The 57,671-nt window shown below is 67.3% G+C and carries 40 protein-coding genes and 2 pseudogenes (2 of these 42 cut by a window edge); 19 read left to right on the top strand and 23 right to left on the bottom strand.

Annotated elements, in window-relative coordinates:
• On the top strand, nucleotides 1–47 hold the 3' portion of the coding sequence (pgeF, locus tag KHF85_RS14625) for a peptidoglycan editing factor PgeF (protein ID WP_284567221.1). 727 nt of this gene lie to the left of the window's left edge; the window shows 47 of its 774 coding nt (coding positions 728–774); its start codon lies beyond the left edge, outside the window; it ends in the stop codon at nucleotides 45–47.
• A 214-nt stretch (nucleotides 48–261) separates the two neighbouring features.
• Here the strand turns inward: pgeF and KHF85_RS14620 are convergent, their stop codons facing one another.
• Complete coding sequence (locus KHF85_RS14620) at nucleotides 262–2,118, bottom strand: methyl-accepting chemotaxis protein (protein ID WP_284567220.1); 1,857 nt, start codon at nucleotides 2,116–2,118, stop codon at nucleotides 262–264.
• Nucleotides 2,119–2,447: 329 nt separating this feature from the next.
• On the bottom strand, nucleotides 2,448–4,877 hold the full coding sequence (locus tag KHF85_RS14615; RefSeq protein ID WP_284569564.1) for a membrane-bound PQQ-dependent dehydrogenase, glucose/quinate/shikimate family: 2,430 nt from the start codon (nucleotides 4,875–4,877) through the stop codon (nucleotides 2,448–2,450).
• 89 nt (nucleotides 4,878–4,966) lie between these two features.
• Here KHF85_RS14615 and KHF85_RS14610 point away from each other — a divergent pair, with 89 nt between their 5' ends.
• Nucleotides 4,967–5,104 carry a hypothetical protein gene (locus KHF85_RS14610; RefSeq protein ID WP_155741901.1) on the top strand — a complete coding sequence of 46 codons (138 nt, stop codon included), beginning with the start codon at nucleotides 4,967–4,969 and terminating at the stop codon, nucleotides 5,102–5,104.
• Between the two features lie 72 nt (nucleotides 5,105–5,176).
• On the opposite strand, the gene otsA is transcribed toward KHF85_RS14610, so the two are convergent.
• From otsA to KHF85_RS14585, 5 genes are all read right to left on the bottom strand, one after another.
• Nucleotides 5,177–6,544 (bottom strand): alpha,alpha-trehalose-phosphate synthase (UDP-forming), encoded by a 1,368-nt coding sequence (gene otsA / locus KHF85_RS14605; protein ID WP_053833749.1) that lies wholly within the window; start codon nucleotides 6,542–6,544, stop codon nucleotides 5,177–5,179.
• Nucleotides 6,541–8,322: a glycoside hydrolase family 15 protein gene (locus tag KHF85_RS14600; protein WP_284567219.1), complete on the bottom strand. Its 1,782-nt coding sequence runs from the start codon at nucleotides 8,320–8,322 to the stop codon at nucleotides 6,541–6,543. The genes otsA and KHF85_RS14600 overlap by 4 nt, the downstream gene beginning before the upstream one ends.
• A gap of 68 nt (nucleotides 8,323–8,390) precedes the next feature.
• Entirely contained in the window at nucleotides 8,391–9,143 is a 753-nt protein-coding gene (otsB, locus tag KHF85_RS14595) for a trehalose-phosphatase (RefSeq protein WP_284567218.1), read from the bottom strand.
• A 118-nt stretch (nucleotides 9,144–9,261) separates the two neighbouring features.
• A complete protein-coding gene (locus KHF85_RS14590; protein WP_284567217.1) occupies nucleotides 9,262–10,053 on the bottom strand; it encodes a type III effector protein XopY in 792 nt (263 codons plus the stop codon).
• Nucleotides 10,054–10,335: 282 nt separating this feature from the next.
• On the bottom strand, nucleotides 10,336–12,774 hold the full coding sequence (locus KHF85_RS14585) for a TonB-dependent receptor plug domain-containing protein (RefSeq protein WP_284567216.1): 2,439 nt from the start codon (nucleotides 12,772–12,774) through the stop codon (nucleotides 10,336–10,338).
• Nucleotides 12,775–13,012: 238 nt separating this feature from the next.
• On the opposite strand from KHF85_RS14585, the gene KHF85_RS14580 reads away from it, so the two are divergent.
• The 5 genes and pseudogenes from KHF85_RS14580 to KHF85_RS14560 all read left to right on the top strand — a co-directional run bounded on the left by KHF85_RS14580 (nucleotide 13,013) and on the right by KHF85_RS14560 (nucleotide 17,904).
• On the top strand, nucleotides 13,013–13,492 hold the full coding sequence (locus tag KHF85_RS14580) for a DUF3574 domain-containing protein (RefSeq protein WP_284567215.1): 480 nt from the start codon (nucleotides 13,013–13,015) through the stop codon (nucleotides 13,490–13,492).
• An 89-nt stretch (nucleotides 13,493–13,581) separates the two neighbouring features.
• Nucleotides 13,582–14,001, top strand: a complete 420-nt coding sequence (locus KHF85_RS14575; protein ID WP_284567214.1) for a GNAT family N-acetyltransferase — start codon at nucleotides 13,582–13,584, stop codon at nucleotides 13,999–14,001.
• A 107-nt stretch (nucleotides 14,002–14,108) separates the two neighbouring features.
• Nucleotides 14,109–15,707 carry a hypothetical protein gene (locus KHF85_RS14570; RefSeq protein WP_284567213.1) on the top strand — a complete coding sequence of 533 codons (1,599 nt, stop codon included), beginning with the start codon at nucleotides 14,109–14,111 and terminating at the stop codon, nucleotides 15,705–15,707.
• 47 nt (nucleotides 15,708–15,754) lie between these two features.
• A pseudogene (locus KHF85_RS20670) lies at nucleotides 15,755–16,958 on the top strand (lysozyme inhibitor LprI family protein).
• Between the two features lie 121 nt (nucleotides 16,959–17,079).
• Nucleotides 17,080–17,904 carry a DUF3014 domain-containing protein gene (locus tag KHF85_RS14560; RefSeq protein WP_284567212.1) on the top strand — a complete coding sequence of 275 codons (825 nt, stop codon included), beginning with the start codon at nucleotides 17,080–17,082 and terminating at the stop codon, nucleotides 17,902–17,904.
• 301 nt (nucleotides 17,905–18,205) lie between these two features.
• Here KHF85_RS14560 and KHF85_RS14555 read toward each other — a convergent pair whose 3' ends face one another.
• Nucleotides 18,206–18,910: a glutathione S-transferase gene (locus KHF85_RS14555; protein ID WP_284567211.1), complete on the bottom strand. Its 705-nt coding sequence runs from the start codon at nucleotides 18,908–18,910 to the stop codon at nucleotides 18,206–18,208.
• A gap of 288 nt (nucleotides 18,911–19,198) precedes the next feature.
• Here KHF85_RS14555 and clpB point away from each other — a divergent pair, with 288 nt between their 5' ends.
• The 4 genes from clpB (at nucleotide 19,199) to KHF85_RS14535 (ending at nucleotide 23,814) form a co-directional block, all read left to right on the top strand.
• Complete coding sequence (clpB, locus tag KHF85_RS14550; protein WP_009580969.1) at nucleotides 19,199–21,784, top strand: ATP-dependent chaperone ClpB; 2,586 nt, start codon at nucleotides 19,199–19,201, stop codon at nucleotides 21,782–21,784.
• A gap of 145 nt (nucleotides 21,785–21,929) precedes the next feature.
• A complete protein-coding gene (locus KHF85_RS14545) occupies nucleotides 21,930–22,139 on the top strand; it encodes a ribbon-helix-helix protein, CopG family (protein ID WP_053840426.1) in 210 nt (69 codons plus the stop codon).
• The gene (locus KHF85_RS14540; protein WP_284567210.1) at nucleotides 22,136–22,408 is read left to right on the top strand and encodes a hypothetical protein; all 273 of its coding nucleotides are present in this window, start codon (nucleotides 22,136–22,138) and stop codon (nucleotides 22,406–22,408) included. Before KHF85_RS14545 ends, KHF85_RS14540 begins: the two co-directional genes overlap by 4 nt.
• Nucleotides 22,409–22,527: 119 nt before the next feature.
• Nucleotides 22,528–23,814, top strand: a complete 1,287-nt coding sequence (locus tag KHF85_RS14535; RefSeq protein WP_284567209.1) for an O-acetylhomoserine aminocarboxypropyltransferase/cysteine synthase family protein — start codon at nucleotides 22,528–22,530, stop codon at nucleotides 23,812–23,814.
• 149 nt (nucleotides 23,815–23,963) lie between these two features.
• Here KHF85_RS14535 and KHF85_RS14530 read toward each other — a convergent pair whose 3' ends face one another.
• The 9 genes and pseudogenes from KHF85_RS14530 to ybaL all read right to left on the bottom strand — a co-directional run bounded on the left by KHF85_RS14530 (nucleotide 23,964) and on the right by ybaL (nucleotide 36,314).
• A complete protein-coding gene (locus tag KHF85_RS14530) occupies nucleotides 23,964–24,275 on the bottom strand; it encodes a PsiF family protein (RefSeq protein ID WP_284567208.1) in 312 nt (103 codons plus the stop codon).
• 170 nt (nucleotides 24,276–24,445) lie between these two features.
• Nucleotides 24,446–25,642, bottom strand: a complete 1,197-nt coding sequence (locus KHF85_RS14525) for a type III PLP-dependent enzyme (RefSeq protein WP_284567207.1) — start codon at nucleotides 25,640–25,642, stop codon at nucleotides 24,446–24,448.
• Nucleotides 25,639–27,414 carry an IucA/IucC family protein gene (locus KHF85_RS14520; RefSeq protein ID WP_284567206.1) on the bottom strand — a complete coding sequence of 592 codons (1,776 nt, stop codon included), beginning with the start codon at nucleotides 27,412–27,414 and terminating at the stop codon, nucleotides 25,639–25,641. Before KHF85_RS14520 ends, KHF85_RS14525 begins: the two co-directional genes overlap by 4 nt.
• The gene (locus tag KHF85_RS14515) at nucleotides 27,392–28,573 is read right to left on the bottom strand and encodes an MFS transporter (protein ID WP_409976711.1); all 1,182 of its coding nucleotides are present in this window, start codon (nucleotides 28,571–28,573) and stop codon (nucleotides 27,392–27,394) included. Before KHF85_RS14515 ends, KHF85_RS14520 begins: the two co-directional genes overlap by 23 nt.
• A complete protein-coding gene (locus KHF85_RS14510; protein ID WP_284567204.1) occupies nucleotides 28,570–30,453 on the bottom strand; it encodes an IucA/IucC family protein in 1,884 nt (627 codons plus the stop codon). The genes KHF85_RS14515 and KHF85_RS14510 overlap by 4 nt, the downstream gene beginning before the upstream one ends.
• The gene (locus KHF85_RS14505; protein WP_284567203.1) at nucleotides 30,450–31,697 is read right to left on the bottom strand and encodes an ATP-grasp domain-containing protein; all 1,248 of its coding nucleotides are present in this window, start codon (nucleotides 31,695–31,697) and stop codon (nucleotides 30,450–30,452) included. The genes KHF85_RS14510 and KHF85_RS14505 overlap by 4 nt, the downstream gene beginning before the upstream one ends.
• 9 nt (nucleotides 31,698–31,706) lie before the next feature.
• The gene (locus KHF85_RS14500; RefSeq protein ID WP_284569563.1) at nucleotides 31,707–33,827 is read right to left on the bottom strand and encodes a TonB-dependent receptor family protein; all 2,121 of its coding nucleotides are present in this window, start codon (nucleotides 33,825–33,827) and stop codon (nucleotides 31,707–31,709) included.
• Nucleotides 33,828–33,855: 28 nt separating this feature from the next.
• Nucleotides 33,856–34,459: pseudogene (locus tag KHF85_RS14495) on the bottom strand (aldolase/citrate lyase family protein).
• A gap of 175 nt (nucleotides 34,460–34,634) precedes the next feature.
• Nucleotides 34,635–36,314: a YbaL family putative K(+) efflux transporter gene (ybaL, locus tag KHF85_RS14490; RefSeq protein WP_284567202.1), complete on the bottom strand. Its 1,680-nt coding sequence runs from the start codon at nucleotides 36,312–36,314 to the stop codon at nucleotides 34,635–34,637.
• 570 nt (nucleotides 36,315–36,884) lie between these two features.
• Here ybaL and KHF85_RS14485 point away from each other — a divergent pair.
• Nucleotides 36,885–38,399 carry an MASE1 domain-containing protein gene (locus KHF85_RS14485; protein ID WP_284569562.1) on the top strand — a complete coding sequence of 505 codons (1,515 nt, stop codon included), beginning with the start codon at nucleotides 36,885–36,887 and terminating at the stop codon, nucleotides 38,397–38,399.
• Here the strand turns inward: KHF85_RS14485 and KHF85_RS14480 are convergent.
• Nucleotides 38,389–38,676: a hypothetical protein gene (locus KHF85_RS14480; protein ID WP_284567201.1), complete on the bottom strand. Its 288-nt coding sequence runs from the start codon at nucleotides 38,674–38,676 to the stop codon at nucleotides 38,389–38,391. The genes KHF85_RS14485 and KHF85_RS14480 overlap by 11 nt on opposite strands.
• Before the next feature lie 489 nt (nucleotides 38,677–39,165).
• Entirely contained in the window at nucleotides 39,166–41,553 is a 2,388-nt protein-coding gene (locus KHF85_RS14475; RefSeq protein WP_284567200.1) for a TonB-dependent receptor plug domain-containing protein, read from the bottom strand.
• 841 nt (nucleotides 41,554–42,394) lie between these two features.
• Between KHF85_RS14475 and KHF85_RS14470 the strand changes: the two genes are divergently transcribed.
• The 4 genes from KHF85_RS14470 to KHF85_RS14455 all read left to right on the top strand — a co-directional run bounded on the left by KHF85_RS14470 (nucleotide 42,395) and on the right by KHF85_RS14455 (nucleotide 47,781).
• Nucleotides 42,395–42,934, top strand: coding sequence for a hypothetical protein (locus KHF85_RS14470; RefSeq protein WP_284567199.1), 540 nt, complete (start codon nucleotides 42,395–42,397; stop codon nucleotides 42,932–42,934).
• 76 nt (nucleotides 42,935–43,010) lie between these two features.
• Nucleotides 43,011–44,195 (top strand): hypothetical protein, encoded by a 1,185-nt coding sequence (locus KHF85_RS14465; protein WP_284567198.1) that lies wholly within the window; start codon nucleotides 43,011–43,013, stop codon nucleotides 44,193–44,195.
• 68 nt (nucleotides 44,196–44,263) lie between these two features.
• Nucleotides 44,264–45,118, top strand: a complete 855-nt coding sequence (locus KHF85_RS14460; protein ID WP_284567197.1) for a hypothetical protein — start codon at nucleotides 44,264–44,266, stop codon at nucleotides 45,116–45,118.
• 296 nt (nucleotides 45,119–45,414) lie between these two features.
• Nucleotides 45,415–47,781, top strand: coding sequence for a hypothetical protein (locus KHF85_RS14455; RefSeq protein WP_409976710.1), 2,367 nt, complete (start codon nucleotides 45,415–45,417; stop codon nucleotides 47,779–47,781).
• 234 nt (nucleotides 47,782–48,015) lie between these two features.
• Here KHF85_RS14455 and KHF85_RS14450 read toward each other — a convergent pair whose 3' ends face one another.
• Together KHF85_RS14450 and KHF85_RS14445 are read right to left on the bottom strand one after the other, a co-directional pair.
• The gene (locus KHF85_RS14450) at nucleotides 48,016–50,400 is read right to left on the bottom strand and encodes a TonB-dependent receptor plug domain-containing protein (protein ID WP_284567195.1); all 2,385 of its coding nucleotides are present in this window, start codon (nucleotides 50,398–50,400) and stop codon (nucleotides 48,016–48,018) included.
• 236 nt (nucleotides 50,401–50,636) lie between these two features.
• Complete coding sequence (locus tag KHF85_RS14445; protein ID WP_284567194.1) at nucleotides 50,637–53,027, bottom strand: TonB-dependent receptor plug domain-containing protein; 2,391 nt, start codon at nucleotides 53,025–53,027, stop codon at nucleotides 50,637–50,639.
• Nucleotides 53,028–53,314: 287 nt separating this feature from the next.
• Here KHF85_RS14445 and KHF85_RS14440 point away from each other — a divergent pair, with 287 nt between their 5' ends.
• Together KHF85_RS14440 and KHF85_RS14435 are read left to right on the top strand one after the other, a co-directional pair.
• The gene (locus KHF85_RS14440) at nucleotides 53,315–55,171 is read left to right on the top strand and encodes an ABC-F family ATP-binding cassette domain-containing protein (RefSeq protein WP_284567193.1); all 1,857 of its coding nucleotides are present in this window, start codon (nucleotides 53,315–53,317) and stop codon (nucleotides 55,169–55,171) included.
• Nucleotides 55,172–55,247: 76 nt separating this feature from the next.
• Complete coding sequence (locus KHF85_RS14435; RefSeq protein WP_284567192.1) at nucleotides 55,248–55,757, top strand: YcxB family protein; 510 nt, start codon at nucleotides 55,248–55,250, stop codon at nucleotides 55,755–55,757.
• Between the two features lie 151 nt (nucleotides 55,758–55,908).
• Here the strand turns inward: KHF85_RS14435 and KHF85_RS14430 are convergent, their stop codons facing one another.
• Together KHF85_RS14430 and ampR are read right to left on the bottom strand one after the other, a co-directional pair.
• Complete coding sequence (locus KHF85_RS14430; protein ID WP_284567191.1) at nucleotides 55,909–56,199, bottom strand: hypothetical protein; 291 nt, start codon at nucleotides 56,197–56,199, stop codon at nucleotides 55,909–55,911.
• 210 nt (nucleotides 56,200–56,409) lie between these two features.
• Nucleotides 56,410–57,288, bottom strand: coding sequence for a LysR family transcriptional regulator AmpR (gene ampR, locus KHF85_RS14425; protein WP_284567190.1), 879 nt, complete (start codon nucleotides 57,286–57,288; stop codon nucleotides 56,410–56,412).
• A gap of 98 nt (nucleotides 57,289–57,386) precedes the next feature.
• On the opposite strand from ampR, the gene bla reads away from it, so the two are divergent.
• Nucleotides 57,387–57,671, top strand: partial view of a class A beta-lactamase gene (bla, locus tag KHF85_RS14420; protein WP_284567189.1) — the 5' portion only. It continues 606 nt past the right edge of the window; only the first 285 of its 891 coding nucleotides appear in the window; it begins with the start codon at nucleotides 57,387–57,389; the stop codon falls past the right edge of the window.

The raw sequence follows: 57,671 nt of genomic DNA, 5'->3' as shown, positions 1-57,671 counted from the left end.
ACCGCCGCAGCGGGCGCATGGCGACGCTGGCGTGGATCGCGGACTGAGCGCGCCGCTGTTCGCGTAGCGGCTGTGGCCTGCGTTCGCGCAGCAGCTGCCGCCGCCGCCTTGCCGGTCGAAGTGACTTTGAGCGCCGCTGCGCAGGGCGAGCGCTGACCGCGCCGTTCCGGCGCGCATGCGCTGCCGTCGCGGCTGTGGCTGCAGCACGCACGGCAGGGCGTACGTCCGTCGCCGCGGCTGGCGATCGCGCAGTGCGCCGGCTCAGCCGGCGCCGCGCACCAACCGGGTGACCTTGCCGTCGCCGGGTTGCGCACGGGCCGGTTCGATCCGGAACACCGCCACCGCGGTGGCCAGGCCGCCGGCCTGTTCCTCCATGCTGCGTGCCGCGGCGGTGGCTTCTTCCACCAGCGCGGCGTTGCGCTGGGTCACTTCGTCCAGCTGCATCACCGTGCGGTTGACCTGCTCGATGCCGCTGGATTGCTCGGCGCTGGCGGCGCTGATTTCGCCGATCAGGCCGGTCACGCGCTGCACCGAGCCGACGATTTCGTGCATGGTGGCGCCGGCGCGGTTCACCAGTCCCGAACCCAGCGTCACCTTGTGCGTGGAGTCCTCGATCAGGTGCTTGATCTCCTTGGCCGCGTCCGCCGAACGCTGCGCCAGCGAGCGCACTTCCGAGGCGACCACGGCGAAACCGCGGCCCTGCTCGCCGGCGCGCGCCGCTTCCACCGCGGCGTTGAGCGCCAGGATGTTGGTCTGGAACGCGATCCCGTCGATGACGCTGATGATCTCGCCGATCCGCCGCGACGAGGTGCTGATCGCGCTCATCGTGGCGACCACCTCGTCCATCACCTTGCCGCCGGACTGGGCGATCTCGCCGGTGCTGTGCACCAGGCCGTTGGCCTGCTGCGCGTTCTCGGCATTCTGCTTCACTGCCGAGGTCAGTTCCTCCATCGAACTGGCGGCTTCCTCCAGGCTCGCCGCCTGCTGCTCGGTGCGGTCGGACAGGTCGGTGTTGCCGGCGGCGATTTCCATCGCCGCGCGGCGGATCGCCTCGACCGCGCCCTGGATGCCGACGATGATCTCGGTCAGCCTGGCCACGGTGCGGTTGGTGTCCTCGCGCAGCCGCGCGAACACGCCCTGCGCGTCGCCGTCGATGCGATGGGTGAGATCGCCTTCGGCCAGCGCGGCCAGCGCGCTGGCCAGCGCCGCCAGGTTGCTCTCCACCGAATCGGAGATGCGGTTGACGCCTTCGGCCAGCGCCTTGAGCACGCCGTCCATCGACGCGGTATCGAGGCGGCGGCTGAAATCGCCATGCGCGGCGGCCTCGATCACCGTGGTCAGCGCCTGCTCGGCATTGACCTGCGCGGTCACCTCCTCCCACTGCGCGATGGTGCCCAGGCGCACGCCGTCGGCGCTGGTGATCGGGCTGTAGACGAAGTCGATCTGGCGGCCGAAGAACGGCGCGCGCACGCGCTTGGAACCGGTCAGCGCGCGCATGCGGTCGATCGCCGCCTGGCTGTCCGGATAGATGTCGCCGATGCTGCCGCCGACGAACTGCTCGGCGCGGAATTCGGGGCGGAAGCTCTGCACGTCCGGCTCGATCGCGCGCAGCATCTGCAGCAGCTTGCGGTTGGCGAAGTGCACGCGGCCGTCGTCGTCGGCGATGCGGACCATGGTGTCCAGGTCGTCCAGCGCCTGCAGCACGAAGCGGCCGCGGCGCAGTTCGGCCTCGGTCTCGGCCTGGCGTGCGGCCAGCCGCGCCTGCGCCGTCTGTAGCGCGCGCAGCAGCGCGGGGTCGGCCGCGTCGCCGGCGCTATCGAGGCGTTGTTCGAAGCGGCCTTCGCCCAGCGCCTGCAGTGCCTGCAGGACGCGCTGCGATGGCGCGGCGCGGCGTGTGCCGGCCCAGCACAGCGCCGCCGCCAGCAGCGCTGCGGCGATCAGTGCCGGCGTCAGCCGCACCAGGGCCGGGCCGTTCGGGCCGAGCTGGCGGCCAAGATGCAGCGCGTACAGCGCCATCGCCAACAGGCCCAGCGCGTAGGCCAGCGCGACCAGCAAGGCACGCGGATGCAGGCGGGCGCCAGCGGCAGAACGAAGGGGTGGGGCGTCGGGCAAGGTCATGGCGGCTACCGGCTGGGAAGCATCGCGCAGTCCATTCGCGTCGACGGATGCTTCGTGAATGTGCTCCCCAGTATCGGCCTGCCGCTTCGCCGACTTGACCCCGGTGCCGACCGTTCGTCGGAAAACGCTAGCTGAATGGGCAGGCTAGGCTGCTGAAAACCCAGCTTTTTTTGTTGCGGCGCAATAAGCCGCGCGGCGCCGGCGGCACTTAGCCCCGTGGGCGGGTGCGGCCGTCGCCAGCGCCAGCGCCAGCTGCGGCTGCCTGCAGACACCAGACCGGCCGTCTTGCGACGGCCGGCCGGGGGTGGAGCGGAGCCAGCAGGCGGGCGTTATTTCGCCGGCGCGGCGTCTGGCAGGGTCCAGGCGATCACGCTGTCGCCGAGCTTGGTCTCCATGCGGTCGTGGCCGCCGATCGCCGCGACGATGTACTGCTTGCCGTTCACCGTATAGCTCAGCGGCGCGGCCTGCGGGCCGGCCGGCACCCGCACTTCCCACAGCAGCTTGCCGGTCTGGGTGTCGTAGCCGCGCAGGAAGTCGTCCAGCGCCGCGCCGATGAAGGTGACGCCGCCGGCAGTGGCCAGCGAGCCGCTGTTGTTCGGCGTGCCCAGCTCGAACTTCATCTTCGACGGAATGCCCATCGGACCCTGGTCGTAGCCGGTGCCGAGCGGACGCCGCCAGATCACCTGCTGGGTGCGCAGGTCCACGCCGGAGAGATAGCCCCACGGCGGGGCGATGCATGGCGTGTTCAGCGGCGACATCCATGGTTCCTTGCGCGCACCGTAGGCCAGGCCTTCCTGCGCCATGTAGCCGGGCGTCCTGCTCTTGCCGTTGAACACCGAGACCACGCCCAGTGCGTTCATCTCCTGACGCGGATACACGTGTTCGGTATACGGCAGGCGGTTGCTGTTCATCACCATGATGCCGCGCTGCAGGTCCACCGACACGCCGCCCCAGTTGATGCCGCCGTGGTTGCCGGTGAACGACAGCGAGCCGCCCAGGCTGGGCGGGGTGAACATGCCGTCGTAGCGCAGCTGCTTGAACTGGATGCGACAGGCCAGCTGGTCGAACGGGGTGATGCCCCAGGCGTCGGATTCGACGATGGTCTCGTAGCCCTTGCTCGGCGCGCCGACGGTGTTGGGCATGCCCGGCGACACCGGCTGGGTCTTGGCGGTCCAGTCGCCGTGGTCGGTGCCCTGCGGCACCGGCAGTTGCTGCACCGGCATGATCGGCTTGCCGGTCTCGCGGTCGAGCACGAACACCTGGCCGGACTTGGTGGCCTGGATCACCGCCGGGCGCGTGCCGCCGCCGGGCACCGGGAAATCGACCAGGTTCGGCTGCGGGCCGATGTCGTAGTCCCACAGGTCGTGGTTGACCGTGCGGAAGTGCCAGCGCTCCTTGCCCGTGGCCGCATCCACCGCGACCAGCGAGGCGGTGTATTGCTCTTCCTGCGGGGTGCGGCCCTTGCCGAAGAAGTCGCCGGAGGCATTGCCGGTGGGCAGGTAGACCAGGCCCAGTTCGTCGTCGGCGGCCATCAGCGACCACACGTTCGGGGTCGAACGGGTATAGGTCTGCCCGGCCGGCGGCGCGGCGGCGATCGCCGGGTTGCCCAGGTCCCAGGCCCAGCGCAGCTGGCCGCTGACCGCGTCGAAGGCGCGCACCACGCCGGACGGCGCATCGCGTTCCTGGCCGTCGCGGACCTGGCCGGTGGGCTGGATCACCACGCCGCGCATCACCACCGGCGGCGAGGTCGGGCCGACGAAGCCGGGCTTGGTGTTGCCGGTGTCCTTGTTCAGATCCACATAGCCGTGGTCGCCGAAGCTCTGGCACAGCTTGCCGGTGGCGGCGTCGAGCGCGCCCAGGCGGCCATCGACCATCGGCCAGAAGATGCGCTTGGCGCAGTCGGCGACCGGGGTGGTGGCCTCGAAGTAGGACACGCCGCGGCAGGTGGTGGCGGCGACGCCGGCCATCGCCTTGGGGTTGGTCTTGGGATCGAAGCGCCAGCGTTCCTTGCCGGTCGTGGCCTCGACCGCGATCACCTTCTGTGTGGGGGTGCAGATGTAGACCAGGTCGCCGACCTTCAGCGGAGTGTTCTGGAACGCATAGCCGAGTTTGGAGCCGGCGGGCTTGAGGTCGCCGGTATGGAATTCCCAGGCGATCTTCAGGTCCTTGACGTTGTCGGGCGTGATCTGCGCGCCGGGGCTGTAGTGGTTGGACAGGTTGGACCCGGCGTAGGCGGTCCAGTTGCCGGCGTCGTGGTTGGCGGCGACGTTGCCGTCGGGGCTGTTCACCGTGGCGCGGCTGAACGCGGCCTGCGGCCGTTGCGCGGCCAGTGCCGGATCGGCCAGTTCGACGGTGCGCGGGAAGAACAGCGGCACGAACACCAGCAGCGCGCCGAGGACCGGCAGCACGCCGCTGACCAGCGCGTAGCCCAGCCCGGACAGCGGCGCCAGGCGCCGGCGTGCCACCTTCCAGAACGGCAACAGCAGCAGGCCGAGCACCGAGATCATCGCCAGGCGCGGGATCAGCGCCCAGCCGTCGAGGCCGACTTCGGCCAGCGCCCAGGCGATGGTCGCGGCCAGGGTCAGGCCGAACAGCCACAGCCCGGCGCGGCGGCCCAGTGCCAGCAGCGCGCCGGACACGACCAGCGCCAGGCCGGCCAGCAGGTAGTACCAGGAGCCGCCGACGGCGACGAGGCGGCCGCCCATCGCGGCCAGGGCGGCGCCGATCAGGGCGATGAGCACGGCATAGGCGACGAACAGCCAGGTGCCGGGTCCGTGTTTCGGGGAATGAGCGGTCATGGTGAGGGTCTGCAGAAGATCCGGCGGCGCCACGCTGGCGCAGGCAGATCGTGGAGGGGATCGAGCGCTGGTTCGGCTGCATCGGCGGCGACCTGGCGCTCAACGCGCACGCCGCGCGCCCCTCCCAGGGTGTCGATGCGCGGCGTATGGGCGGCGATTTTAAAGGAATCGGCGTGCGCGCTCCGTGACCGCGCGGAAACCTGCGTTCTGCGTGCGATGGCGCGCCTGCCGCGACCGGCAACGGCCGCGGCAGGCGCGGATCAGCGCCGCTCCAGCGCCTGCAGGTAGCGCTGCCGCCACACGCCGATATCGTTCTTGCGCAGATGTTCCATCATCGTCTGCCAGCGTTCGATGCGTTTGGCCTTGGACAGCGAGGCGGCGGTGGCGATCGCATCGGCCACGCCGTCCAGGTCGTGCGGATTGACCAGCAGCGCTTCCTTCAGCTCGTCGGCGGCGCCGGCCAGCAGCGACAGCACCAGCACGCCCGGATTCTCCGGGTCCTGCGCGGCCACGTATTCCTTGGCCACCAGGTTCATACCGTCGCGCAGCGGCGTCACCAGGCCGACCTGGGCGGCGCGGTAGAAACCGGTCAGGGTGGCGTGGGTGAAGTTGCGGTTGACGTAGCGCAGCGGCGTCCAGTCCGGCTCGGCGTGGCCGCCGTTGATGTGTCCGGCGATCTGTTCGAGCTGGTTGCGCAGTTGCTTGTATTCGGTGACCTCGCCGCGCGAGACCGGCGCGATCTGCAGATAGGTGAGGCTGCCGCGCTGGTCCGGATGCCGTTCCAGGTAACGCTCGAAACCGAGGAAGCGTTCGGGCAAACCCTTGGAGTAGTCCAGCCGGTCCACGCCGATCGCCAGCTGGCGCTCGCGCAGGCTGCTGCGCAGGTCGCGCACCGCCGGCTTGGTCACCGCCGCGCGCGCCTGCTGCGCGATCAGTTCGGTGTCGATGCCGATCGGGAATTTCTCGGCGCGGAAGCGGCGCCCGCCGGGCGCTTCCAGCACGCCGGCCTTGATCACCTTGCCGCCGCCGAACAGGCGCACGTAGGCCTGGAAGCGGTCCACGTCGCGCTGGGTCTGGAAGCCGACCAGGTCGTAGGCGTAGAAGCCGGAGAACAGCCGCGCATGGTCGGGCAGTGCCTGGATCAGGTCGGCCGACGGGAACGGCACGTGCAGGAAGAAACCGATCTTGCAGCCGATGCCGCGCTCGCGTAGCAGCGAGGCCAGCGGGATCAGGTGGTAGTCGTGGATCCACACCGTGTCGTCTTCGCGCAGCAGCGGCGCCAGCTTCTCGGCGAACATCGCGTTGACCCGGCGGTAGCCTTCGCGGGTGGCGCGGTCGTAGTCGACCAGATCCAGGCGGAAGTGCAGCAGCGGCCACAGCGTGCGGTTGGCGAAGCCGTTGTAGTAGGCGTCCAGGTCGGCGCGGTTGAGGTCCATGGTGACGAAGCGGATGTCGCCCTGGGTCTGTTCGTGCAGCGCGCCGCTGTCGCCGCGCACGGTCTTGCCGCTCCAGCCGAACCACACCCCACCGCGTTCCTTCAACGCGGCGAGCAAGCCCACCGCCAGGCCGCCGGCGCGGTTCTCGCCGGGCAAGGCCACGCGGTTGGATACCACGACCAGTCTGCTCATGATGCCTCCTGCCAGCTGCGCGACAATCGCATCGCGGCGATGATCAGGCCGACGTGCGAATAGGTTTGCGGGAAATTGCCCCAGGCTTCGCCACCGTCGAAGGCCAGGTCCTCCGACAGCAGGCCCAGGTGATTGCGGCGCGCGAGGATGCGCTCGAACAACTCGCGCGCCTCGTCCTTGCGCCCGATCGCGGCGAGCGCGTCGATGTACCAGAACGTGCAGATGGTGAAGCTGGTCTCCGGCGCGCCGAAATCGTCCGGCGCCACGTAGCGGTACAGCGCGTCGCCATGCTTGAGCTCGCGGCCGATCGCCTCGACCGTGGCGACGAAGCGCGGGTCGTCCGGGGCGATGAAGCCGATGTCGGCCAGCAACAGCAGCGAGGCGTCCAGGCGGTGGCCGTTGAAGGTGTCGGTGAAGTGGCCGCGCTCGGCGCTCCACGACTCGGCCAGCACCCGCGCATGGATGGTATCGGCGCGCTCGCGCCAGTACGCCACGCGCGCGTCCAGGCCCAGCCGCGCGGCGATCTTGGCCAGGCGGTCGCAGGCGGCCCAGCACATCGCGCTGGTGTAGGTGTGCACCTCGGCGCGGCCGCGAAATTCCCACAGCCCGGCGTCGGGCACGTCGTGCAGCGCGAACGCATGCTCGCCCAGCGGCTCCAGGCGCAGGAAGGTGTCCTTGTCGCCGGGATCCTTCAGGCGCAAGTCGAAGAACAGCTGGGTGGAGGCCAGCACCACGCTGCCGTACACGTCGTGCTGCTTCTGGATCCAGGCCAGGTTGCCGCGCCGCACCGGGCCCATGCCGCGGTAGCCGGCCAGCGACGGCACTTCGTGTTCTTCCAGCGCCGCTTCGAAGCCGATGCCGTACAGCGGCTGCAGGCTGCCGTCGGTGGTGGCGATGTTGAAGATGTAGCCGAGGAACTGCTCCATGGTGCGGGTGGCGCCGAGCCGGTTCAGCGCGCGCACCACGAACGCGGCGTCGCGCAGCCAGCAATAGCGGTAGTCCCAGTTGCGCGGGGTGTCCGGCGCTTCGGGGATGGAGGTGGTCATCGCCGCGATGATCGCGCCGCTGTCCTCGTACTGGCACAGCTTCAGGGTGATCGCGCTGCGGATCACCGCGTCCTGCCAGTCCAGCGGCACCGACAGGTAGCGCACCCATTCGCGCCAGTATTCCTCGGTGCGTTCCTGCGCTTCCTGGATGTAGCCGGTCAGCGAGCGGGTCAGCGATTCGTCCACGCCGAGCATCAGGTTGACCGGGTGGCTGAGCACGAACGGCAGTTCGTCGCGGATGAAGCGCACCGGCACGTCGGTGGTCAGGCGCAGGGTGAAATCCGGCAGCAGCCAGCGCACGTGGTTGCTGCCCCAGGTGCTTTCCGGCTTGCGCGCGCCCCAGTCGGCCAGCGGCCGCGCCAGTACGCGGATGCGCGGGTTGCCGGCCAGCGGCCGCACCTGGCGGATGATGCTGACCGGCCGGTAGAAGCGGCCGTGATTGCGCCAGCGCGGCGCGAAGTCGATCACTTCCACCGCACCGCCGTGCGCGTCGCGCAGCACGGTGCGCAGGATCGCGGTATTGGCCAGGTAGTGCTGCTCGCTGTCGGCGAAATCCTCCAGCTCGATGCTGAAATCGCCGCCGTCGTGGTCGCGCGGCGACAGCAGCGCGCAGAACGCCGGGTCGCCATCGAAGGCGGGCAGGCAACTCCACACCACGCGCGCCTGCTTGTCGACCAGCGCGCCGAAACTGCCGTTGCCGATCACGCCGAGGTCGAGATTGGGGGGACTCATGGAGGAAGCGGATCCTTGTGCACGGTCGGGGAGGGGACGAAGCAGGGCGTTGCCGCTGGGCGCGGTACTCATGCGGCGTTGTCGCGCAACCAGGCGTGGACGCCGCGTGGATCGGGCAGGGCGAAGGTCGCCGCGCTGTGTTCGCGCGTACCGACCAGCACGCTCCAGCCGCCGGCAGCATTGGCCGCGGCGAAACCGAACTCGTCGGTGAGATCGTCGCCGACGAACACCGGGCGGCGGCCCTGGAACGGCGGCTGCTGCAGCAGCGTGGTCAGCGCCACGCCCTTGTCGCTGCCCTCGGGCACGAACTCGACCACGTGGTCGCCGGGCTGCAGGCGGTAGCCCGGCAACGCCTCGATCTGCGCCTGGGCGAAGGCCAGCACCTGCGCGCCGGCTTCCGGCGCGGCGCGCCAGTGCAGCGCCAGGCTGGCGCCCTTGTCTTCGACCAGCACGCCGGGATGCGCCTGGCGCAGGTGCGCGGCGCGTTGGTGCAGGCCGTGCAGCCACTGCGAGGTGTCGGCCGGCATCGCCGCGCGGGCGTTCGCGTCGCTGCGCAGTTCGTGGCCGTGCAGACCGGCGGCCGGCAGGCGCAAGGGCGCGAACAGCGCGTCCAGCTGCGCCAGCGGGCGGCCGCTGACCAGGGCCAGCGCGCCGTGCAGGCGGTCGCTGATGCGGCCGATCGCCTCGCGCACCTCGGGCAGCAGGTGCACGCCGTCGGGGCGATCGGCGAATTCGATGAGGGTGCCGTCCACGTCCAGGAACAATGCGCAGGCATCGTCCAGGCGCGGCGGCGGCGGTCGGAAGGGGAGCGCGTCTGCCATCGCTTCATAATGAACGAGACAGCGTTAGGGCCAAGTGGATTGGGGCCGGGAATGGAAAATTGGAAGAGCAAAAGCGGGAGTCCGACGCGAGGCTCCTGCTTTTACCCATTCCGCACCTTCATCGGTCAGGGTGTGATCTCCTAAATACCGCAAAGCACGTGGTTTTTCTGTCAGGTCTGGGGCGCTCGCTGCGCTCGACGAGTTCCGCCAACGCGGTGGCTTGGTCCGGAACTCCTTCGCCGATTCCTTGAATCAGGGTGTTGACATCCGGATTTGGCCGCGCCGTCGCCAACTCGTGCTCGATCCGCTCGATGTGCTCGACGAGCTCAGACAACGCGGCGCTCTGGGCGCTGTTTTTTTCCTTGATCGCTTGAAGCAGGCGGTGGATATCCGGGGCGGTGGCGGAGTGTTGCGATGTCCGCTCTCCCTCCCGCTCAATCTGCTCGGCGAGCTCGTCCAGTTCGGGGCTATCATGCAGGTCGTTTTCGTGGATCGTCTGCATCAGGTCGAGGATATACGGGATGTCCATTGGCTGCGCGTTCGCCGACGCGGAGCCTTGCGATGTTCCGGCGACCGAAAGCGCGTGCTCGGGCCACCCAATGCCAGCCGCTGCGTTGGCGCCTTCGTGCGGTTCTTCGCTGATCTCTTGCATCAGGCTGAGGAGAGTCGTGGGCGGCAGCGGCGGCGGCGCTGCCGCAGGGCCAGGGGGGGGCGCGTAGCGCCTCCGCTGGAACGGCGCGCTTGCAGAACCCAACAGCGCAGCGCGCGGGGCGCGCGGCAGATCTGGCGCCACGGGCGCGTGGCCGTGTTCGGAGGAGGGCAGTGTCGATGAGGACGCGGTATGCGCCTGTCTACCATCGTCGTCATAGCTGGTTTGCGACAGCCTGCTCTTGGGAAGGGCGGTACGCATGGCGATTCCTGAAGCGGGACAGTCCATGCAGCATGATGCCTGTCTCAGGGTGCGACGGTCGTCGTGCAGCGAATCCTTGGCGTCCTGGGCGAACTGGCGATGCGCCGTGTGGACGCTGCCTCCGGCTTTCGCTGGTGGCGTTGGCGGGCGCCGCCGATCCGGTGCGGGCAGCGCTGGGCCTGCGCTTCGCCCGCTGTCGCCGCGTCGCGCTGCCCGCCCCGGGTTCGCGCACGGTGCGGGACGCGCTCGGCGCCCCCGCATGTCGCCGTGCGGTCGCGCCGATCAGAAGGTGTACCGCACCCGCCCATAGTAATATGCGCCGTTGCTGCCGATCGGCGACAGCACGTCGTAGGGCAGGTTGCCGAAGTAGGAAATGTCGGTGTTGGAGCGGTCGGAGTAGTTGTCGGTGAGGTTCTGCCCGCCCAGCGCCACGCTCCACTGCGCGCTGATGTGGTACTCGACCTCGGCGTCGAGCTGCCACTCGGCGCCGTAGGTCTGCCGCGGCACGAAGCCGCCGCCGAAGTCGAACACGCGGGTGGCGCTGCCGTAGCGGCTGAGGCGGGTCTGCAGCGCCCAGCGGTCGTTGCTCCAGTTCACCGCGAACTGGGCGCGGCTACGCGGTGCGGCGTCGGTCAGGGTGTTGCTCTCCTCCACGCCGAACAGCACGTAGTCCCGATTCAGCGCCAGCAGCTGCGGCGGCGTGGCGACCAGGTTCTTCAGTTCGGTCTTGGCGTAGCTCCAGGTGCCGGTGAGCTGTAACTGGCCATCGCCCAGCGCCTGCCGCCAGTTGCTGACCAGCTCCGCGCCGCGGGTGCGGGTGTCGGCGGCGTTGACGAAGAAGCTGGCGCTCTGCAGGCCGCTGACGCCGAAGTTCTGCGCCACGAACGCGGTCAGCGCGTCGCCGTTGATGTCTTCGGACAATGCGATGCGGTCGTCGATGTCGATCTGGAACAGGTCCAGCGACAGGTCGAAGTGGGAGCCGATGCGGCTGGTGAAGCCGAAGCTGTAGTTGACCGATTTCTCCGGCTGCAGCGCGCGCGCGCCCAGCGCCTGCGCGATCGGATTGTTGACCGACAGCAGCCGGCCCTGCAGCAACTGGCCGGCCGCGTCGTAGCCGCTGGAGGTGGCTTCGTAGCCGATCTGGCTCAGCGACGGCGCATGGAAGTTGTTGGAGATCGCGCCACGCAGCGCGAACGCCGGCACGAACGCGTAGCGCGCGGCCAGCTTGCCGGTCAGTTCGCCGCCGAAATCCTGGTAGTGCTCGTAGCGCGCGGCCAGGTCGGTGGAGAACTTGTCGCCGAACTGGCTGGACAGGCTGGCGTAGACGCTGGCGACGTTGCGCGACAGGTCGGCCGCATCCTGCGGGGTGAGCCCGCCGCCGGCCTGGGCGCCGGTGGGGCGATCGGTGAAGGCACCGGCGGCGTAGCTGGCCGGGTCGCCGGGACGGGTGCGGTAGTGCTCGCGGCGCAATTCCACGCCGCTGCCGACGCTGTGGGTGGCGCCGGCGGCGTCGAAGCTGCGGCTCAGGTCGAGATTGGCCACGCTCTGCTCGAAGGCGTAGTCGCCGGTCTTGAAGCGGGTCGGGCTGCCCGGGCCGAGCGAGGCGTTGAGCGAATTCTTCAGCCGGTAGGTGAAGTCGTTGCGGCCGTAGTCGACACTGGCGTCGTAGGCCCACTCGCCCCATTGCCCGCGCGCGCCGGCCACGCCCTGCAGGTCGCGGTTCTCGCCCAGCGACACCGGGCGGTAGCCGTTCGGGTAGACCTGGGTCCAGTTGGCGTCGCTGTCGGGGTAGCGGAAGTAGTTGGCGCCCTGCGTGTCGCGCTGGTTGTAGGTGCCGAAAAAGTAGAACTCGCTGCTCTGGCCGAACGGCAGCTTGCCGTTGATCCAGGCGTTGAGGTCCTTGCTGGCGCCGTCGCCGAGCACATAGTTGCGCTTGCCGGCCAGGGCCAGGTTGGCCGGCGTCTGTTCCTCGAACGGCGGGATCTGGTCGTAGCCGGCGCGGTTGGTGCCCTCGCGGTTCTTCAGTTCCAGGCCGACCTTGAAGAAGCCGCCGTCGTCGCCCAGGCGGGTGCCGACCTTGGCGCTGGCGTAGCTGGTCTGGCCGTCGGTGACGGTGCGGTCGATCGGCTTCACGTCGGTGTGGTTGGCGCCGAAGCTGGTTTCCAGCGCGCCGCTGTCCGGATCGTCGTCGAGGATCACGTTGATCACCCCGGCCACCGCGTCCGAGCCGTACTGCGCGCCGGCGCCGTCGCGCAGCACTTCGATGCGCTTGATCGCGCTGACCGGGATTGAGTTGAAGTCCACCGGGGTGGTGCCCTTGCCGATCTTGCTGTCGGTGTTGACCAGCGCCGAGGTGTGGCGGCGCTTGCCGTTCACCAGCACCAGTACCTGGTCGGGCGAGAGTCCGCGCAGCTGCGCGGCGCGGATGTGGTCGGCGCCGCCGGAGTTGGATTGGCGCGGGAAGTTGAACGACGGCAGCAGCGCCTGCAGCGCGCTGCCCAGCTCGCCGTTGACCACGCCGGCCTTGCGGATGTCCTCGGCGCTGAGCACGTCCACCGGTGCGGTGGACTTGAGCACGGTACGGCCGCTGGCGCGGGTACCGGTGACGATGACCGTGTCCAGGTTGGTCGCGGTGCCGGGATCGGCCTGCTGGGCCAGGGCGGGGGCCGACAGGGCCAGGGCGATGGCAAGACTCAGCGGGCGGGCGAACGGATACGGCATGGGGGGCTCTCTTGTGCGGTGACGCAAAGACCGCTGCGGCGGTAGTCCATGCCGCGCAGGCGGAATAAAATTCGGGTACATCCATCCGGATGGAGCGATATATTATCTTACCGTTAACGCGGCGGCGAGCCGTTCGTTCCGCCGCGTTCGGCATGCGCTGATGCCCGGCGGTTGTCGGGCGCGCGCCGCCGCGGTCGCCTACCATCGCGTCCTTCCGTTCCGCTTCCGAGACCTGCCGATGCTGCTGCGTGCCCCCCTGCTTGCCGTGTTCCTGGCTTTGACCGCCTGCGCCAGCGTGGCGCCGTCCGCTTCCACCGCGCCGGCCAAGGTCGGTGCCGCGCTGCAGGGCGATGCCGCGCGGCCGGCACAGGCCAGCGGCTGGGTGCGCAGCGAGCTGTACTTCGGCGTCGGCGAGGAGAGCGGTCCGGCCGATCGCCCGCAGGCCAAGCCGATCAGCGAGGCGCAATGGCGTGCGTTCCTCGACAAGCAGGTCACCCCGCGCTTCCCCGACGGCCTGACCGTGTTCGATGCCTACGGGCAGTGGCTGTTCCGCGGCGCCAAGGAGCCGAACCGGCTCAACACCAAGGTGCTGGTGATCCTGCACGAGGACACGCCGCAGCGCCGCGCCGACATCGAGGCGATCCGGCTGGCGTGGAAGCAGGCGACCGGGCACCAGTCGGTGCTGTGGGCGCGGTCGCCGGTGGAGGTGTCGTTCTGAGGCCGGGACTCGGGACCGGGGACTCGGGACCCGGAACAGCGGGGGCGGCGCCTTTCGCGATCCGGCGGGACGATCTGTCCGGTGAAGCGGTGCGTGCATTGCTCGCCTACCACCTGCAGCAGATGCAGGCGCAGTCGCCGCCGGGCAGTGTCTATGCGTTGGACCTGTCCGCGCTGCAGCGCGCCGACGTGACCGTGTGGAGCGCCTGGCGCGGCGAGGCGTTGGCCGCGGTCGGTGCGTTGCGCGTGCTCGACGATGGCGGCGGCGAACTGAAGTCGATGCGCACCCATCCGGAGTTCCTGCGCCAGGGCGCGGCCGCGACGCTGCTGGAACACATCGTGGCCGCCGCGCGCGCCGCCGGCCTGCGCCGGCTGAGCCTGGAGACCGGCAGCGGCGCGGCGTTCGAGGCGGCGCTGACCCTGTACCGGCGACGCGGCTTCCGCAATGGACCGGCGTTCGCCGATTACGTGCAGAGCGCGTTCAACCAGTTCCTGCATCTGGACCTGTAGCCGCGCCGCACAGGCGCAGGCCGGGATGCTGCATCCCTGTTCGCGCGCCAATCCGCACGCGCCGCTTCCATTACCATCCCTCGATCCCTCGCCTAGTCATCGCCCGCATGCCCAGCACCGCTCCTGTTTCGTCGCGCCCGCGCTGGTTCGTCGCCGGCGACCTCAACGGTTTCTTCGGCCTGGTGGTCGACAACCTGTCGATCCTCGGCTTCATCACCCTGGCCCTGGTCGGCCTGTTCCAGTTCCCGGCCGAGGTGATCTATACGCGGATGATTCCCGGCACCGCGTTCGGCGTGCTGATCGGCAACCTGCTGTACACCTGGATGGCGCGCCGGCTGGCCGCGCGCAGCGGGCGCAGCGACGTCACCGCGATGCCGCTGGGCCTGGACGCGCCGACCAGCATCGGCATGGCCCTGCTGGTGCTCGGCCCGGCGTTCGTGCGCTACAAGCAGCAGGGCCTGGACCCGCAGGCCGCGGCGCTCGCCACCTGGCATCTGGGCATGGCTGCGCTGGTGGTGATGGGCCTGTTGAAGACCGTGCTGTCGTTCTTCGGCGATGCGGTGACCCGCGCGCTGCCGCGCGCGGCGCTGCTCGGCTCGATCGCCGGCATCGCGCTGGTGCTGATGGGCTTCCTGCCGCTGCTGGAAATGCTGCGCGCGCCGCTGGTCGGGCTGGTGGTGCTGGGGTTGCTGCTGTACGTGCTGATCGCCAAGGGCCGGCTGCCGTACGGCCTGCCGGGCGTGCCGCTGGCGCTGGTGCTGGGCACCGCGCTGTACTACTGGTCGAATGCGGCCGGTTTCGGCATTCCCGGCTACCAGGCGCCGCAGTGGGTGGCGCCGCAACTGGTGTTGCCGTGGCCGAGCCTGGGCTTCGTCGCCGGCCTGGCCGATACCGTGCCGCTGCTGCCGCTGCTGCTGCCGTTCGGCCTGCTGATGGTGGTCGGCGGCATCAACGTCAGCGAAAGCGCGCGTGCCGCCGGCGACGACTACCGCACTCGCGACATCCTGCTGGTCGAGGCCTGTTCGACCCTGGTCGCCGGCGTCTGCGGCGGCGTCGCCCAGACCACGCCCTACATCGGCCAGCCGGCGTACAAGCACATGGGCGCGCGCAGCGGCTATACGCTGCTGACCGGCGTGTTCATCGGCGTGGGCGGCATGCTCGGCCTGGTCGCCGGGCTGGTGCAATGGCTGCCGCTGGCGGTGCTGGCGCCGATCATCGTGTACGTGGCCATCGACATCACCACCCAGGCGTTCCAGGCCACGCCCAAGCGCCATGCCGGGGCGATGGTGCTGGGCTTCCTGCCGTCGGTGGCCTACCTGCTGGCGATCAAGGCGCCGGGCTGGATCCCGCCGGACAAGCTGGCCGCGCTGACCACCACCCTGGACGGCCACGGGCTGCCGGAACTGGCGGTGATCTTCACCCTGGGCAACGGCTTCATCATCACCGCGATGCTGTGGACCGCGGCGGTGGCGGCGATGGTCGATGGGCGCCTGCGCCGCGCCGCGGTGTTCCTGCTGGTCGCCGCCGGGCTGACCCTGTTCGGCCTGATCCACTCGGTGGATCCGCGTGGCGGCATCTATTGGCCATGGACGCTGAGCGGCCTGCCCAAGCTGATCGCCTGGCAGTTCGCCGGCGGCTACGTGGTGCTGGCCGCGCTGCTCGGTCTGCTGTCGCTGCAGAAGCCGCGCGCGGTGCTGGTGGACTGAGCGACAATCGGCGCCGTCATCGCGCCGGCGCGCGAGCGGAGGATGCAATGGACAAGGAAAATGGGTTGCGCGCGTGCGTGCTCGCACTGGCGCTGGCGTGGATGCCTACCGCCGCGGCGGTGTCGTTCGACTGCGCCAAGGCCACCAGTCCGGTCGAGCGGCTGTTGTGCACGGACACGCGGCTGGACGCTGCGGACGAATGGCTGGCGCGGCGCTACACGGCGCTGCTGGAGGTGGTGCCGAGCGCGCAGCGGCAGGGCGTGCGCAGTGCGCAGCAGGCCTGGCTGGCGCAGCGCGGGCGCTGCCTGGCCCAGCCCGATCCGGGCGACTGCCTGAAGCCACAGATCCAGACGCGGGTGCGCGCGCTGGACGCCCAGTACGCGCCGCAGGCGGCACGCTTCGATCGCATCGTCGCCAGCATTCCCGCTGCGCCGGCCGCGGCCGCGGCGCAACTGCGCGACTACGACGGCGGCCTGGCCTCGGCGTGGCTGGATCTACCTGCAGCGCTTCGTGCCGGCGGCCGGGGTCGGTGCGGTCGAGGCGCGCGACCGCTTCGCCGCTGCCAGCGCCGCGCTGCGCCGGCAGGACCGCGTGGCCGGCGAGATGCTCGACACGGACGCGCCGGCCGACCAGAAAGCAGTGCAAGCGCGCGACCTGACCCTGTTGCGGCTGTGGATCGAGCGCAGCGGCTACACCGTAGCCGGCACCACGCAGCCGAACCCGCGCCCCTACGTGCATTGTTTCGTGTTCGCGCAGCAGGGCAAGGCGGCTTACGACGCGATGGGGCCGTTGTACGGGTCCAGCCGCGATCTCGACGCGCCGATCTGCGCGCCGCAGCCGGGCCTGTTCGACCAGTCGGCGTGGAAGCAGCTGTACAAGGCGTTTGCCAGTCTGATCGACAAGGCCTCCGATGATGCCGGCACGATGCGCTATGCGGATTTCGCAGGATGGCGCGTGCTTTCGTTGCAGGCCACGCAGTCGCCATTGCTGTTTCTGCAGCGGCCGCAAGACGCAGAACCCAGGCGCGATCCGGCAGCGGCGATCGCTGCCTGGCACGATGCGGCGCTGTGGCCTGAAGCGGATCGCAAGGCAGCGTTGAACGCCTTGCCGCTGGCGCGCGCGGCGACGGCGCACTGGCTGATCGAACACAACAAGGCGATGCCGGCGGCGCAGGCCGAGCAGGTCGCCGCAGCCATCGTCGCCGACTGGGTCGGTGCGCGCATCGCATTCGGCGAAGGAGCCGCCGGCTAGCGTCGCTCGCCCAGCGCGCGGCGGCGCGGCGCGCCGAGACTGAACGCTGGCCGTCCCGCGTTGGAACCGGTGGCGGCAGCCGTGGTCACACCTGCCACTGTTCAACGGAGAACCGGACACCATGCAGCCACGTCATTCGCCCTGGCCCTGGATCCTGGTCGCTGTGCTGGTGGCCGCTGCCGCGGCGTGGCTGTTCCGCGACAACCTGAGCGCGCTGCTGCATGGCGCCACGCCTGCGCCTGCCGCGGTGGCGCCGGCAACCGCGCCGCCCGTGGCGCCGCTCGCGCCTGCGGCCGCAGCGCCGCCGCCGATCCAGCATCCGATCGATCCCGCCGCCGCGGCCGATGCGGCGATTCCGGCGCTGGCCGACAGCGATGCGGCGGCGTGGGCCGAACTGGCGACGCTGGCCGGCAGCGAGGCACCGCTGGCGCTACTGATCCGCGACCATCTGATCCAGCGTGCGGTGACGATGATCGACAACTTGCCGCGTCGCCGCGTCGCCGCGCGGACCCTGGCGATGAAGCCGGTGCCTGGGCAATTGCAGATCAGCACCGATGCCGCTGGCGCCAGCAGCATTGCCGAGGCCAACGCGCAACGCTACGCCGCGTGCGTGCAGGCCTTCACCCAGGCCGATGCCGGCGCCATGGTGGCCGCGTACCGGCGTTTCTATCCCTTGTTCCAGCAGGCGTATGTGGAGCTGGGCTATCCCAAGGGCTATTTCAACGACCGCCTGGTGCAGGTGATCGACCATCTGCTGCAGACGCCGCTGCCGGCAACGCCGCCGGCGCTGATCGCCGATGCGCGCACCGGCAAGTACCGCTTCGTCGATCCGGCGCTGGAGTCGCTGTCGGTCGGGCAGAAGGCGCTGCTGCGCCTGGGGCCGCTGCAGGCCGTAGCGGTGCGCAAGCAACTGCAGGCGATCCGTGCGGCGTTGGTCCGGACATGAGCGCTGTTGGCTCGACAGGCACACGCCTTGCCCATGGCAACAATGGACCGCAGCGACGACGCCGTTGACATCCGCGCACCAGCGGGCACCCCAGGCCCCATGTAGGAGCGGCTTCAGCCGCGACGAACGAAGCCCATGAGCCGGCCGGCTGCGGAAACGGTCGGGGCTGAAGCCCCTCCTACAGTGCACACGGCCAGCGCGTTGGCAGTTCTTGTTGCAGCGGCTTCAGCCGCGACGAACGAAGACACGGATCGCATGCTTCGACCAAGTGTCGGTGTCGAAGGCCTGCACCCATCACGCCTCACCCATCCAGCTCCGGATAGCGGCGGAAAATCCCATTGCCGTTGAACGGCAGGCGCCGCGCCGAGGCCAGGTACGCCGCAATGGCCGGGCGTTCGGAGACCCGCTGCTGCAGGGCGCGCAGTTGCGGCAGCTTCGGCGAGAGCTTCTTCATCGCGCTGGGGAACGCGTAGTCCAGTCCGCTCATCAGCTGGAACAGCGACAGGTCCACGTAGGAATGCTCGCGCAATGCATGGCGCCCGCCGCCCTGGCTCATGACCTGCTCGAAATAGCCCAGGAACTTCGGCAGCCGCTGCGTGCGCAGGTCCTCGGCGCGGCGCCGCGCTTCCGTCTTCTGGTCTTCGTAGTACAGCGCGCTGCCGATGGGATGGTGGCTGTCGTGGATCTCGGTCACCAGGTCGGCGATGGTCAGCTGCAATTGCAGCGCCTGCATGCGCCGCGACTCGCTGTCCGGCACCAGCCCCAGCGAGGGGCCCAGGTAGTGCAGGATGTTGGCGACCTGCGCGATCACCAGCCGTCCGGCCTTCAGGAACGGCGGCGCGAACGGCCGCATGCCCGGCTGCTCGCCGTCGAGAAAGGGCTGCAATGCCGCGTCGCCTTCCTCGCGGGCGACGTCGCGGTAGGCCGCGCCGGCATCCTCCAGCGCCAGTCGCACGAACTCGCCGCGGCCCTGGATGCCGGTCCAGTAGTAGAGGTCGTAGTGCATTGCGGCTCCTGTGCGGGAAGGTTCGGAAGCGCGAGGGTAGGGGCTGTAGCGGTAGCGGCGTGTGACCGTGCTGCGACCGGCGCAGGAACCGTGCGCTGGCGCAGGCGCTGTGCCGGACAGCGGCCCGGCAGGGCGCGCGCATCGCGGCGTTGCAGCGTCTGGTGTGGAGCCCCCTCGCCAGACGGCGCGGACGTATACAGGCAGCCCCGCGGCCTTGAAACATGCCGCAACAACCGCATCTGACTAGCATGCCGGCGCGGCCGGCCCCCCTTTCAGAGGAACTTCCCGATGCGGATGGACAAGCTCACGTCGCGTTTCCAGCAGGCGCTGGCCGACGCCCAGTCGCTGGCCGTGGGCCGCGACCACACCATCGTCGAGCCGGTGCACGTATTCACCGCGCTGCTCGACCAGTCCGGCGGCAGCACCCGTCCGCTGCTGGCGCAGGCCGGTGTCAATGTGCCGGTGCTGCGCGAGCGGCTGGGCGAGGCGCTGGACAAGCTGCCCAAGGTCAGCGGCCAGCCCGGCAATCTGTCGATCGGCAACGACCTGAGCCGCTTGCTCAACCAGACCGACAAGCTGGCGCAGCAGCACAACGACCAATTCATCGCCAGCGAGTGGTTCGTGCTGGCCGCGGCCGACGATGCCGGCGCGCTGGGCCTGGCGCTGCGCGCCGCCGGCGCCGACAAGAACAAGCTCCAAGCGGCCATCGACAAGCTGCGCGGCGGCGAGACGGTACAGTCGGAAAGCGCCGAAGACCAGCGCCAGGCGCTGGAGAAATACACCATCGACCTCACCGCGCGCGCCGAGAGCGGCAAGCTGGATCCGGTGATCGGCCGCGACGAGGAAATCCGCCGCACCATCCAGGTGTTGCAGCGGCGCACCAAGAACAACCCGGTGCTGATCGGCGAACCCGGCGTCGGCAAGACCGCCATCGTCGAAGGCCTGGCCCAGCGCATCGTCAACGGCGAAGTGCCGGAAGGCCTGCGTGGCCGCCGCGTGCTGTCGCTGGACATGGGCGCGCTGATCGCCGGCGCCAAGTTCCGTGGCGAGTTCGAGGAGCGGCTCAAGGGCGTGCTCAACGACCTGTCCAAGACCGAAGGCCAGGTCATCCTGTTCATCGACGAACTGCACACCATGGTCGGCGCCGGCAAGGCCGACGGCGCGATGGATGCGGGCAACATGCTCAAGCCGGCGCTGGCGCGCGGCGAGCTGCATTGCATCGGCGCCACCACGCTGGACGAGTACCGCAAGTACATCGAAAAGGACGCGGCGCTGGAGCGGCGTTTCCAGAAGGTGTTCGTCGGCGAGCCGACGGTGGAAGACACCATCGCCATCCTGCGCGGGCTCAAGGAACGCTACGCGGTGCACCACGGCGTGGAGATCACCGACCCGGCGATCGTCGCCGCGGCCACGCTGTCCAACCGTTACATTGCCGACCGCCAGCTGCCGGACAAGGCGATCGACCTGATGGACGAGGCGGCCAGCCGCATCCGCATGGAGATCGACTCCAAGCCGGAAGAACTGGACCGCCTGGAGCGGCGCCTGATCCAGCTGAAGATCCAGCGCGAGATGCTGAAGAAGGAAAAGGACGAGGCCTCGCGGCAGCGCCTGGCCGATCTGGAAAGCGACATCGACAAGCTCCAGCGCGAGTTCTCCGACCTCGACGAAGTGTGGCGTTCGGAGAAGGCCACCTTGCAGGGCGCGACCAGGATCAAGGAGCAGATCGAACAGGCGCGGGTCGAACTGGAAGCGGCGCAGCGCCGCCAGGACTACGCCAAGATGAGCGAGATCCAGTACGGCCTGCTACCGAACCTGGAGAAGCAGCTGGCCGCGGCCGGCGATGCCGAGCATCACGATTTCAAGCTGGTGCAGGACCGCGTCACCGCCGAGGAGATCGCCGAGGTGGTGTCGCGCTGGACCGGCATTCCGGTCAACCGCATGCTCGAGGGCGAGCGCGACAAGCTGCTGCGCATGGAAGACGAACTGCATCGGCGCGTGGTCGGCCAGCAAGAGGCCATCAAAGTGGTGTCCGATGCGGTGCGGCGTTCGCGCGCCGGCCTGTCCGATCCGAACCGGCCCAGCGGCTCGTTCCTGTTCCTGGGCCCGACCGGCGTCGGCAAGACCGAACTGTGCAAGGCGCTGGCCGAATTCCTGTTCGACAGCAGCGAGGCGATGATCCGCATCGACATGAGCGAGTTCATGGAGAAGCATTCGGTGGCGCGGCTGATCGGCGCGCCTCCGGGCTACGTCGGCTACGAAGAAGGCGGCTATCTGACCGAGGCGGTGCGGCGCCGGCCGTATTCGCTGATCCTGCTCGACGAGGTGGAGAAGGCGCACAGCGACGTGTTCAACATCCTGCTGCAGGTGCTCGACGATGGCCGCCTCACCGACGGCCAGGGCCGCACCGTGGACTTCCGCAACACCGTCATCGTGATGACCTCGAACCTGGGCTCGCACCAGATCCAGGAACTGAGCGGCGACGGCTCGGCCGAGGCCTATACGCAGATGAAGGCGGCGGTGATGGGCGTGGTGCAGGCGCATTTCCGCCCGGAGTTCATCAACCGGCTGGACGACATCGTGGTGTTCCATCCGCTGGACAAGGCGCAGATCAAGTCGATCGCGCGCATCCAGCTGGGCGGCCTGGACAAGCGCCTGGCCGAGCGCGGACTGAAGATCGAACTCAGCGACCGCGCGCTGGAACTGCTCGGCAACGTCGGCTTCGATCCGGTGTACGGCGCGCGGCCGCTGAAGCGCGCGATCCAGTCGCAGCTGGAAAACCCGCTGGCGCAGCAGATCCTGTCCGGTCAGTTCCTCAGCGGCGACACCATCCGGGTCGATGCCGAAGGTGGGCAACTGGTGTTCGTGAAGGCCTGAGGCGACCCGCATCGCGGCGACGGTGCCATCGCCTCGGGTCCTGAACCGGGCGATGGATCCGGCGGCCAGGTCGGTCATGGGGGGCGGCGATATCTTGAGGATATTTGATGTATATTTACCTCATTCAACGACCCGGGAGGCTCCCATGTCCGTCCGCCTGAATCTGAACCTTTCCGACGATCTCAACAACGCCATCGACCAGGCTGCCCAGGAATCCCAGCAGAGCAAGAGCGAGATCCTGCGCAAGGCGTTGCAGCTCTACCTGGCCGCCCGTGACGGCACCAAACAGGGGCGCAAGATCGGCCTGGTGAATCCGGACACCCGCCAGCTCGAAACCGAGATCATCGGTTTATGAGCAACATTGACCTGAACAACCCGCCGAGCGGGCACAGTTTCAAGGTCAATGTTGAAAAGAACGAAACCGAGGCCGAACGAGCGGTCCGCCTCACCAAGGACCTGCTGTTGTTCCTGTTCGCCTCGCTGTTCATCGGCGTGATCGGCTGGCTCTGCCTGACGGCGCTGCTCGATACGACGGGCAAGGTGTCGGCCGATGACAGGAAATGGGCGATGTCGTTCCTGACCGCAATAGGCGGTGCACTGGTCGGCTATCTGGTGCGCAAATAGCGTCACGCGCTCTTGGGTCGCAGGTCACTGGCCTCAAGGCATAGGCTTATAACCAGCCGTTAGCAGGCGCCCCCCTCGATCGCCGCTATCGTCTCGGTTCCTGTTGCCGAGACCCGCTCATGTCCGCCCCGAACTGGAAGCTGGAAACCATCGCCGTGCACGGCGGTTACCGCACGGATCCGACTACGCGCGCGGTGGCGGTGCCGATCTACCAGACAGTGGCCTATGCCTTCGACGACACCCAGCACGGCGCTGACCTGTTCGACCTGAAGGTGCAGGGCAACATCTACAGCCGCATCATGAATCCCACCACCGATGTGCTGGAACAGCGCATCGCCGCGCTGGAAGGCGGCATCGGTGCGCTGGCGGTGGCGTCCGGGCAGGCCGCGGTGACCTATGCGATCCAGACCATCGCCGAGGCCGGCGACAACATCGTGTCCTCCAGCGCGCTGTACGGCGGCACCTATAACCTGTTCGCGCATACGCTGCCGCTGTCGGGCATCGAAACCCGTTTCGCCGACTACCGCGATCCCGACGCGTTCGCCGGGTTGATCGACGCGCGCACCAAGGCGATCTTCGTCGAGTCGATCGGCAATCCGCGCGGCAACGTCACCGACCTGGAAGCGGTGGCCAAGGTGGCGCATGCGCACGGCGTGCCGCTGATCGTCGACAACACCGTGCCCACGCCGTACCTGCTGCGGCCGATCGAGTTCGGCGCCGACATCGTGGTGCATTCGCTGACCAAATACCTGGGCGGGCACGGCACCAGCCTGGGCGGGGCGATCGTGGACGCGGGCAAGTTCCCGTGGGCGGCGCATGCGCAGCGGTTCCGCCGACTCAACGAACCGGACGTCAGCTACCACGGCGTGGTCTACACCGAGGCGCTGGGCGAGGCCGCCTACATCGGCCGCGCGCGGGTGGTGCCGTTGCGCAACACCGGTGCGGCACTGTCGCCGTTCAACGCGTTCCAGATCCTGCAGGGCATCGAGACGTTGCCGCTGCGCATGGACCGGATCAACCAGAACACGCTGGCGGTGGCCCGGCATCTGCACGCCGAGGCCAAGGTGGAATGGGTCAACTACGCCGGATTGCCCGAGCATTCGGACCATGCGCTGGCGCAGAAGTACCTGCGCGGGCAGGGCTCGGGCGTGCTCACCTTCGGCCTGCGCGGCGGCCGCGCCGCTGGTGCGCGCTTCCTCGACGCGCTGCAGCTGTTCACCCGGCTGGTGAACATCGGCGATGCCAAGTCGCTGGCCACCCATCCGGCCTCGACCACGCACCGCCAGCTGTCGGCGCAGGAACTGGAGCGCAGCGGAGTCAGCGAGGACACGGTGCGGCTGTCGGTCGGCATCGAGCACATCGACGATCTGCTCGCCGACCTGCGCCAGGCGCTGGCGCAGGCCTGAGCCCGCCACTTCTGGACGCACTCCCCCAGGCCGTGGCGCAGGGCGATGCCGCCGTCCCGAGCAGCGTGCTCGGCAACGGCTGACAGGCGCTGGGCGCTGCCCGCACAGGGCAGCGCCGTGTCAGCCCGGCGTCGCGTGCGGCCGGCCGATCACTGCTTTTTCAGGCAGCCGCTCATGAAGGTCTTGCGCGTATCGCCCTGCAGCTTCTGGGTGGCGGCCTGCGCATTGCAGTCCTTCATTCGCTGCTGCGACGCATTGGCCGGCACCGGCGCGCTGCTGCCGCTGAGGCAGGCCTTCTGCGCGGCCTTGTACGTGTCGCCCTTCTTGCCCTTGTTCTGGGCCGAGCACTTGGCCATCAACGATTGCTGCGCGGTCTGTGGCGTGGCCGCGGCGTCGGCCAGCAGCGGGGCGGCGCTCAGGCTCAGCAGCAGGCAGACGGCGAGAGAGAGGGAACGGGTCATGGCGGTAGTCCAGGCGGGTGGTGCGCGCATCCTGCGCCTGCGGATCTGACCGAACCGTGACGCACTCTGCTCATCGCGTTGCGCGATGCGCCGCTGCATGACCTGTACTTGCACGATCCCGAAGCCGCATTGCGTACCGATCTCTGCGTGCCGGTGCTGCGCGACGGCCGCTAGCCCGCAGCGTCCACGCACAGCATCTGCGGCGGCGGGTGCATCAGGAACTGCTGGTGCGAGATGTTCCAGGCATAGGCGCCGGCGAGCGGGAACGCCAGGCAGTCGCCCGGTGCCAGGGCCGCGACCGGTTGCGCGCGCGCCAGCACGTCCTTGGGCGTGCACAGCTGGCCGACCAGGGTCACCCGCGTATCGCGTAGCACCGGTGGCTGGGTGCCGCGCAGCACCAGGAACGGATGATCGTGGCCTTGCGCGGCCGGAGTGCGGAAATGATGCGTGCCGCCGCGACCGATGGCGAAATACTCACCATGGCTGCACTTGATGTCGAGCACCTCCATCAGGTACCAGCCGCAGCTGGCGCTGACGTAGCGGCCCGGCTCCAGGCGCAGGCGCAGGTCGTTGCCATGCGCGCGCAGCAGCGCCGGCAGGCCGGCGCAGAACCCGGTCCAGTCGAACGACGCCGCCGCATCGGCGTAGTTCACGCCGAAGCCGCCGCCGGCGTTTACCGTCAGCGGACCCAGCGCGTAGGTCTGGCGCCAGCCCTGCACGGTCTGCAGATAGCTGGCGACCAGGCGCAGCTGCGCCTGCGCGTCGCACTGATGCGACATCAGGTGGAAGTGGAAGCCGGCCAGCTGCAGCGCCGGTGCGTCGCCCAGCAGGCGCATGGCCGGCTCCAGGTCCAGTACGTCCAGCCCGAACGGCGACGGCCGCCCACCCATCATCAGGCGCGTGTCGCACAGGCCGGGCACGGCGATGTTCATGCGCAGGAACAGCGGCACGCGGCGCCCGGCTTGCGCGGCGATGCGCGCCAGCCGCTGCAGTTCGCCCAGGCTCTCCACGTGCAGCGTGCACTCGGGCAATGACACGGCCAGCTGCAGTTCGGCGTCGAGCTTGCCGGGGCCGCCGAACAATAGGGGCCGGCCCGGTTGATGTTGGTGCAGCCACTGCAGTTCGCCGCCGGACGCCGCCTCGAAACCGTCCACCGATGGCGCCAGCGTGCGCAGCAACGGCGGCTCGGCATTGGCCTTGGCCGCGTAATACAGCTCGCAATCGGCTGGCAGCTGGGTGCGCATCGCGGTGGCGTGGCGGCGCAATGCGGCCAGGTCGTAGACGTAGGCGCACAGCGGCCCGTCGCCGCGCTCGCGCAACTGCGCCAGCGCGCTCGCCAGCGGTGCCGGATCGATACGCAGGCTCATGCCGCGGCCTGCCGCTGCGCCGGCAGCGCGATCGGGTTGGGCAGCAGGGTGTAGTCGGCATGCCGGTCAGCGCGTTGCAGCAGGCGCAGGCGCAGGTTGTTCTTGGCCGGCAGCGGCGCGCCGTCGAGCAGCGCCTGCAGCGCCGGTTGCCGACCGTGGCGCTGCTGCCAGGCCTGGGCGATGGTGCCGACGATCCGCCACAGCTGGCGCTCGCGGCGGTCGTGGCCATCGGCCAGATGGAAGATCGCCTCGGCCAGGTTGTTGACCAGCGCGCAGTAGGCGATCCGGTTCCAGCCCTGTTCGGCGCTGTAGTACAGCGACTGCCGCGCGGTCTCCGACATGCCGTGCAGGCGCGCGGCCGGCCAGCGCGCCGGCAGCAGCTTGGTGCCTTCCAGGTCGCGGATCCAGACCCGCGCCGGCAGGCCGTCCACACTGCCGATCACGGTGTTCTGCAGATGCGGTTCGAGCGCGATGCCGTAGTCGAACCACGCGCTCCAGACCCCGTCCAGCAACAGTCGTGCATAGGCATGGAACCAGGCCGCGGTGGCCGCATCCAGGCTGCCGTAGCGCCGTGCCAACGCCTGCAGCGGTGCGGCGCAGGCGGCATCGCCGCGCGCATTGCGGGTGAACAGCGCGCCGGCCACCTGCGGTTGGAAACGCATGCGTTGCGCTGCCGGGATCGCCTGCCGGTAGAGCATGCCGAAGCTTTCGCCGAGCGCGCGGCAGGCCTGCGCATCGCCATCCAGCGCGGAGAAATCCAGGTCGGTGGCGGCTGGCTCCAGCAACACCTGGAAGCCTGGCACGCGCTTGGCCAGTGCGCGCCAGGCCGGCGCCAGCAGGCGGGTCAGCGCGACCGCGCTTTCCAGTTCGTACCATGCGTTCTTGCGCACGCAGTTGGTCAGGCGCACGTGCACCGACAGCTTGAGGAAGTAATCCAGCTCGGCGTGGTACAGCGTGCGCACCGACGAGGTCGGGCGCAGCGCCAGGCCGCGTTCGCCCAGCGGCTCGATCCAGCCGCGCGCCTGCGCCTGGCGCAGCAGCGGGTGCGCCAGCACGCGTTCGGCTTCCCATGGATGGCACGGATACAGGTCCGCTGCACCGCCGGCCTGCGCCAGCGTGGCGCGCACGTCCTGGCCCTGGGCGCGGTACAGGCGCGGGTCGATGCGGAACCAGAACAGCGGGAACTGGCTGCGCGCTTCCGGCGCACAGGCCAGCACCTGCGCCAGCGGCACGCCTTCGCGGCTCTTCGGCGTCGGATGCAGCGCGTGTCCCCATAGCATGGCTTGCTCCGCCTCGATCAATGCATCACCGCATGCGCCCGCATCGTCAACTTCGGCCTGCTTGGCAAGACGCAGTAGCTGCGCGGTGATCGCGACGCTGTTCTGGCTTTGCGCAAGCAGTTCGGCGTTGAAACCACATTCAGGCGCCAGCCGTTCCAGCAGGAAATGGGCGATGGCATTGGCATCGGCGCAACGCCAGGGATGGCCAGGGCTTTTCAGATAGGGCGCGGAGTGATACTCGCAGCGGCCCAGCATGCTGGTGCGGACGACGCGCGCGCAGATCAGGTAGCCAGCTTCGGCGAACCGGATGCGTAGTAGCTGTTGCCGCTCGCCGTGGAGCAGCGCGGCGGGAGCATCCAGGCCGCGGTAATTGAAGTCAGCCTGCTCGCGTGGGAGCGCGAATTCACGCAGGTAGCAGTTCAGCCAGCAGGAAATCGCCTGCGCTTGTGCCTGTGCCTCATGCCACTGATCACGTATGCCGTGCTGGAACATATCCTGGCCTTTTGTGAATGAGAAAAACAAAGGCTGCGACGATCAGTGCGCCAATACCAGCCAGCGTTGACGCAACAAATGGCATGGCTGGTCCATAGCGCTGCATCAGGACACCGGCGATAACGCCGCCAAGCGTTCCTGACCATTTGCCGCAGGCGTCGAATACGCCAAACAGGCGACCGGTTGCCCCTTGTCTGGCGCACTCGCTGATGGCCCGATTCAAGCCAATGATCGTCAGGGTCATGCCGACACCGTACAAAACCCGCACCGGCAGCAGCGGGCCTGCATGCTTGAGCCATGCCTGGCAAAGGCTTGCGCCTGTCAGTACACCCAGTCCGCCCAGTAGTGCCCAGTGCGACAGCACCAGTTTTCCCGGTTTCAGCCAGGGCATCAGGACCAGGTAGACCAGGTGCGGCAGGCTATAAATCAGTCCGGCCATGCTGTCATCGGCAATCCCCAGGGTCCGGCAATAGACCAGAAAGTAGGGGAACGTGATGACCACGGAAAAGTAGTAGAGAAATTGGATGCCCAGCAGTCCCCACAGCCGGGCGCCATGGCGTTGATCCGGCTTGGCCGCGGACCGAGCATCGGCCGCACCGTGCGTGCCGGTGACTGAATCGGGCGGAAGCTGGATGGCCAGCAGCAAGCCTAGTAGGGGGAGCGCGGCCAAATAGGTATACAGGCCTTGTGCAAGTCCACGATCGGTGGCGAGGCCCAGCAGTGCCGGCGCCGTGACCATCGCAAGACGCGCAGAAAACTGGGTCCAGTCCAGCGAGCGAGAGAGTGCAGGCCCCTGCACCTGCGTAGACAGGTAGGCATTGGCGGCCGCCAGCGAGCCGCCGCAGCCACCCTGGATCATCAGCGCGAGGATGAACACCGGCAGGTTCGGGGCCAGGCCGGCCAGCGCAAAGCCGAATGCCAGTCCCAGCAGGGCGCGAACCAGCGACAGTTTGCGGCCGTACCGATCAGCCAGGCGCCCCCACGTGGCGGCAGTGAGCGCCGTGCAGATGGTGGGTAGCACATACAGCACACCGACCAGCCACTCGGGGGAATGCGGCGCCAGTTGCGCCAGAACCCTGGGCATGAAGAGCGGCATGCCCAGGGCGGTGAACGCCGCCAGATAATGAGCGGCCAGGACGCTGCGCAGGACGCGCATCAGCGAACGCCGCCTTGACGTCGTCGTCCGGCGCTTTGCGTCCGACGCGCGCCCACCATGAAATTTGGCGCGCTGTTGCCGTAGAACTTCTGGATGTCGGTCGCGCCGGTGGCGTCCTTGCTGAGCAGGCTGCCGGCACTGAGCAGATACTTCACCGGCAATCTTGGCGCGTCAAACAGGTGCCAGGCCGGGCCGGTGTCAATGCCTTCATCCTGCAAATTTTGCAGGATCGCGACCACGCCCTGGCGTAATGCGCCGAGCATCGGCGCGTGCAGGGCCGGATTCGCTTCGGCGACGCACTCCAGCACCGCGAGCAGGTTGAGTTGCAGGGTGATGGTGCAGAACATCTGCCCCAGCGCGGTGTCGTCCGGCACAAGGATGCGTTGATTGTGCAGCGGTCCGAAGGCCTGTGCCTCAGGCAACTGGCTGTGCAGGCGCTGCCTGTACACGCGCCCGGCATCGTTATCCTTCATCAGCAGGCGCGGCGCCGCGTCATCACGGTAAATAATGACGGTGTTCTGTTGATTGGCTTCCAGCGCGACGCCATATGCCAGCCACAGGCGCAAATGCACGTCGCATAGAAGGTCAAGATACTGCCGCCACCAAGCGAGCACGTCCCCGGCATAAAAACGGTCGGCCAGATGCAGCGAAAACGCACGCCCATCCGGCATCGGCGCGCATAGTGCGGCGACGGGTATCAGCGTGCTTCGCTCGGTCATGGAGGGATAGACGCGCAGCAAATACGACAAATGAAGGCTGTCGGCGACGTGCCCGAAGTGCGCTTCATCCACGTGAACATAACGGTCGTGTAAAACGGGGTCACTGGCACGGATCGCGTTCAGGACGCGTTGAAACCAGAAGCCGTCGTAAAGCGAGGAGGGGCGCATAAGGCGCAGGCTCAATGCGCCAAGCGTAAACATCAGCAGCGGCAGCTTCAGGTGCTGGGTCGGATGGTCGACGGGTATCACCGTGCGCACCGAAAGGCTAGGGCGTACGCGCAGGTAGGTGGACTGCGCGCGCAACGTACCATCGGGCAAGGCGAACTCGTCCAGGCGCGGCCACGTCATCGGATGCACCGGGAATGCGGCATGGCTGCTTTCCAGCACGGCGTCGAAACCCAGGTCGCGCAGGCGCGGCCAGAAGTCCGGCACGGGTGTGGATACCGTGGCCTGGTCACGCGGCACGGCCAGCCAGCGCAACTCGAAAGCTGGATTGTACTCGGGCGCGTAAGCGCGCAGAGCGGCTTCATCGAATCCGGTCTTTGCGCGCGCCGTCGGATAGAACGGATGGTCGCGATAGCTGGCCAGTTGATCGGCCAGCAGCAGGCGTTCGCTCCACTGCGGGTGATCAAGCACTTGCGCCAGACGCTCGGCATTTAACGCGAACGCCGAGCGGGCCAATGCACGGTGCTTTACCGCCAGGGCGGCTTCCTTGACATACTGTTCGTGCAGGATCCGGGTTTTTTCATCCCGTCCCTCGGCAAGCAGTGCCAGCCACGCCTGCGCGCCAAATTCGAGTTGCACACCCTGTGCCGTTCGACGCAGCCAGCCATCGCTGAGCGCCGCCACAGGCTGCATATGGTCGCTGCGCCGAACGGGTAACCAGATCGGCCCGCCGGGCCAGTGCAGTACCTGCCACCACAGCTCCGCTTGCTGGCCAACCAGCGCTGGCCAGATGGTATCCAGCGGCAATGGCGGTGCCGACGCATACCCCTGGCTGGCGATGGAATGCAGGTCTTCACGCAGGCAGCAGTCGATAATGCGCTGGGTAATATAGGCGCTGTCTGCATCGCCATCTACCTGGAAGATGCTGAAGTTGCCGACGTCCGATCCGATCGCGCAGGTTTGCTTCGCGCTCGATTTCCTCGTGTCCGATTCAGTCATGCGTATAGCTCCGTCGGCTGGCGAGTGCTCGACTGGATCTGCCAATGCAAGTGCGATTCCATGGCCGTGAACGTCTCCAGCAGGCTTTTCTGATCGTCGGCCACGACGCTCAGGACGCCGAGGTAGTCCTTGTTGGAATGACTCAATCGAATGTCATCGCCGGATTGCCGCAAGCTGCGGTAGACCGCATAGGCGTGTGGCGTTTTCTCGATCAGTGATTCACTGGCCTGAAGCAACGGCCCTTCGCGATCGGCGACGTAAAAACGCAACATCGCCTGTCGCGGCGTCGCCAGTTCGCGCTCTATTGCGGTCCGGTCCAACGGTTCTCCCAGATGCAGGCGCAAAATCCAGTCGAACCAGTGACCGCCAAGCAGGCGATCAAGCATGAACTCGCAGCCGTCGCCAATGCTCCGGTAATTGATCTCGATCAGCACGGGGCCATGTTCGGTCAGTGCAAATTCGCTATGGCACACGCCGAAATTGACGCCAAGCGCGAGCACTTGCGCCAGCGCCTGCTGGTAGTGGCGTTGACAGATCGGGCCGTTCCAGACCGACTCCAGTTCGACGAAATGCGGCGGGTCCGACAGGCGCGTATCGAAGCCGCCGACAACGCATGCCTGGTGCCCGTCACCCAGCGTTTCTAGGCTGAACAGCGGGCCGTCAAGAAATCCCTCCAGCAGCACAACACCATTGGGAAATCGACTCCAGAATGATTGCGTATAGGCATGCAGTTCATCCAGCGAAGCACACATCTGGACGTCCAGTCCCGAGACGCCTTCCCGTGGTTTGGCCACTAGCGGAAAGACGGCGTCTGCCGGCATCGGTTGGCCTGCCGCCAGCGTATGAAACCAGGGCGTTGGCAATCCCAGTTCGCGCAATCGTTCGCGCATGGCCGCCTTGTTCTTGGCCGCATAGCATACGCGCCAGTCTTTACCAGGCAAGTCGAAACACTGCGCCACCAGTGCGGCGGAGGTCTGTAGGTGATCGCTGTTGGACAACACCGCCAGTGGCCGGATTCCTGCGCCGTACAACGCGTCGATCACGCTGAGGGGGCTGAAGACGTCGCACTCGATAATTTTCTGCGGCGCGCAGGCCGGCTCACGCGCGAAATATTCGAGGTGATCGATACGGTGGTCGGTGAGCAAAACGACCGGCAAATTCAGCCGATGCGCAGCGGGTAGAAAGCCTTCGACAACGGCCGCGTGGCGGATGTGGGCAAGAATGACGAGTGGTTTCGCCGACATGGGCACTCCTCAGAAAGTCAGTTCGAGGCCGAGCGTGGCGGTGCGCTCGGGCGCGGGCTCGCGACCCCACGGGCTGGTATCGATCCCGCGATACCAGTAGTGGCGATTGAACAGGTTGTTCACCGCCAGCGAGCCTTTCAGGACGCTGCTGCCACGCTTCGTCAGCGTGCGGGTGATCTGCGTGTTCGCGACCCAGTAGGCGGGCAATGCGCCGACCGTGGCGATGGCGTTTTCGCGCTGGGTATTGGCGGCATCGCTGAAGGCGCCGCTGAAGTAGTAGCCGTTGAGTGCGAGCACGGTGTCGCTGAGTGCGTAGGTGGCGCCGAGAGTCACCTGGTTGCGTGAGGTATACGGCACCCGGAATCCCATGTACTTCCCTGATTTCTGCGCCGCGTCCAGATAGGAATAGCCGGCGTCGAACTTCAGATCACGCAGGAATGCCGGGCTCCATTCCAGCTGCACTTCGACACCCTGGTTGCGGGTTTTGCCGAGGTTCGAGTAGCTGGCAGTGGTGCTGTTGTATTGAATCTGGTTGTCGAAATCGATGCGATAGAGATCGACGCTGATGCTGGTGCTTGCGGTGGGCGTGTAGCGCGTGCCGACTTCGTAATTCCAGGAAAGCTCCGACTCCAGATTATTGCCGTAGACGATCATCGTGATCTGCGGCGGACGCAGCGAACGCTGCGCGTCGGCATAGAAATACCATTGGCTGTCGGCTTGATAGCCGACGGTAATTCCGGGAAGAAGATCGCGGATATCGTTGGAGTAGCGCTTGCCCGAGATGCGATCCGTGAAGTCCGAATCAAGATGCTCGTAACGCACGCCTGGAGTGACCATCAGTCGGTCGTCGTAAAAGCCGATGCTATTGCTCGCGAAGGCAGCGAACGCGCGGTTATGGAATTGCCAATCGCGAAACCGCGTGTAAACGCCGTTGTCCAGCTCTGTGGCCTGCGCGAGATACCCGATGTGTTCGCGTTCGATGCGCGTGCCGATGGTCCATAGCTGGGTGACCCCGCCTGAGTTCGCGTGCAGGGCGAGTTGTGGCTGGGTGCCGTAGACGTCGAAGCTGCGCGGCCCGTCGTTGTACAACTGTGGCGGCAGATCGGGGCGGAATGATTCGGCGGATGCCAGGCGCGACCCGAACATGAAGTTGCGCTCGGAGGTCCAGTCGAAGTTCGTCCACGAAAAGTGCGAGTCGTCAAAAGGCCCCCAGGCACCCAGGTTCTGCTCGTAAACCAGCGATGCGCGCGTTGTGCGACCGGTGAAATCGTCCAGCGGTCGCGTGGACTGGCGCGGGTTGCGCTCGTAGTCGGCGGCCGACAGGGCCCCGGCCAGGTTCATGTCGGCAAGGTAACGCTCCACGCTGGCTTTGAGTATTTTGTCGTCCGCCAGCCACCATTCGGCACGCCAGCGAAAGTTCTTCACGTCGGTGTCGCTGTGATCCCGCCAGTACTGTCCCTTGAGCCAGTCGGCATCCAGCTGCATACCAAAATTCGCCGTAAGGTAGCCGCCGGTAGTGAGGTAGGTATCGCGCAGGAATTTGCCATTGCCGCCGGCGGTGATTCTTTCGCCCAGCGTGGTGGTCCAGTTTTCCGGAATGGGTTTGCTGATCAGATTTATGACGCCGCCGACATTGTTGGGGCCGTATTGCACCGCCGCGCCACCGCGCACGATGTCGATGCGATCAATCTGGTTAAGTGTCACCGGGAACAGTGAGAGGCTGGTCTGACCATAGGGTGCCAATGACAGTGGAATGCCGTCCATCAAGACCTGCACGCGCCCGCTGCGGCTTTCGTATAGCCCGCGCACCATGATCTGGGGCAGCACGCCGGTTCCGGTTTCATCGAGGATTTTCACTCCCGGCACGTGCTGGAGCGCGTCGTCAATCGAGCGGTTGGCGCCATTGGCGAGCTGGTCATGGCTGATCACCTGCCGGCTGCCGGCGTAATGTTGCACGTCCTGTGCGGTAGAACGGCCGAGCAGGCTGTGTTGCACTTGCACGGTATCGAGCTGGTGAATCCGCGCCGCGGCGCTGTGTGCTTCCTGCGTCTCTTGTGCCATGGTCGCGAACGGTGCGAGCAGCGCGGCCGCGACCGAAATGGTCAGCAGTGATTGTGGAAACGAAGCGATCAAGGGAATGACTCCAGGGAACGAAAAATCAAGGTGGATGCAGGTCGGTGGCGTGCTGGCCCAGCGTGGCCTGCAACAGTGCGCGGTCCTCGCTGGCGAATAGCCGTTGCAGGTTCGGCTGTGCCAGCCAGCATTGGCGCCGTGCCGGGTCGCGCGGATTGGGGCAGAACGGCATGCTGGCGGTGACGCAGACCGCGGTGATCGCCAACACCTGCGTCCACACCTGCGGATGAATCCGCTGCGGGCCGATGTTCAGGTTCAGCGCGCCTTCCATCACCAGCGACACGCCGGGTGGTTCCAGGATCCGCGGCCGCGCACGCGCCCCGGCCGCGCTTTGCATCACCGGCACCACGCGTAACGCCGTGCCGCGTGCATTCAACCCAGTCGGCCAGCGCCACGCCGCGCGCGCCGGCGTCGAGCACCCGGCCGATCAGCTTGGCGCCGACCTCGGGCACGCGCACCCAGGCTTCGCAGCCGCTGAGTTCGCAGGCGCGGAGCGCGTGTTCCAGTTCCGCCGGCGAGCGCAGCACGTGCTCCAGGTCGAGCACCGCGACGTCGTAGCCGAGGTGGCCGAACATCTCGCACAGCAGCGGGCTGGGCACCGAATTGAGCAACCCGATCTTGCAAGCCATAGGGGTGGGCGAGCGGGGCTGGGGGAGGGGCTGCAATCCTGTCTTAAACGATAATGATTATCAAGTATTTTTGAAGCGACGCTGTTGCATTCGTGTAGGCGCGTATTGTGATGGGCGGCACACTGGCAGGCTCCGCGCTGCCGTGAGGTGCCTTGCGCGCGGTTGCCGCCCGACTTCAGCCCGGTGCGGTACGCATGGCGCGGTACGGCGGCGTCGCCATCACCATCTCGGCCAACGAATAGGCCAGCTCGCGTTCGGCCATCACCGTGCCGTCGGCGCCGTGTTCGAGCAGGTGCTTGACCTCGGCATCGCTGTGCGCGCGGGCCAGCAGGGTCAGCCCGGGATTCAGCGCGCGCAGCTTGGCCAGGGCCTCGCCGGCCTCCAGCGGCTGCGGGATCGCCAGGATCGCGATCTTGGCCTTTTCCGGATGCGCCTCGGCCAGTACCCGGTCGGCGGCGGCGCTGCCGCGGATGCCGGGGATGCCGTCGGCATGCGCGCGTTCCACGTGCTCGCGGTTGTCGTCGATCACCAGCACCGGCACGCCGCGTTCGCGCAGCACCGCGGCCAGGGTGCTGCCGACCCGGCCGTAGCCGATCACGATGGCGTGGTCGACCAGGTCCAGCGACGGCCCCGGCGGCAGTTCCGTCTCCAGCGTCACCGGCGCTTCCACCGCCTGCCGGGCCTGCCAGCGGTCCAGCCAGGTGAACAGCAGCGGGTTGGCGACGATCGACAGCAGCGCGCCGGCCAGGATAAGGTCGCGCCCGGTCTCGGGCAGGATCGCCAGGCTCACCCCGAGTCCGGCCAGGATGAAGGAGAACTCGCCGATCTGCGCCAGGCTGGTGGAGATGGTCAGGGCGATGCCGCTGGGATGGCCGAACGCACGCACGATCACGAACGCGGCCAGCGATTTGCCCACGGTGATGGTCAGGAACGTGGCCAGCACCTGCCACGGATGCTCGAGCAGGATGTGCGGGTCGAACAGCATGCCGACCGAGACGAAGAACAGCACCGCGAACGCATCGCGCAGCGGCAGCGAATCGCTGGCCGCCTTGTGGCTGAGTTCCGATTCCTTGAGCAGCATGCCGGCGAAGAACGCGCCCAGCGCGAACGAGACCCCGAACAGGGTTGCCGAGCCGAACGCCACGCCCAGCGCGATCGCCAGCACCGATAGCGTGAACAGCTCGCGCGAGCCGGTCGCGGCGACCTTCTCCAGCACCCACGGGATCGCGCGGCGGCCGACCACCAGCATCACCACAACGAACGCGGCCATCTTCAGCAGGGTGATGCCCAGCGCGCCGAGGATCGCGCCGGTACCCGCGCCCTTGCCGCCGAGCGCGTCGGCCAACGCCGGCAGCAGCACCAGGGCCAGCACCATCACCAGATCCTCGACGATCAGCCAGCCCACCGCGATGCGCCCGCGCAGGGTTTCCAGCAGGCGCCGCTCCTCCATCGCGCGCAGCAGCACCACGGTACTGGCCACCGACAGCGCCAGGCCGAACACCAGCCCGTGCAGGGTCGGCCAGCCCATGCTCCAGGCCAGCCCCCAGCCAAGCAGGGTGGCCACCGCGATCTGCGCCAGCGCGCCGGGGATCGCGATCCACTTCACTTCCATCAGGTCTTCGAGCGAGAAATGCAGGCCGACCCCGAACATCAGCAGCATCACCCCCAGTTCCGACAACTGGTTGGCCAACCCCTGGTCGGCGACGAAGCCGGGAGTGAACGGACCGACGCAGATGCCGGCCACGAGATAGCCGACCAACGGCGACAGCTTGAGCCGGTGGGCGAGGGTGCCGAGCACGAAGGCGAGGGCGAGTCCGACCGCGATGATGTCGATGAGACTGGTGTCGTGATGCATGCAGATTCGCGGAACAAGATTGCAAGGAGTGTCGCTGATGCGGATTTTATCGGCAAATCCGCCGCATCGGCCGATGTATGGGATGGCGCTTTCGCAGGTTTCGCGTTGGCGCCCGATGCGGATGTTGCGGTCCGCACGGCGAGCCGCTGCCGGACCCATGGCAGCGCACGGCGAGCGTGCGTTGCGGCAGACAGGCGTCGCGTTCCCATTGCCCCGCCCCGGCCTGCTACGCCCGGCGACGGCCGTGCCGTCCTATTGCGGTAAAGCCGCGCCGCTCCGACAAAAGGCCGACACTGCGCCGCCATGCCCCATGGGACAAGCGCCTGATGCCCTGCCGGCCCAATAGCGGCGCCACTCTCACGGGTGCGTGACACGCACGGCCGGCAAAATCTGCCGACCCCAGCTGCCAGGCTGAATGAGAAGCGTGTCCCAGCATCTCTGCGATCCCCGCAAACCCGCGCTGCGCAAGGCGTTGCCGCCGTATTGCGTTGGGCAAACTGTCTACTGTGCGGGTTCGCGCCGTGCTGTATGTTTGCGCCAATCAACCGTCCTGCCAAGGATCAAGGTGGTATGGCTACACTAAAAAAAATCGCTGGCGGCATCCTTCTGAGTGTGGCTTATTGCGCGCTCTACATGTTCGTCTGGCGTTGGTCGGTTGACCAATGGTTCCTGCCGGCCGGCTTGCGCGCAGCGGCATTGCTGTTCCTGCCTTATCGGCTCTGGCCCTATGTGTTCCTGGGTGATGCCGCCGCGTTGCTGACGATGCGTGCGCCGATGGCCAGCCACGATGGGGTCAGCGAGGTATGGGCGTACCTGAGCCCGTTCCTGGTGGCGCCGGTGTTCGCGTTGCTGCCATGGGCGTTCCGCAGTCGTTTTGTCGCTTCGTCGGCGGTGCAGCGCTGGTTACCGTTGCTGACGGTGGGCCTGGCGTTGTGGGGCCTGCTGGTCAACAAGGCGGTCAACGCCATGCTGGATGGGCCTGCTGCCTTCGTCACCCTGGAAACCAGCGTCAGGTACTGGATAGGCAACTATCTGGGTATTTTGATGTTCATCTTGCCGGCATTGCTCTGGTTGTGCCGCAAGACAGATAGATTCATGCCGAGCAAGCTGTTGCGCGACTCCGCGATCGCGGTCTTGGCGGTGTCGGGTATCTTCGTGCTGGCCATGGAGACGTCGGGTCTGATGCACCAGTTCGTTCTGCTGATGTTGTTGGTGCCAGGCGCTTGGCTCACCCTGTCCTACGGCTGGCGCGGCTCGGCGGTCGGCGTGGTGCTGGCCAATCTGGCTGTTGCAATGTCGCTGCCACGGGTGAACTACCCAGGCGCCTACGACCAGCAGGGATTCGACGTACAGATGCTGATCGCCGTTGCGGCGACGATCCTGTTCGTGCTCGGCTCGAAGATTTCCAGCGCCTTCCGCCAGGTGCGGCACTTCGGCTACGCCGAGCAGCAGGCGCTGCAGGTGGCGCAGGCCAGCTACATGTCGGCCGAGCGCACGCTGCGCAACCGGGTGATCGAGTACACCGATATCCATACCCACCTCAACAAGCTGCGCCGCGATATCGCCTCCTCGCTGAAAGAGCGCGGCCACTACGCTGCGGCCATGGAAATGAACCGCACCGGCGTGATCCAGGCGCAGCTGATGGACGATTACGTCGCCGCGCTGTATCCGCTGGATATCGAAACCCATGGACTCTACGGCGCCTTGCGTTCCGTCGCCTTCGCTAACGCCTGCGACACCGAAGTGGAGACGCGGCTGCGCGGCGAGTCGCGGCAGTTGTCGATGGGCCTGCAACTGGCGGCGTATCGCTGCGTGCTCAATGCGATGGAGGTGCTGCCGCGCGGCGGCCGGCATCTGATCACGGCGCGCGTGTGGAAAGCGCGTGGCCGGCGTGGCCTGGCGGTGACGATCGCCGCCGATCCCGAATTGCTGCTCGGCAAGGACGCGAGCAGGGGCGTGGAAGAGATCGAGTGGGAATTGGCGAGCCGGCTCAAAGCTCATGACGGCACCTGTCGGCGCCGCCATGAGTTGAAGATCAGCTTCCTCGTCTCCGAACCGTCGCAGCGGCGCGCCGTTACTTCTTGATGGTGACGGTCCAGGCGTCGCCGCTGGGGCTGCTGGATTTCTGCACGGTGAAGTAACGCGCCTCGTAGACCACGCTGCCGCGGCTGTGGTCCAATGCATCGACGATGCTGACCCGATCGACGTCCTTGCCCATCGGTGTCACCCAGGCGGTGTTTTCGATGCGTCCGATCGCGGCACGTACCTGCCCATGCGGATCGTTCATCTGCAGATAGGTCACCCCGTTGCGCTCGAACTGGTAGATGTACACCGTCGGGTTGGTCGACAGGTTGGTTGCCACCGGTACGCTTTCACCAAAGCCTTGCCTGGCGATCGGGCTGCCGCCGCCGCCACTGGGGCAGCAGGTCTGCGCATGAGCGCCGGTGGCAAACAGCGAGCACAGCAAGGCCCCCGACGCCAGTGCCGCGATTTTCGAAATATTCCATTCCATAGCGTTTCCTTCCCCCTGCTAAGGGTCTAATAGCCTGCCGTTCAGGCGATTCCACATTACGCGAGTCGCAGCGGTCAGCTGTTGACAAATATGGGATGAACACACGCAGTTTCGCGATATTTCATTAGATGTTTTTGTCGATCATGAAACTGTCTACCGAAGTAACTTCCGTTGGTTGTTTCGCTGTGCTAGATAGTTCGAATTCATCGCCAGGCACCGGCGTTATTACCCTGCGATTGCCGCCTGCACGCGCTGCGTGGCGTACAAAAAAGCCCCGGCGGGCCGGGGCTTTTTCCGTGCACGGCGTAGGCCGTATTGGCTACGCAGTGCAGACGCGCATCACCACTTGTAGTTGACGTTGGCGTAGGCGAACGCACCGTTGAAGCCGAACGGCGAGGAGGTGCTGTACGGCAGGTAGGTGCGGGTGCCGGCGCCAGCGCGCGACTGGTCGGGATATTCGTTGAGCACGTTGTCGCCGCCGATGGTGAAGTCCCAGTTGCCCAGCTTGTAGCTGGCGGCCAGGTCCAGCGTCCACTTCGCCGCGTAGGTCTGGTCGGCCGCCGCGGTGGTGCCGAAGTCGGTGAACTCGCCCCAGCGCGTGGCGGTGGCGGTGAACGCCCAGTTGCCCGGCGCCCACACGCTGCTCAGGAAGAACTTGTCGCGCGGTGCGCCCTTGGTGATGCGGCCGATCTCGGCGCGGCCGATGCGCACCGCGGTCGGGTCGATCGCCTCCAGCACCGCCGGGTTCTCGGCGATCTTCTCGATCTCGGTCTTGTTGTAGTTGTAGCCGGCGGTCAGGTCCAGATTGCTGTTGCTCAGCGCGATCTTGTAAGTGCCGACCGCGTCCACGCCCTGGGTTTTGGTGTCGATCGCATTGGTGAAGTAGCGGCCACCGCCGATGCCGGCATACCCGTTGGCCTGCAGGTAGTCGCGCACCGCGGTGGAGGTCAGGTTTTCCGACAGCACGATGCGGTCGTCGATGTCGATGCGGTAAGCGTCGACGGTGACGTACAGCGCATCGACCGGTTGCAGCACCAGGCCCAGGCCGTAGTTCTTCGACTTTTCCGCCTTCAGCGGTTCGGCGCCGAGCGCGACCGCGGCCGGATTGTCGGTGCGGAAGGTGCCGATCTCGAACGGCGTGGCGGTGATGCTGCCGTCGGGCTGGGTGACGTTGATGAAGTTGGTGGCGATGGACTGGAAATACTGCTGCTGCAGCGACGGCGCGCGGAATCCGGTGGAGGCGGTGGCGCGCAGCGCGACCTTGTCGGTGAACGCGTAGCGCAGCGACAGCTTGCCGGTGCCGGTGTCGCCGAAATCGCTGTAGTTCTCGTAGCGCGCGGCCAGGCCGGCAGACAACTTGTCGGTGATGTCGCCTTCCAGGTTCGCATAGGCCGAATAGCTGTTGCGGTCGTAGTGGCCCGAATCGCTGGGCTTGAAGCCGGCGAACACCTGCGCGCCCGGCAGCAGCGTGCCGTTGGCCGAGGGCACGCCGCCGTTGACGTAGGAGGGCACATCGCCCGGCGATTCGTTGAACTTCTCGCCGCGCCATTCGCCGCCGAAGGCCAGCGTGACCGGATAGGCCAGGCCGAGGTCCAGCGACTTGGTGAAGTCGGCGTTGAGCAGGTTCTGGGTGACTTCCAGCGCGCCGGCATAGAAGTCGGTCGGGCTGCTCGTGCCCAGGCTGTTGTTGAGGCTGTTCTTGACCTCGAAGCTGAGATCGTTGCGGCCATAGTTGTAGCTGATGTCGATGCCCAGCCCGCCATCTGTGTCGGCCTTGAAGCCGCCGACCCAGGAGATGTCCTTGCTGACGTTGTAGATCTGCGGCAGGAAGCCGTTCGGATAGATCTCCGGGCGGTTGCGGTTGTCGCCGGACCAGCGGAAGTAGCCGTTGGACAGCACCTCGCGGCGGCTGAGCATGCCGTAGGAATAGAAGGTCAGGTATTCGGCCGGGCTGTACTGGCCGTTGTACGAGAATCCGCCCTGGTCGATGTCCGGGTCGCCGTAGCGCTGCTGCACCTGGCCCTCGTAGGGCTTGGCGCGGTCGGTCTGGTCCTGGTGGCCGGCCTGCGCGGCGAAATGCACGCTGCCGTTCTCGCCGAACTTGACGCCGGCGTCGCCGGACAGCTGGTACTGCTCGCCGTCGCCGGCGCTGTACTTGCCGTAGCGCGCGGCGATGCTGCCGCCTTCGCCGCTGCCCTTGAGCACGATGTTGATGACCCCGGCGATGGCGTCGGAGCCGTATTGCGCCGAGGCGCCGTCGCGCAGCACTTCGATGCGCTCGACCGCGGCGATCGGAATGGTGTTGAGGTCGACCGGCGACGAACCGCGGCCCTGCGCGCTGTTGAGGTTGACCAGCGCGGTGGTGTGGTAACGCTTGCCGTTGACCAGCACCAGCACCTGGTCGGGCGAGAGCCCGCGCAGCTGCGCCGGGCGCACCGCGTCGGAGCCGTCGGTGATCGCCGGGCGCGGGAAGTTCAGCGACGGCACCGCGCGCGACAGCGCGGTGGCCAGTTCGGTGGTGCCGGTGGACTGCAGCATTTCCGGCGAGATGATGTCGATCGGCGAGGCCGATTCGGCGACCGTGCGGTCGGCCACGTGGGTGCCGGTGACGATCACCGTATCCAGCGTCTGTGCGCTGGAGGAAGAACTCTGCGCAAGCGCAGGCGCTGCGGATGCGGCCAGGGCGAGCGCGATGGCAGTGGCGAGAGGGCTGAACATGCGGGTCATTGGCGGGGCGGCTCCAGGATGGGGGTAAAGAGTCGACGCCGCCGCATTCGCCATCACCCCCTCCCGGGTGTTGCGCGTCTGGCGAACGTTGCGGCAGCGACAATGGATTACCGGCATATGTCGAATGTGTCAACTTTCTGTTAAATCCGCGCGCATGGTTGCAGATGCAACCACCGCCGCGACACTTGCGGCACCAGCAATGCAGGTTTTCCAGGCGCTTGTAGACAAAATCCGGTGGCGCTTCCTAAACGGGCTTTGCTGCGCGTTCCATTTCACACAAGGCGGGGCGCACTGGGGGACATCGAGGCGGCGCGCTTCGGCCCGCGCGGTGCCGCCTTCCACGGCTTCGCCGCGGCGGGACTGACCGACGGGCCGCCGCAACCGTGTTGCCAGCTCACCAACTCCCGCGTGGCCGGCGTCGATGGATGGCGCCGCCGTCATGCCCCAGGCGTCGCTGCCCGGGCTTGTGGCGGGACATGGCCACCGCTGACCATGTCCTCATCGGCGCCAAGGGCACGTCGAGCAGTGGCGGCATGGGGCTTGTGACTTAATATCGCAGGCGCAGGCTGGAGACTTGGCGAAACGATAAGGCGAGGGAGCGCGCGATGAGCGACGGCACGAACGATCACCGCGACAATCCCGATCGCCCCCGCACGCGCGCGATCCACATCACGATGCGCAGCTGCTGCGCGATGTGGCTCTGATCAATGCGGACGTTCACGCCAGGCTGGGCGCACTGCCACCTGGCGGATTGCCGGTGAAGCCGTGGCGCAAACCAAACCTGCCGCTACCCCCATCCGTTACTGCCGCATCCGCGATTTACCCGCCCGAGGACGACCCGATGAAACTGCACCACCTGGCCGCTGCCGCCATCATGCCCATGGCCGTGGCCGCCGTGGGGTGCTCGAAAGGTATCGATGTGGGCAACGACGGCGCAACCGGTCATCTGAATCCGCACCCGGTCAAGCGCTACGAAGTCATTGCCACCTCGCATGCGCCAGGGCCGTGGGATACGTTTGAAGGGGCCTATGTTCATTACGACGTCATCAACACCAAATGCGTTCCGATGATCCCGTTCATTGGCGAGCAGCACGTGCCCAATACCGGGCTGGACGTTCCCATGGAGCGCGTGGACGATCACACCTGGAAGGGGTATTTCTACCGCGATGCCATGCTGGACGAGGATTATTTCAAGCTCGGAGTGTGCCATTGGGATGTCACGAGCGTGGGCGTTGGCGCGATAGCGCAAGGAGTGCGGTTCAGTTGGGGGGCGGGCGGGGGGCGTTTGAGGAACTCCTGCGCGATAGTCCCGAGATCAGTTATTTCAAGAAAAGTGCATATGGGGATCGGTCTCTCGTTAAATATGGTGCTCAAGACCTAACCGCAGAAGACGATGAAGTGCTTCAACACCCAGATGCGTATTTCCCAGTCACTATCGCTGTCAAGGAAGCCAAGCCATGAAATCCATCGATCAAGCACTCGCCGATGCGGCCAATGATGCATACCGAAATCGCTCTCAACGAGATATAAAAATACAGACAAAAGTGTCTTTTGATGGCGAAAAATACCAAGTCTTCGGCTACACAGGCGACTTGGCTGCCGGTTTTCACGCAACGGCATATCAGAGTGTCCATAAGCCACACAACGTCATTATCGCCTACCGCGGCACCGACCCAGGTTTATTCGCCGGTGCAACCAGGGCCGAAAAGGCCGGCCACGCGCTCACCACGCTGCAGGACATCGCCGTCGATGCCAAGATGGTGCGCGACACGGTCAACACGCAAAAAGCCGCGGCCGATGCCTTCACCGAGCAGATGATCGCCAAGGCGGCCGCGCAGGGCATCCCCAAGAGCCAGGTGTTTGCCGCCTGCCACTCCCTGGGCGGCGCGCATGCGGAACGCGAAGCGGCCAAGTACGGCCTGCGCGGTGCCACCTACAACGGTTTCGGCGCGGCGGATCTGATCGATGGTCCACCGCAACCGGGTTTCCACGTCACCAACTACCGCATGGCCGGCGACGTGGTGAGCGCGGCCAGCCCGCATCTCGGCGAGGTGGTGTCGTTGGCCAGTCAGGAGGACATCCAGAGCCTGCGCGCGGGGCGTTATCTGGATGCGCCGGCCGGTGCGCCGCCGCCCAATGCGCTGATCGCGATGCGGCTGGGCGACCACGGCGGCCAGCAGCACTTCAATAGCAAGAGTCCGGACAACGTGCTGCACCCCCAGCGCTTCCAGGAAGCGGCGCAACGCTACGCGCAGCATCAGTCGGCTATCGACCAGTTCGGCAGCGATGTGTCGCGCGCCCGCGCGGAGCTGGCGCAGTCCTTGCGGCAGATGCACGGACACACCGGCCAGGATCACCTGTCGCCGAACGTGCAGCGGCAGGTGAACGAATACCTGGCGGTGAATGCCGACCCGTCCATCCGCGACGGCATCGAACGCAACGCGCCTGTGCAGGGCGCCGAACACGGCCTGCTCTATGGTGCCGGCTTCGCCCACGCGACCGGCCGTGCCGCGCATGACCTGGACGAACGCATGGCGTCGGCGGCGCGCGAGGTCGGCGCCTACGGCGCACCCGTCATCCCCCTGGCGCCGCTGGCCATGGCCTCGCCGGCCCCATGGACACGTCACACCGTGGCAGCATAGGGTTCTTGGCGTAATATCGCGTGCGCAGGTTGGAGACTTGGCCAGACAATAAGGAGAGGGAACGCACGATGAGCCGCGACAAGAACGAGTACAGCGACAACCCCTATCGCCCCCGCACACGCGCGGTGCGCGATCCACATCACGATGCGCAGCTGCTGCGCGATGTGGCTCTGATCAATGCGGACGTTCACGCCAGGCTGGGCGCACTGCCACCGGGCGGATTGCCGGTGAAGCCGTGGCGCAAACCAAACCTGCCGCTACCCCCATCCGTTACTGCCGCATCCGCGATTTACCCGCCCGAGGACGACCCGATGAAACTGCACCACCTGGCCGCTGCCGCCATCATGCCCATGGCCGTTGTCGCCGCGGGGTGCTCGAAAGGCATCGATGTGGGCAACGACGGCGCAACCGGTCACCTGAACCCGCATCCGGTCAAGCGCTACGAAGTCATTGCCACCTCGCATGCGCCAGGGCCGTGGGATACGTTTGAAGGGGGCTACATCGGATATGACGTCATCAATACGAAATGCGTTCCGATGATCGCGTTCATTGGCGAGCAGCATCGGCCCAATACCGGGCTCGATGTTCCGATGACGCGCGTGGACGACCACAGCTGGAAGGGGTATTTCTATCGCGATGCTTTGCAAGACGAGGATTACTTCAAGCTGGGCGTGTGCCATTGGGATGTTACGAGCGTGAGCGTCAGCGCGATAGCGCAAGGGGTAAGGTTTGCTTGGAGTGGTTCGCCTGAAGAACTCTTGCGCAACGGCCCTGAGACCAGATATTTCAAGAAGAGTGTTTACGGGGACAGGTCTTTTGTTTCAGATGGTGCGCCAGATCTCGATCCTGCCGACCCTGAAGTGCTTCAGAACCCTGATGCCTATTTCCCTGTCACCATCGCTGTCAAGGAAGTCACTCCATGAAACCCATCGATCAAGCACTCGCCGACGCAGCCAATGACTCGTATGCCAATCGCCCACGAAGCGATATTGAGAAAAAGAAAGAAGTGAATCTAGATGGGCAGCGCTACCAAGTTTTCGGCTATGCAGGTGATCTGGCCACAGGTTTTCATGCGACGGCATATAAGAGTCTAGCGGCGCCGCACAACATCATCATCGCCTACCGCGGCACCGACCCAGGCTTATTTTCCGGCGCAAGCAAGGCCGAAAAAACCGGCCACGCGCTCACCACGCTGCAGGACATCGCCGTCGATGCCAAGATGGTGCGCGACACGGTCAACACGCAAAAAGCCGCGGCCGATGCCTTCACCGAGCAGATGATCGCCAAGGCGGCCGCGCAGGGCATCCCCAAGAGCCAGGTGTTTGCCGCCTGCCACTCCCTGGGCGGCGCGCATGCGGAACGCGAAGCGGCCAAGTACGGCCTGCGCGGTGCCACCTACAACGGTTTCGGTGCGGCGGATCTGATCGACGGCCCCCCGCAACCGGGCTGCCAACTCACCAACTACCGCATGGCCGGCGACATGGTGAGCGCGGCCAGCCCGCATCTCGGCGAGGTGGTGTCGCTGGCCAGCCAGGAGGATGTGCAGAGTCTACGCGCTGGCCGCTATCTGGATGCGCCGGCCGGTGCGCCGCCGCCCAATGCGTTGATCGCGATGCGGCTGGACGACCACGGCGGGCAGCAGCACTTCAATAGCAAGAGTCCGGACAACGTGCTGCACCCCCAGCGCTTCCAGGAAGCGGCGCAACGCTACGCGCAGCATCAGTCGGCTATCGACCAGTTCGGCAGCGACGTGTCCCGCGCCCGCGCGGAACTGTCCGAGTCCTTGCGCCAGATGCACGGACACGGCGGCCAGGGTCACCTGTCGCCGAACGTGCAGCGGCAGGTGAACGAATACCTGGCGGTGAATGCCGACCCGTCCATCCGCGACGGCATCGAACGCAACGCGCCTGTGCAGGGCGCCGAACACCGCCTGCTCTATGGTGCCGGCTTCGCCCGCGCGACTGGCCGTGCCGCGCACGACCTGGACGAACGCATGGCGTCGGCGGCGCGCGAGGTCGGCGCCTACGGCGCACCCGTCATCCCCTTGGCGCCGCTGGCCGGGGGCGTGGCGGGCGAAGCGGCGCATCTGCATGGACAGGCCGCCGATGCCGCCGGCCGCTTCGTGGGCGATGGATTGCAATCGGCCAAAAGCACTGTGGAACAGCGGGCGCACGATGCCGCCGAGGCCGCGGTGCGGCGTCTCCACGACCCCGGCTTCCAGGCTGGCGCGGCCAATGCCGTCAATCACATCGTCGACACCTATGACGCCACCCGGGTTGGCGCGCAAGCCGCCGAGCAGAAGTACCAGGACGTCAAGCACGCCGTCTCTCAGCGCATCGAGCATGCCGAAAACGCCGCCATGCACACCTATGGCGCGGCCAGGCACGCGGTCTCGGAAGGTGTGGATCGCGCCGACCGTGCCGCTACGCAAACGTGGGACGCCACCAGGCACACCGTCTCACAGGGAATCGAGCATGCCGAAAAGGCCGCCATGCACACCTATGGCGCGGCCGGGCATGCGTTCTCGCAAGGTGTCGAACGCGCCGAACATGCGGCCACGCAGGGCTACGATGCGACCAAGCAGGCCGTGTCGCACGGCATCGACACCGCCACACACGCCGCTGGCCAGGCCTACGACACGCTCGCCCATCCGGGGCAGTGGTTCCAGCATGACGCGCCGGCGCATGCGCCCGCGCAACCGCACCGTGCTGCCGTGCCGCATCCCCACGCGCAGCCGCCGGCGCCGGCTACGCCGGCCTCGACCATGACGGGGCCTGGCGAGTCGCGGCCTCCATCCGATGCCCAACGCGCGCTCCACACCGATGCGGGTCATGCGTCAATGCCGGCTCCGACGCAAGCGGCGACGGACCTGCGCGATCCCGCCCATCCCGGCCACGCCGAGTTCACGAAGACCTTGCGCGAAGTGCACTACATGGAAGCCGGTCGTGGCATCGCCTCCGGTCCGCATAGCGAGAAGGTGGCGGCCGCGCTGCTGGTGCAGGGCGAGCGCGAGGGACTGCGCATCACCAACGTGGCGATGGGGCCGGATGGTCAGGTACAGGGGCTGCAGCGCTTCAGTGCCTTCGATACGCCGAAAATGGTGAGCGTCGATCCGCGCCAGGCGCAGTCGGTGGAGATGCACGACTACGCCAGCCAGTGGGCGCAGCTGCGTTCGCCGCACCTTGTCGGCCACGCGGCACCGGCCGAACGCAGTGCCGAGCAGGCACAGGGCATCGCCGCGCTGTCGGCGGCCGATCAGGCGATGTTCGCGCGCATTCGTCAGGAGGTGCCGGCGCACATCGGCGACGACCACGTGGCGCAGGCGATGCTCCATGCCAAGCAGGCCGGGATCGACGATGCGGGGAAGATCGATCGGGTGCTGATGGCCGGGGACACCATGTGGGTAGCTGGCACGACGCCAGGCTTCCGTACCTCGATGGATGTGTCGCAGCCGGCCGCGCCGATGCAGGAAACAGTGCAGCAGGTGCAGTCGCTCAATCAACAGCGCGAGCAACAGGTGGCGCTGGAGGCGCAGCAGCGGCAGCAGGAAGGGCCTGGCGGCAGGGGCGGGCCGGTCATGGGTTGAACCTGCATGTATTGCCCGAATCTGTGTTGCCGTTGTTGCCTGCGCGCCGCAAGAAGGAGCGAGACGTTCTTGCCCCAGCGAGGGGTGTGACCCAACAGCTGACCCGAATGTAGCAGGGGAGCATGCGGGTGAATCGCGCCATGCAGCCAACGCAAACCGGGCGCATCGGCGAGCGCTGGAGTCGCCGAGAAACCCTCTCCCGCGAACGGAAGAGGGGCATCTCTTACGCCGCGATCACCATCGGTAGTTGATCCGCCCATACACGTAGGCGCCGTTGAAACCATACGGCGAGTAGTTGCTGTAGGGCAGCACGCCGTAGGTGGCGTTGATCAGGTTGGCGGTCTTGTCCGGATACTGGTCCAGCAGATTGTCCGCGCCCAGGGTCAGGGTCCAGTTGTCGCTGGGCTTGAAGCTGGCCGAGGCATCCACCACCCAGCTGGCGGCGTAGGTCTGGTCGCGGGCGGCGCTGGCCGAGTTGCGCACGGTGAAATCGCCGTAGCGGGTGGCGGCCAGGTTGAGGTCCCAGTGCTGCAGCTTCCAGGTGCCGCTGAGGATGATCTTGTCCTTCGGGAAGCTGTCCTCCAGGCGCCCGATCTCGTCGCGGCCCAGGATGGTCTGGGTCGAGCCGATGGCCGCCAGCGCCTGCGGCTGCTCCACCGCGTGGGTGATCTCGGTCTTGCTGTAGCCGTAACTGGCGGTGAGGTCCAGCGAACTGGCCGCGAACGGGATCGTGTAGGTGCCGACCAGGTCCACGCCGCGGGTGCGGGTGTCGGCCGCATTGCTGAAGTAGCGCACGCTGGTGACGTTGGAATAGCCCAGGCTGCGCAACTGCGCCAGCACCGCGGCGTCGTTGAGGTTGGAGGACAGCAGGATGCGGTCGTCGATCTTGATCTGGTACGCGTCCAGGGTCAGGTACAGGCGCTCGACCGGCTGCAGCACCAGGCCCAGGCTGTAGGACAGCGAGGTCTCGGCCTTCAGCGGCGCGGCGCCCAGCGCCTGGGCCACGGCGCTGTCCACCGGGAAGGTGCCCGATTCGAAGAAGTTGGCGTTGATGTAGCTGCTGGTCACCGCCTGGTATTGCTGCTGCGCCAGCGACGGGGCGCGGAAGCCGCTGGCCACGGTGCCGCGCAGCGCCAGCGTGTCGGTGAACGCGTAGCGCGCCGACAGCTTGCCCGAGCTCTTGCTGCCGAAGTCCGAATAGTCCTCGTAGCGCCCGGTGAGGCCGGCGGAGAATTTGTCGGTGAAGTCGGCTTCCAGGCCGGCATAGACCGCGTAGTTGTGCCGGTCCGCATGCACCGCGTTGGCCGGCGAGAAGCCGGCGAAGCCCTGCGCGCCGCCGCTGGTGCCGGTGTAGGACGCCAGTTCGCCCGGCGACTGGTTCCACTTTTCCTGGCGGTACTCGGCGCCGAAGGACAGCGTCACCGGATAGGCCAGGCCCCACTCCAGCGACTGGGTGAAGTCGGCATTGACGATGTTCTGGGTGTACTCCAGCGCACCGTCGTAGAAACTGCTCGGGCTGTCGGTGCCGAGGCTGTAGTTGATGCTGTTGCGGGTGTTGAAGCCGATCTTGTTGTAGCCGTAGTTGTAGCTCACGTCCCAGCCGAAGCCGCCTTCGGTGCTGCCCTTGAGACCGGCCACCAGCGAGCGGTCCTTGGAGGACTGCCCGATCTGCGGCACGTAGCCGTCGGGATAGGTCTGCGCCAGCAACGCGCTCTGCCCGTTGTGGTTGCGCGAGCGGTAGAACGCGAACGAGGTGATGTCGCGGTTGCTGGCGATGGCGGTGGCGTAGCCGGTGACGTGGTCGCTGAAATGGAACTCGCCGTTGGCCGCGGCCGCGGTCGCATCGACCTGCGGGTCGCCGTACACGAAGGCGGTCTCGCCGATGCCCGGATAGTTGCCGGTGTTCGGTGCGCTGCCCTGGTACGGGCCGGCGCGGTTGGTGGCGTCCTGCTGGCTGATCTGCCCGGCCACGTGCAGGCTGCCGCGGCCGTCGCCGAAGCCGATCCCGGTGTCGCCGGAGAGCTGCGACTTGGCGCCGTCGCCGGCCGAGTACTGGCCGTGGTCGATCGCCAGGCTGCCGCCGCTGCCCGAACCCTTCAGCACGATGTTGATGACCCCGGCGATGGCGTCGGAGCCGTACTGCGCCGAGGCACCGTCGCGCAGCACTTCCACGCGCTCGATCGCCGCGATCGGGATCGCGTTGATGTCCACCGCCGAGGCGCCGCGGCCGATGCTGCCGTTGACGTTGATCTGCGCGGAAGTGTGGCGGCGCTTGCCGTTGACCAGTACCAGCGCCTGGTCCGGCGACAGCCCGCGCAACTGCGCCGGGCGGATGCCGCTGGTGCCGTCGGTCAACGCCGGGCGCGGGAAGTTCAGCGAGGGCAGCACGCGCGACAGCGCGGTGGCCAGTTCGGAGGTGCCGGTGGATTGCAGCGCTTCGCTGCTGATGATGTCGATCGGCGATTGCGACTCGGCCACGGTGCGGTCGCTGACCCGGGTGCCGGTGACGATGACGGTGTCGAGGGTGCTCGGGGTATCGGTGCTGGACTGGGCCAGGACCGGAGGAGCGGCGAGGGCGGCAAGCACGGCGCTCGCCAACAGGGACAACGGACGGTTCATGGAAACTCCAGCAGATGCCGAAAATGGCAGATGGGGCGGTCGTCAAGCGATCTCGGCCACGCGGGCCTGCCCCCAGGGATCGTTATTATTCTTTAACAATCGCGCCGCAGCGCAGCATGCCTCGGCATGTTCTTATGCTTTTCGGTTCTAAGCGGCCGGGCCGCCGGCGCCAATGGCACAGGCCGCCCACGCCATTGGCGGGGCGGCCTGTGCCGGGTGCGGCAGTGGCGGCTGGGTTAGAAGCGGTAGCTCACCCGGCCGAACCAGTAGCGGCCGTTGAAGCCGAACGGGGACAGCGACGAGTACTGCAGGCCGTTGGGGCGATCCTCGTAGACGTTGTTCAGCGCCGATCGGGTCGGGTACTGGTTGGTCAGGTTGTCCACGCCCACGCTGAAGGTGAGGTCGCGCCAGGTGTAGCTGGTGGACACATTCAACAGCCAGCGCGCGGCGAAAGTCTGGTCCTGGCTGCCATCGTCCTCGTTGCCGCGGCGGGTGACCGCGCCGTAGCGGGTGGCGTCGCCGCGCACGCTCCAGCCGGCACGGTCCCATTCGGCGCTGAGCACGTACTTGGTGCGCGGGGTGGCGTCGGTCAGCAGGCCCTGGCTGGCGCGCCGGAAGTTGGGATCGGAGACCTCCAGGATCTCGGTCTTGTTGTAGTTGGCGCTGAGGCTCAGGTTGAGCTTGCCGGCCTGGTCGAGATCGAGCAGGTAGCTGCTCACCCAGTCGATACCGCGGGTGCGGGTGGTGGCGCCGTTGACGAAGAACTGCACCGCGGTGACCTGGCCGATCGGCTCGGCCAGCGACAGCTGGTCCGAATACAGGATCTGGTCCCAGATGCGGATCTGGTACAGGTCCAGGGTGGAACTGAACGTGGTGCCCGCCTGCCATACCGCACCGATGCTGTAGTTGCTGGACTTTTCCGGGGTCAGCGGTTTGGCGCCCAGCGCGATGGCCACCGGGTCGGAGGTGCGGTAGGTGCCGATCTGGGTCAGTTGCCCGTTCTGCAGCAGGGTCACCACCGAGGCGTAGTTCTGCTGTGCCAGCGACGGTGCGCGGAAGCCGTTGGAGACGGTGCCGCGCAGGGCGAAGGCGTCGTTGAGCTGGTAGCGTGCCGACAGTTTGCCGGAGCGGGTGGAGCCGGCGTCGCTGTAGTCCTCGTAGCGCGCGGCCAGGCCGCCGGAGAGTTTCTCGGTCAGGTCGGTCTCCAGGTCGGCATAGACCGCCTTGCTGTGCCGCTGGAAGTCCCCGGCCACCGCCGGCGTCAGGCCCGGGAACACCTGCGAACCGCCAGGGTAGGCGCTGCCGGTGTCCGGGTTGATCGTGGTCGGGTCGAAGAAGTAGGAGTCCGGCGAGCCGGCGCTGACGGCGTACTTGTCCTGGCGGTATTCGGCGCCGAAGGCGAGGTTGACCGGATAGGCCAGGCCCCAGTCGAAGGACTTGCTGAAGTCTGCATTGAGCGCGCCCTGCCGGTTGCGGAAGCCGCCGGCATTGAAGCGGGTGGGCGAGGCGCCGGTGGTCCGGTACAGATTGGTGTTGATGGTGTTGAGCAGGTTGAAGGTCACGTCGTTCTCGCCATAGTCGGCGGAGACGTCCCAGTTCCAGCCGCCGTCGGTGCTGCCCTTGAGGCCGAGCACCGCGGCGCGGTCGTTGGACGGGTTGTAGATCTGCGGCAGGAAGCCGTTGGGGTAGATCTCCTGCACGTTGCGGTCGCTGTTGTCCCAGGCGCGGTAGTAGCCGTTGGACAGCACCTCGCGGCGGCTGAAGTTGGTGTAGCCGTACAGGTCGATGCGCGGGGTCAGCGCGTAGCCGAAGCTGAGCAGGCCCTGGTAGGTCTTGACCGCGGGGTCGCCGTAGCGCTCGTACGGAATGCCGCCGGGATTGTCGGCGCCGGCCAGGGTGGTGGCCTTGTCGGTGTTCTCGGCGCGGTTGGTGTTCATCGCGTTCTGGTAGTTCCAGGACAGCCGCACCCAGCCGGGCGCTTCGCCGTCCTTGGCGCCGCCGAAGCCCAGCCCGTACGAGCCGTCCACGCCGTTCTGCGCGCCGTCGCCCTTGTCCATGATGCCGCCGTTGACCGAGACGCTATTGCTGCCGGGCTTGGCGCCGTGCTTGAGCACGATGTTGACCACCCCGGCGATGGCATCGGAGCCGTACTGCGCGGAGGCGCCGTCGCGCAGCACCTCGATGCGCGCGATCGCCGACATCGGGATCGAGTTCAGGTCCGCCGGCGCCGAGCCGCGGCCGACCACGGGGTTGTAGTTGACCAGCGAGGTGGTGTGGTAGCGCTTGCCGTCCACCAGCACCAGCACCGCGTCGGGCGACAGCCCGCGCAGGGTCGCCGGGCGCAGCGCGTCGTTGCCGTCGTTGATCGCCGGGCGCGGGAAGTTCAGCGACGGCAGCAGCTTGCCCAGGGCGCTGCCCAGGTCGCTGGCGCCGGTCGCCTGCAGCGATTCGGGGGCGATGATGTCGATCGGCGATTGCGACTCGGCCACCGTGCGGTCGGCGATGCGGGTGCCGGTGACGATGACGTTGTCCAGGGTCTTGGGCGCATCGTCCTGTTGGGCGAAGCTGGTGCCGGAGGCGAGGGCGAGCAGGATGGCGCTGACCAGGGGGAGCGGGCGGTGCTTCATCGTACGGAGACTCCATTGGCTGGGGGGGGGGGGGATGGCTTGGGTCTGAGGGCCGGGGGGGGGGGGCCGCGTGTTGCGGCGCAGCGATAAGCCCTGTGTGATTGAAATATGTTTTTAACCAAAGTGTGTATACAAAATCGGCCAGTGCCCAGGTGGGCATGGCGGGTCTGGGCGAATCCGAACCCATGTTTTCGTATACGAAGCGATGCCGCGATCCTGTGACGGGGTGGGCCATTCGGGACGAAGCGGATACACTGCCGGCTCGAACGTCGAGTGCCCCCCTTCCCGTGATTTCCCTCAGAAACTTCGCCATGCGCCGCGGCGAGCGGCTGCTGTTGTCCAACGTCGATCTGACCCTGCATGCCGGCTACCGCGTCGGCGTGGTCGGGCGCAACGGTACCGGCAAGTCCAGCCTGTTCGCGGCGATTCGCGGCGAGCTGGAGGCGGACAAGGGCGATGTGGAACTGCCTGGCAGGCTGCGTACCGCCAGCGTCGCCCAGGAAACCCCGTCGCTGCCGGACCCGGCGCTGGACTTCGTGCTCGGCGGCGACACCGAGGTGGCCGCGGCGCTGCAGGCCGAGGCCGCCGCGCTGGCCGCGGAGGACTGGGAGGCGGTGGCTGCGGCGCACGTGCGCCTGGAAGAGGTCGGCGGCTACGACGGCACCGCGCGCGCGGGCAAGCTGCTGCACGGCCTGGGCTTCCCGGCGGCGACCCATTCGCGCCCGGTCAAGGACTTCTCCGGCGGCTGGCGGGTGCGGCTGAACCTGGCGCGGGCGCTGATGATGCCCTCGGACCTGCTGCTGCTCGACGAGCCGACCAACCATCTGGACATGGACGCGGTGCTGTGGCTGGAGCAGTGGCTGCTGAAGTACCCGGGTACGCTGCTGCTGATCAGCCACGACCGCGAGTTCCTCGACAACGTCGCCACCCACACCCTGCACCTGCACGGCGGCGGCGCCAAGCTGTACGTCGGCGGCTACACCGATTTCGAGCGCCAGCGCACCGAGCAGCTGCGCCAGCAGCAGATCGCGCACGACAAGGAACAGGCCGAGCGCGCCCACCTGCAGAGCTTCATCGACCGCTTCAAGGCGCAGGCCAGCAAGGCCAGCCAGGCGCAGAGCCGGATGAAGCGGCTGGCGAAGATGGCCGGCACCGAGGCGGTGCGCGCCGAGCGCGAGTTCCGCATCGAGTTCGCGCAGCCCAACCGCCTTCCGCATTCGCTGATCCGGCTCAACCATGCCGACTGCGGCTATGGCAGCGAGGTGATCCTGCGCCAGGCCGCGTTCGGCCTGGAGGCGGGCGACCGCATCGGCCTGCTCGGTCCCAACGGCGCCGGCAAGTCGACCCTGGTCAAGAGCCTGGTCGGCGAGATCCCGCTGCTCAGCTGCGAGCGCAGCGCGCATCCGGACCTGCGCATCGGCTACTTCGCCCAGCACACGGTGGAGTCGCTGCACGAAGGGCAGTCGCCGATCGACCATTTCCGCGAGATTTCGCCGGACGCGTCGATCCAGGCGTTCCGCGATTTCCTCGGCAAGTGGAATTTCCCCGGCGACCGCGCGTTCGAAGTGGTGGATGGCTTCTCCGGCGGCGAGCGCGCGCGCCTGGCGCTGTCGCTGATCGCCTGGCAGCAGCCCAACGTGCTGCTGCTCGACGAGCCGACCAACCACCTGGACCTGGAGATGCGCGAGGCGCTGGCCGAGGCACTGAGCGATTTCGAGGGCGCGATCGTGATGGTCTCGCACGACCGCCACCTGATCGGCCTGGTCTGCGATACCTTCTGGCGCGTGGCCGACGGCGTGGTCGAGCCGTTCGCCGGCGACCTGGACGACTATGCGGCGTGGCTGCGCAGCCGTCCGGCCGCGCAGGGCACCAAGCAGAAGATGGCCGAGGTCGCGCCGACCCCGCCGCCGCCAGTCAAGCCGCTGCCGGCGAAGAAGCCGCCGAACCCGCACAAGCTGGCCGCCGCCGAAAAGCGCGTCGGCGAGCTGGAAGCGGCACTGGCCGATCTAGACCGCCAGCTCGCCGATCCCAGGCACTACGCCGATGCCGAGAAGATGGCGGTGCTGGGCCGCGACCGCGAAGCCACCGCGCAGCAGCTGGCGCAGGCCGAGCAGGCGTGGATGGAATTGATCGAAGGCGCGTAAGCGGCGTGCGCGGCCGCAACGCGCACGCTGGTGCCATCAAGCTGTGGCGCCACGCAAGCAAAGGAGGGCGACAATCATGATCAGCGGCATCATCAGCCTGGACGACTATCTTGCCGCGCAACGCCTGCACCAACGGCACCGGCTGCGGCGTGCGCTGACGTTGGCAGCGCTGCTGTTGCTTGTCGGGTTGCCGCTTTTCGTAGTCGGCACCCGCGATTCCGTCAGCATGATCGGCGGGCTGCTGATCGGCATCGGTGGCGGTGGCCTGATCGGCATGGCCTTGCTGTTCGGGTGGAACGTGCCGCGCAAGGTGCGGCGCCTGCATGCGCAACAGGCGGTGCTGCGGCATGTTCTCACCTATGCCTGGGACGAGAATGGCTTGGAGGTTGCGTGGTCGGGTGGACAGGCGCGCCGTCTGTGGACCGATTTCATCCGTTATCGCGAGAGCCCGCAGGTGTTGCTGCTCTATCACAACGACATGCTGTTCGATCTGGTGCCCACCTCCTGGTTCGTCGATGCCGCCCAGCGCGAGGCGTTTGGGCGCCTGGCCGCGCGCGTTGGAACCGACGCTGCCCGCACCGTGTAGCGCGGCTAAGGAGCTGCCTGCGGACCGACGCGGACAGCGATGAGCTTGGCGTCGGATGCAGGGCGTCCGTCTGCGGCAGGGCCGGATCGTCTGGCGACGCCAGCGCCCACTTCGCGCAAGCCGGCATGCTGCCGGCGTGCCACCGACGCGCTCAGGCGGCGGCGCTGGCCACCACCAGCAGGCCGCCGGCGATGGCGGCCCAGTCCAGCGGCGTACGCGAGCGCAGGCCGCGCAGCGACGGGCGCGGCGTCGGCGTCGGCCGCAGGCTGGCCTTGATCCCCATCAAGGCCAGCCCGGCCGCGCTCAGCACCCAGTGCCATTCGCTCGCGCCGCTGCGCAGGAAATAGGCCAGGTGCAGTGCGCACAGGCAGGCCAGTGCGGCGGCCAGGACGATGTCGCGCGAAACCAGGGCCGGACCAGCGGCCATGCCGAAACGGTTCATTGCGTGTTCTCCCCAGGACCGTGATCGCCTTTCCCTGGCGCACATTGCGACTGCGGCCTTGATCGTAGTTCGGCGTGTGGATGGCCGCCAAGCGGCAGTGCACAAATTCTTTACATTTGATGCGCGCTCGCATCGTTTGCTGCCGTGCTGGCCTGCGCTTGCGCGGGGGCGATCGCGCAGGCCGGTGTTGCCGAGTGCGGCCGCGGATCTTCAGTCTGCTGCGTGCTGTCGCTCGGCCAGCAGCCATTCGCGCAGGCGCCGTCCGGCCTCGCTTTCCGCGCGCGAGCGCAGCCGGGTGAGCCAGTAGCGGCCGGCGTCGATGCGGGTCGGGAACGGCGCCAGCAGGCGTCCGGCGTCCAGATCCTGCGCGAACAGGCGCAGCGGCAGCAAGGCCACGCCGGCGCCCGCCGCCGCGGCGCTGGCCAGGGTCAGCGACGAGTCGCAGATCGGCCCGCTGGCGACCACTTCCGGCGCGCCGGCCGCCTGCAGCCAGCGCGGCCATTCGTCCAGCCGGTAGGAGCGCAGCAGCGGCACGCCGCCCAGGTCGGCCGGCACGCGCAACGAGCGCGCCAGCGCCGGCGCGCATACCGGCGCGAACGGCGCGTCCAGGATCGGCGTGGCGCACTGGCCTTGCCAGTCGCCGTCGCCGAAGCGGATCGCCAGGTCCAGGCCTTCGCCGGCCAGGTCGACCCGGTTGTTGTGGGTGTGCACGCGCAGTTCGATGTCCGCATGCGCGGCGTGGAAGGCATCCAGCCGCGGCAGCAGCCAGCCCACCGCGAAGGTGCCGACCACGCCGATGCTCAGCGTCTCGCGGTAGCGGCCGCCGGCGAAGCGCTGCAGGGTGGCGGCGATACGGTCGAAGGCCTCGGTCAGCACCGGGTGCAGGCGCTGGCCCTCGTCGGTCAGGGCCACGCCACGCGGCAGGCGCTGGAACAGGACCACGCCCAGGCGCGCTTCCAGTTGCTTGATCTGGTGGCTCAACGCGGCCTGGGTCACGCACAGCTCGGCGGCGGCGCGGGTCAGGTTCTGGTGGCGTGCGGCGGCCTCGAAGGCGCGCAGGGCATTCAGCGGCAGCTGCGGGCGGATCATGGCGAGGCATCAATCATTTTCATGATTGCGATTGAATAACCTCGCTGGTGGGCCGCGGTCAAGCTGCGCATGATCGGCTCTTCCGACGGAGGTGGACGATGCTGGCGAGACGACGATTCCTGCACGGCATGGGGCTGGCGGCGGCCGCGCTGGCGGTCGCGGCGGTGGACGCGAAAGTAGCAAAAAACCAGGCGCCGACGCTGGCGCAGCGGTTGGCCGGGATCGAGCGGCGCGCGGGCGGGCGGCTCGGGGTGACGCTGCTCGACGGCAGCGGCGCAGTGCTCGGCGGGCAGCGCCAGGACGAGCGCTTCCCGATGTGCAGCACCTTCAAATTTGTATTGGCGGCCGCGGTGCTGCAGCGGGTCGACCGCGGCGAACTGAGC

It is taken from the genome of Xanthomonas graminis pv. graminis, from assembly GCF_030168915.1.
Classification (GTDB): Bacteria; Pseudomonadota; Gammaproteobacteria; order Xanthomonadales; family Xanthomonadaceae; genus Xanthomonas_A; species Xanthomonas_A translucens.
Note: the sequence above shows the minus strand (reverse complement) of the source record. Positions and strands in the feature narration are given on the sequence as shown.

Coding starts and splice junctions, on each gene's coding strand:
- KHF85_RS14620 (WP_284567220.1), bottom strand. CDS start 2,118: ATGACCTTGCCCGACGCCCCACCCCTTCGTTCTGCCGCTGGCGCCCGC.
- otsA (WP_053833749.1), bottom strand. CDS start 6,544: ATGAGCAGACTGGTCGTGGTATCCAACCGCGTGGCCTTGCCCGGCGAG.
- KHF85_RS14600 (WP_284567219.1), bottom strand. CDS start 8,322: ATGAGTCCCCCCAATCTCGACCTCGGCGTGATCGGCAACGGCAGTTTC.
- otsB (WP_284567218.1), bottom strand. CDS start 9,143: ATGGCAGACGCGCTCCCCTTCCGACCGCCGCCGCCGCGCCTGGACGAT.
- KHF85_RS14590 (WP_284567217.1), bottom strand. CDS start 10,053: ATGCGTACCGCCCTTCCCAAGAGCAGGCTGTCGCAAACCAGCTATGAC.
- KHF85_RS14585 (WP_284567216.1), bottom strand. CDS start 12,774: ATGCCGTATCCGTTCGCCCGCCCGCTGAGTCTTGCCATCGCCCTGGCC.
- KHF85_RS14580 (WP_284567215.1), top strand. CDS start 13,013: ATGCTGCTGCGTGCCCCCCTGCTTGCCGTGTTCCTGGCTTTGACCGCC.
- KHF85_RS14570 (WP_284567213.1), top strand. CDS start 14,109: ATGCCCAGCACCGCTCCTGTTTCGTCGCGCCCGCGCTGGTTCGTCGCC.
- KHF85_RS14560 (WP_284567212.1), top strand. CDS start 17,080: ATGCAGCCACGTCATTCGCCCTGGCCCTGGATCCTGGTCGCTGTGCTG.
- KHF85_RS14555 (WP_284567211.1), bottom strand. CDS start 18,910: ATGCACTACGACCTCTACTACTGGACCGGCATCCAGGGCCGCGGCGAG.
- clpB (WP_009580969.1), top strand. CDS start 19,199: ATGCGGATGGACAAGCTCACGTCGCGTTTCCAGCAGGCGCTGGCCGAC.
- KHF85_RS14545 (WP_053840426.1), top strand. CDS start 21,930: ATGTCCGTCCGCCTGAATCTGAACCTTTCCGACGATCTCAACAACGCC.
- KHF85_RS14540 (WP_284567210.1), top strand. CDS start 22,136: ATGAGCAACATTGACCTGAACAACCCGCCGAGCGGGCACAGTTTCAAG.
- KHF85_RS14535 (WP_284567209.1), top strand. CDS start 22,528: ATGTCCGCCCCGAACTGGAAGCTGGAAACCATCGCCGTGCACGGCGGT.
- KHF85_RS14530 (WP_284567208.1), bottom strand. CDS start 24,275: ATGACCCGTTCCCTCTCTCTCGCCGTCTGCCTGCTGCTGAGCCTGAGC.
- KHF85_RS14525 (WP_284567207.1), bottom strand. CDS start 25,642: ATGAGCCTGCGTATCGATCCGGCACCGCTGGCGAGCGCGCTGGCGCAG.
- KHF85_RS14520 (WP_284567206.1), bottom strand. CDS start 27,414: ATGTTCCAGCACGGCATACGTGATCAGTGGCATGAGGCACAGGCACAA.
- KHF85_RS14510 (WP_284567204.1), bottom strand. CDS start 30,453: ATGACTGAATCGGACACGAGGAAATCGAGCGCGAAGCAAACCTGCGCG.
- KHF85_RS14505 (WP_284567203.1), bottom strand. CDS start 31,697: ATGTCGGCGAAACCACTCGTCATTCTTGCCCACATCCGCCACGCGGCC.
- ybaL (WP_284567202.1), bottom strand. CDS start 36,314: ATGCATCACGACACCAGTCTCATCGACATCATCGCGGTCGGACTCGCC.
- KHF85_RS14485 (WP_284569562.1), top strand. CDS start 36,885: ATGGCTACACTAAAAAAAATCGCTGGCGGCATCCTTCTGAGTGTGGCT.
- KHF85_RS14475 (WP_284567200.1), bottom strand. CDS start 41,553: ATGACCCGCATGTTCAGCCCTCTCGCCACTGCCATCGCGCTCGCCCTG.
- KHF85_RS14470 (WP_284567199.1), top strand. CDS start 42,395: ATGAAACTGCACCACCTGGCCGCTGCCGCCATCATGCCCATGGCCGTG.
- KHF85_RS14465 (WP_284567198.1), top strand. CDS start 43,011: ATGAAATCCATCGATCAAGCACTCGCCGATGCGGCCAATGATGCATAC.
- KHF85_RS14460 (WP_284567197.1), top strand. CDS start 44,264: ATGAGCCGCGACAAGAACGAGTACAGCGACAACCCCTATCGCCCCCGC.
- KHF85_RS14455 (WP_409976710.1), top strand. CDS start 45,415: ATGGTGCGCGACACGGTCAACACGCAAAAAGCCGCGGCCGATGCCTTC.
- KHF85_RS14450 (WP_284567195.1), bottom strand. CDS start 50,400: ATGAACCGTCCGTTGTCCCTGTTGGCGAGCGCCGTGCTTGCCGCCCTC.
- KHF85_RS14445 (WP_284567194.1), bottom strand. CDS start 53,027: ATGAAGCACCGCCCGCTCCCCCTGGTCAGCGCCATCCTGCTCGCCCTC.
- KHF85_RS14435 (WP_284567192.1), top strand. CDS start 55,248: ATGATCAGCGGCATCATCAGCCTGGACGACTATCTTGCCGCGCAACGC.
- KHF85_RS14430 (WP_284567191.1), bottom strand. CDS start 56,199: ATGAACCGTTTCGGCATGGCCGCTGGTCCGGCCCTGGTTTCGCGCGAC.
- ampR (WP_284567190.1), bottom strand. CDS start 57,288: ATGATCCGCCCGCAGCTGCCGCTGAATGCCCTGCGCGCCTTCGAGGCC.